Origin of the sequence: Streptomyces shenzhenensis (assembly GCF_003688995.1) — a bacterium.
GTDB classification, from domain to species: Bacteria; Actinomycetota; Actinomycetes; order Streptomycetales; family Streptomycetaceae; genus Streptomyces; species Streptomyces shenzhenensis_A.
On the sequence record NZ_PENI01000047.1, the window covers coordinates 1 to 53,299 of the forward strand.

60 protein-coding genes and 3 pseudogenes (2 of these 63 running past the window's edge) are annotated in these 53,299 nt (G+C 70.4%); 18 read left to right on the plus strand and 45 right to left on the minus strand.

Annotated elements, in window-relative coordinates; translation table 11 throughout:
• Nucleotides 1-725 precede the first annotated feature (725 nt).
• The 3 genes from CTZ28_RS42015 to CTZ28_RS42025 all read right to left on the minus strand — a co-directional run bounded on the left by CTZ28_RS42015 (nucleotide 726) and on the right by CTZ28_RS42025 (nucleotide 3,875).
• Nucleotides 726-1,337, minus strand: a complete 612-nt coding sequence (locus tag CTZ28_RS42015; RefSeq protein WP_121895035.1) for an HAAS signaling domain-containing protein — start codon at nucleotides 1,335-1,337, stop codon at nucleotides 726-728.
• Nucleotides 1,334-1,699 carry a PadR family transcriptional regulator gene (locus CTZ28_RS42020; protein ID WP_121895036.1) on the minus strand — a complete coding sequence of 122 codons (366 nt, stop codon included), beginning with the start codon at nucleotides 1,697-1,699 and terminating at the stop codon, nucleotides 1,334-1,336. The genes CTZ28_RS42015 and CTZ28_RS42020 overlap by 4 nt, the downstream gene beginning before the upstream one ends.
• Nucleotides 1,700-1,763: 64 nt before the next feature.
• Nucleotides 1,764-3,875, minus strand: coding sequence for an acyltransferase family protein (locus CTZ28_RS42025; RefSeq protein ID WP_121895037.1), 2,112 nt, complete (start codon nucleotides 3,873-3,875; stop codon nucleotides 1,764-1,766).
• Nucleotides 3,876-4,219: 344 nt separating this feature from the next.
• Between CTZ28_RS42025 and CTZ28_RS42030 the strand changes: the two genes are divergently transcribed.
• From CTZ28_RS42030 to CTZ28_RS42035, 3 genes are all read left to right on the plus strand, one after another.
• Complete coding sequence (locus CTZ28_RS42030) at nucleotides 4,220-4,600, plus strand: antibiotic biosynthesis monooxygenase family protein (RefSeq protein WP_121895038.1); 381 nt, start codon at nucleotides 4,220-4,222, stop codon at nucleotides 4,598-4,600.
• A 165-nt stretch (nucleotides 4,601-4,765) separates the two neighbouring features.
• Complete coding sequence (locus CTZ28_RS47545; protein WP_183154858.1) at nucleotides 4,766-4,927, plus strand: hypothetical protein; 162 nt, start codon at nucleotides 4,766-4,768, stop codon at nucleotides 4,925-4,927.
• Between the two features lie 46 nt (nucleotides 4,928-4,973).
• Nucleotides 4,974-6,155, plus strand: a complete 1,182-nt coding sequence (locus CTZ28_RS42035) for an RICIN domain-containing protein (RefSeq protein ID WP_121895039.1) — start codon at nucleotides 4,974-4,976, stop codon at nucleotides 6,153-6,155.
• Nucleotides 6,156-6,271: 116 nt separating this feature from the next.
• On the opposite strand, the gene CTZ28_RS42040 is transcribed toward CTZ28_RS42035, so the two are convergent.
• Entirely contained in the window at nucleotides 6,272-6,709 is a 438-nt protein-coding gene (locus CTZ28_RS42040; protein ID WP_121895040.1) for a RidA family protein, read from the minus strand.
• A 92-nt stretch (nucleotides 6,710-6,801) separates the two neighbouring features.
• Here CTZ28_RS42040 and CTZ28_RS42045 point away from each other — a divergent pair, with 92 nt between their 5' ends.
• The gene (locus tag CTZ28_RS42045; protein WP_121895041.1) at nucleotides 6,802-7,302 is read left to right on the plus strand and encodes a MarR family winged helix-turn-helix transcriptional regulator; all 501 of its coding nucleotides are present in this window, start codon (nucleotides 6,802-6,804) and stop codon (nucleotides 7,300-7,302) included.
• A gap of 81 nt (nucleotides 7,303-7,383) precedes the next feature.
• Here the strand turns inward: CTZ28_RS42045 and CTZ28_RS49090 are convergent.
• The 7 genes and pseudogenes from CTZ28_RS49090 to CTZ28_RS42080 all read right to left on the minus strand — a co-directional run.
• Nucleotides 7,384-7,728, minus strand: a pseudogene (locus tag CTZ28_RS49090) (MarR family transcriptional regulator); the annotation flags it as partial.
• Nucleotides 7,725-8,600 (minus strand): annotated as a pseudogene (locus CTZ28_RS42055) (sensor histidine kinase); the annotation flags it as partial. The pseudogenes CTZ28_RS42055 and CTZ28_RS49090, both read right to left, overlap by 4 nt.
• 61 nt (nucleotides 8,601-8,661) lie before the next feature.
• Nucleotides 8,662-9,921, minus strand: a complete 1,260-nt coding sequence (locus tag CTZ28_RS42060; protein WP_121895042.1) for an RNA polymerase sigma factor — start codon at nucleotides 9,919-9,921, stop codon at nucleotides 8,662-8,664.
• A gap of 2 nt (nucleotides 9,922-9,923) precedes the next feature.
• The gene (locus CTZ28_RS42065) at nucleotides 9,924-10,343 is read right to left on the minus strand and encodes a YciI family protein (RefSeq protein WP_220795542.1); all 420 of its coding nucleotides are present in this window, start codon (nucleotides 10,341-10,343) and stop codon (nucleotides 9,924-9,926) included.
• Between the two features lie 28 nt (nucleotides 10,344-10,371).
• Entirely contained in the window at nucleotides 10,372-10,716 is a 345-nt protein-coding gene (locus CTZ28_RS42070) for a DUF1801 domain-containing protein (protein WP_121895091.1), read from the minus strand.
• Nucleotides 10,717-10,766: 50 nt separating this feature from the next.
• Nucleotides 10,767-11,315 carry a dihydrofolate reductase family protein gene (locus tag CTZ28_RS42075; RefSeq protein ID WP_121895044.1) on the minus strand — a complete coding sequence of 183 codons (549 nt, stop codon included), beginning with the start codon at nucleotides 11,313-11,315 and terminating at the stop codon, nucleotides 10,767-10,769.
• Nucleotides 11,316-12,036: 721 nt separating this feature from the next.
• Nucleotides 12,037-12,963: a CPBP family intramembrane glutamic endopeptidase gene (locus tag CTZ28_RS42080; protein WP_259472059.1), complete on the minus strand. Its 927-nt coding sequence runs from the start codon at nucleotides 12,961-12,963 to the stop codon at nucleotides 12,037-12,039.
• A gap of 478 nt (nucleotides 12,964-13,441) precedes the next feature.
• Between CTZ28_RS42080 and CTZ28_RS42085 the strand changes: the two genes are divergently transcribed.
• The 3 genes from CTZ28_RS42085 to CTZ28_RS42095 all read left to right on the plus strand — a co-directional run bounded on the left by CTZ28_RS42085 (nucleotide 13,442) and on the right by CTZ28_RS42095 (nucleotide 15,956).
• Complete coding sequence (locus tag CTZ28_RS42085) at nucleotides 13,442-15,337, plus strand: ATP-binding cassette domain-containing protein (RefSeq protein WP_183154859.1); 1,896 nt, start codon at nucleotides 13,442-13,444, stop codon at nucleotides 15,335-15,337.
• A gap of 179 nt (nucleotides 15,338-15,516) precedes the next feature.
• Nucleotides 15,517-15,723, plus strand: a complete 207-nt coding sequence (locus CTZ28_RS42090) for a hypothetical protein (protein ID WP_121895045.1) — start codon at nucleotides 15,517-15,519, stop codon at nucleotides 15,721-15,723.
• A complete protein-coding gene (locus tag CTZ28_RS42095) occupies nucleotides 15,720-15,956 on the plus strand; it encodes a hypothetical protein (protein WP_121895046.1) in 237 nt (78 codons plus the stop codon). The genes CTZ28_RS42090 and CTZ28_RS42095 overlap by 4 nt, the downstream gene beginning before the upstream one ends.
• Nucleotides 15,957-16,409: 453 nt before the next feature.
• Here CTZ28_RS42095 and CTZ28_RS42105 read toward each other — a convergent pair whose 3' ends face one another.
• From CTZ28_RS42105 to CTZ28_RS42135, 7 genes are all read right to left on the minus strand, one after another.
• Nucleotides 16,410-17,510 carry a glycoside hydrolase family 172 protein gene (locus tag CTZ28_RS42105; protein ID WP_121895047.1) on the minus strand — a complete coding sequence of 367 codons (1,101 nt, stop codon included), beginning with the start codon at nucleotides 17,508-17,510 and terminating at the stop codon, nucleotides 16,410-16,412.
• A gap of 60 nt (nucleotides 17,511-17,570) precedes the next feature.
• Complete coding sequence (locus tag CTZ28_RS42110; protein ID WP_259472070.1) at nucleotides 17,571-18,335, minus strand: carbohydrate ABC transporter permease; 765 nt, start codon at nucleotides 18,333-18,335, stop codon at nucleotides 17,571-17,573.
• A gap of 142 nt (nucleotides 18,336-18,477) precedes the next feature.
• Nucleotides 18,478-19,410, minus strand: a complete 933-nt coding sequence (locus tag CTZ28_RS42115) for a carbohydrate ABC transporter permease (protein WP_121895049.1) — start codon at nucleotides 19,408-19,410, stop codon at nucleotides 18,478-18,480.
• A gap of 65 nt (nucleotides 19,411-19,475) precedes the next feature.
• Entirely contained in the window at nucleotides 19,476-20,792 is a 1,317-nt protein-coding gene (locus CTZ28_RS42120; protein WP_121895050.1) for an ABC transporter substrate-binding protein, read from the minus strand.
• A gap of 143 nt (nucleotides 20,793-20,935) precedes the next feature.
• Complete coding sequence (locus CTZ28_RS42125) at nucleotides 20,936-21,991, minus strand: LacI family DNA-binding transcriptional regulator (RefSeq protein ID WP_121895051.1); 1,056 nt, start codon at nucleotides 21,989-21,991, stop codon at nucleotides 20,936-20,938.
• 282 nt (nucleotides 21,992-22,273) lie between these two features.
• Nucleotides 22,274-23,017: an SDR family NAD(P)-dependent oxidoreductase gene (locus CTZ28_RS42130; RefSeq protein WP_121895052.1), complete on the minus strand. Its 744-nt coding sequence runs from the start codon at nucleotides 23,015-23,017 to the stop codon at nucleotides 22,274-22,276.
• A 197-nt stretch (nucleotides 23,018-23,214) separates the two neighbouring features.
• Complete coding sequence (locus CTZ28_RS42135) at nucleotides 23,215-23,856, minus strand: TetR/AcrR family transcriptional regulator (RefSeq protein WP_259472060.1); 642 nt, start codon at nucleotides 23,854-23,856, stop codon at nucleotides 23,215-23,217.
• 136 nt (nucleotides 23,857-23,992) lie between these two features.
• Between CTZ28_RS42135 and CTZ28_RS42140 the strand changes: the two genes are divergently transcribed.
• On the plus strand, nucleotides 23,993-26,347 hold the full coding sequence (locus tag CTZ28_RS42140; protein WP_121895053.1) for an MMPL family transporter: 2,355 nt from the start codon (nucleotides 23,993-23,995) through the stop codon (nucleotides 26,345-26,347).
• A 470-nt stretch (nucleotides 26,348-26,817) separates the two neighbouring features.
• Here CTZ28_RS42140 and CTZ28_RS42145 read toward each other — a convergent pair whose 3' ends face one another.
• The 5 genes from CTZ28_RS42145 to CTZ28_RS49100 form a co-directional block, all read right to left on the minus strand.
• On the minus strand, nucleotides 26,818-27,264 hold the full coding sequence (locus tag CTZ28_RS42145) for a hypothetical protein (protein ID WP_121895054.1): 447 nt from the start codon (nucleotides 27,262-27,264) through the stop codon (nucleotides 26,818-26,820).
• On the minus strand, nucleotides 27,261-27,830 hold the full coding sequence (locus tag CTZ28_RS42150; protein ID WP_121895055.1) for a hypothetical protein: 570 nt from the start codon (nucleotides 27,828-27,830) through the stop codon (nucleotides 27,261-27,263). The genes CTZ28_RS42145 and CTZ28_RS42150 overlap by 4 nt, the downstream gene beginning before the upstream one ends.
• A 450-nt stretch (nucleotides 27,831-28,280) precedes the next feature.
• Complete coding sequence (locus CTZ28_RS42155) at nucleotides 28,281-28,559, minus strand: hypothetical protein (RefSeq protein ID WP_121895056.1); 279 nt, start codon at nucleotides 28,557-28,559, stop codon at nucleotides 28,281-28,283.
• Nucleotides 28,560-28,696: 137 nt separating this feature from the next.
• Entirely contained in the window at nucleotides 28,697-29,032 is a 336-nt protein-coding gene (locus CTZ28_RS49095; protein ID WP_259472061.1) for a DNA methyltransferase, read from the minus strand.
• Nucleotides 29,029-29,394, minus strand: a complete 366-nt coding sequence (locus CTZ28_RS49100; protein WP_259472062.1) for a hypothetical protein — start codon at nucleotides 29,392-29,394, stop codon at nucleotides 29,029-29,031. Before CTZ28_RS49100 ends, CTZ28_RS49095 begins: the two co-directional genes overlap by 4 nt.
• A 351-nt stretch (nucleotides 29,395-29,745) precedes the next feature.
• Between CTZ28_RS49100 and CTZ28_RS49105 the strand changes: the two genes are divergently transcribed.
• On the plus strand, nucleotides 29,746-30,156 hold the full coding sequence (locus CTZ28_RS49105) for a hypothetical protein (protein WP_259472063.1): 411 nt from the start codon (nucleotides 29,746-29,748) through the stop codon (nucleotides 30,154-30,156).
• Nucleotides 30,157-30,243: 87 nt separating this feature from the next.
• Nucleotides 30,244-31,647: a VanZ family protein gene (locus tag CTZ28_RS42170; protein WP_121895057.1), complete on the plus strand. Its 1,404-nt coding sequence runs from the start codon at nucleotides 30,244-30,246 to the stop codon at nucleotides 31,645-31,647.
• A gap of 6 nt (nucleotides 31,648-31,653) precedes the next feature.
• Here CTZ28_RS42170 and CTZ28_RS42175 read toward each other — a convergent pair whose 3' ends face one another.
• From CTZ28_RS42175 to CTZ28_RS42190, 5 genes are all read right to left on the minus strand, one after another.
• On the minus strand, nucleotides 31,654-32,238 hold the full coding sequence (locus CTZ28_RS42175) for a hypothetical protein (protein ID WP_183154860.1): 585 nt from the start codon (nucleotides 32,236-32,238) through the stop codon (nucleotides 31,654-31,656).
• Nucleotides 32,235-32,474, minus strand: a complete 240-nt coding sequence (locus tag CTZ28_RS46725; protein WP_147481276.1) for a hypothetical protein — start codon at nucleotides 32,472-32,474, stop codon at nucleotides 32,235-32,237. The genes CTZ28_RS42175 and CTZ28_RS46725 overlap by 4 nt, the downstream gene beginning before the upstream one ends.
• A gap of 724 nt (nucleotides 32,475-33,198) precedes the next feature.
• Nucleotides 33,199-33,417, minus strand: coding sequence for a hypothetical protein (locus CTZ28_RS42180; RefSeq protein ID WP_121895058.1), 219 nt, complete (start codon nucleotides 33,415-33,417; stop codon nucleotides 33,199-33,201).
• A 60-nt stretch (nucleotides 33,418-33,477) separates the two neighbouring features.
• Entirely contained in the window at nucleotides 33,478-33,780 is a 303-nt protein-coding gene (locus tag CTZ28_RS42185; RefSeq protein ID WP_121895059.1) for a hypothetical protein, read from the minus strand.
• A gap of 365 nt (nucleotides 33,781-34,145) precedes the next feature.
• The gene (locus CTZ28_RS42190; RefSeq protein ID WP_121895060.1) at nucleotides 34,146-34,604 is read right to left on the minus strand and encodes an excalibur calcium-binding domain-containing protein; all 459 of its coding nucleotides are present in this window, start codon (nucleotides 34,602-34,604) and stop codon (nucleotides 34,146-34,148) included.
• 167 nt (nucleotides 34,605-34,771) lie between these two features.
• On the opposite strand from CTZ28_RS42190, the gene CTZ28_RS49110 reads away from it, so the two are divergent.
• A complete protein-coding gene (locus CTZ28_RS49110; protein WP_259472064.1) occupies nucleotides 34,772-35,254 on the plus strand; it encodes a hypothetical protein in 483 nt (160 codons plus the stop codon).
• Between the two features lie 106 nt (nucleotides 35,255-35,360).
• Here CTZ28_RS49110 and CTZ28_RS42200 read toward each other — a convergent pair whose 3' ends face one another.
• The 6 genes and pseudogenes from CTZ28_RS42200 to CTZ28_RS42225 all read right to left on the minus strand — a co-directional run bounded on the left by CTZ28_RS42200 (nucleotide 35,361) and on the right by CTZ28_RS42225 (nucleotide 40,446).
• The gene (locus tag CTZ28_RS42200; RefSeq protein ID WP_121895062.1) at nucleotides 35,361-35,666 is read right to left on the minus strand and encodes a helix-turn-helix domain-containing protein; all 306 of its coding nucleotides are present in this window, start codon (nucleotides 35,664-35,666) and stop codon (nucleotides 35,361-35,363) included.
• Between the two features lie 8 nt (nucleotides 35,667-35,674).
• A complete protein-coding gene (locus CTZ28_RS49115; protein ID WP_310887654.1) occupies nucleotides 35,675-35,914 on the minus strand; it encodes a type II toxin-antitoxin system RelE/ParE family toxin in 240 nt (79 codons plus the stop codon).
• A gap of 6 nt (nucleotides 35,915-35,920) precedes the next feature.
• Nucleotides 35,921-36,094: pseudogene (locus tag CTZ28_RS49120) on the minus strand (IS5/IS1182 family transposase); the annotation flags it as partial.
• Between the two features lie 274 nt (nucleotides 36,095-36,368).
• Entirely contained in the window at nucleotides 36,369-37,793 is a 1,425-nt protein-coding gene (locus CTZ28_RS42215; protein ID WP_121895063.1) for a purine-cytosine permease family protein, read from the minus strand.
• A gap of 83 nt (nucleotides 37,794-37,876) precedes the next feature.
• Nucleotides 37,877-39,280 (minus strand): C69 family dipeptidase, encoded by a 1,404-nt coding sequence (locus CTZ28_RS42220; RefSeq protein WP_121895064.1) that lies wholly within the window; start codon nucleotides 39,278-39,280, stop codon nucleotides 37,877-37,879.
• A 2-nt stretch (nucleotides 39,281-39,282) separates the two neighbouring features.
• The gene (locus tag CTZ28_RS42225; RefSeq protein WP_121895065.1) at nucleotides 39,283-40,446 is read right to left on the minus strand and encodes a glycerate kinase; all 1,164 of its coding nucleotides are present in this window, start codon (nucleotides 40,444-40,446) and stop codon (nucleotides 39,283-39,285) included.
• Between the two features lie 118 nt (nucleotides 40,447-40,564).
• Between CTZ28_RS42225 and CTZ28_RS42230 the strand changes: the two genes are divergently transcribed.
• Entirely contained in the window at nucleotides 40,565-41,215 is a 651-nt protein-coding gene (locus CTZ28_RS42230) for a GntR family transcriptional regulator (RefSeq protein WP_121895066.1), read from the plus strand.
• Nucleotides 41,216-41,312: 97 nt separating this feature from the next.
• On the opposite strand, the gene CTZ28_RS42235 is transcribed toward CTZ28_RS42230, so the two are convergent.
• The gene (locus CTZ28_RS42235; RefSeq protein WP_259472065.1) at nucleotides 41,313-42,254 is read right to left on the minus strand and encodes a CPBP family intramembrane glutamic endopeptidase; all 942 of its coding nucleotides are present in this window, start codon (nucleotides 42,252-42,254) and stop codon (nucleotides 41,313-41,315) included.
• Between the two features lie 263 nt (nucleotides 42,255-42,517).
• Between CTZ28_RS42235 and CTZ28_RS42240 the strand changes: the two genes are divergently transcribed.
• On the plus strand, nucleotides 42,518-43,831 hold the full coding sequence (locus CTZ28_RS42240; protein ID WP_259472066.1) for a sensor histidine kinase: 1,314 nt from the start codon (nucleotides 42,518-42,520) through the stop codon (nucleotides 43,829-43,831).
• A gap of 3 nt (nucleotides 43,832-43,834) precedes the next feature.
• Nucleotides 43,835-44,635 carry a response regulator transcription factor gene (locus CTZ28_RS42245; RefSeq protein ID WP_121895069.1) on the plus strand — a complete coding sequence of 267 codons (801 nt, stop codon included), beginning with the start codon at nucleotides 43,835-43,837 and terminating at the stop codon, nucleotides 44,633-44,635.
• Nucleotides 44,636-44,651: 16 nt separating this feature from the next.
• On the opposite strand, the gene CTZ28_RS42250 is transcribed toward CTZ28_RS42245, so the two are convergent.
• Nucleotides 44,652-45,359, minus strand: a complete 708-nt coding sequence (locus tag CTZ28_RS42250; protein WP_121895070.1) for a GntR family transcriptional regulator — start codon at nucleotides 45,357-45,359, stop codon at nucleotides 44,652-44,654.
• 428 nt (nucleotides 45,360-45,787) lie between these two features.
• Between CTZ28_RS42250 and CTZ28_RS42255 the strand changes: the two genes are divergently transcribed.
• Together CTZ28_RS42255 and CTZ28_RS42260 are read left to right on the plus strand one after the other, a co-directional pair.
• A complete protein-coding gene (locus CTZ28_RS42255) occupies nucleotides 45,788-46,720 on the plus strand; it encodes an ornithine cyclodeaminase family protein (protein ID WP_121895071.1) in 933 nt (310 codons plus the stop codon).
• A 301-nt stretch (nucleotides 46,721-47,021) separates the two neighbouring features.
• Entirely contained in the window at nucleotides 47,022-47,531 is a 510-nt protein-coding gene (locus tag CTZ28_RS42260; RefSeq protein ID WP_147481277.1) for a hypothetical protein, read from the plus strand.
• A 239-nt stretch (nucleotides 47,532-47,770) separates the two neighbouring features.
• Here the strand turns inward: CTZ28_RS42260 and CTZ28_RS42265 are convergent, their stop codons facing one another.
• Nucleotides 47,771-48,757 (minus strand): hypothetical protein, encoded by a 987-nt coding sequence (locus CTZ28_RS42265; RefSeq protein WP_121895073.1) that lies wholly within the window; start codon nucleotides 48,755-48,757, stop codon nucleotides 47,771-47,773.
• A gap of 246 nt (nucleotides 48,758-49,003) precedes the next feature.
• Here CTZ28_RS42265 and CTZ28_RS42270 point away from each other — a divergent pair, with 246 nt between their 5' ends.
• Nucleotides 49,004-49,525, plus strand: coding sequence for a response regulator transcription factor (locus tag CTZ28_RS42270; RefSeq protein ID WP_121895074.1), 522 nt, complete (start codon nucleotides 49,004-49,006; stop codon nucleotides 49,523-49,525).
• A 107-nt stretch (nucleotides 49,526-49,632) separates the two neighbouring features.
• Here CTZ28_RS42270 and CTZ28_RS42275 read toward each other — a convergent pair whose 3' ends face one another.
• From CTZ28_RS42275 to CTZ28_RS42285, 5 genes are all read right to left on the minus strand, one after another.
• A complete protein-coding gene (locus CTZ28_RS42275) occupies nucleotides 49,633-49,983 on the minus strand; it encodes a hypothetical protein (RefSeq protein ID WP_121895075.1) in 351 nt (116 codons plus the stop codon).
• A complete protein-coding gene (locus CTZ28_RS47555) occupies nucleotides 49,980-50,150 on the minus strand; it encodes a hypothetical protein (protein WP_183154861.1) in 171 nt (56 codons plus the stop codon). The genes CTZ28_RS42275 and CTZ28_RS47555 overlap by 4 nt, the downstream gene beginning before the upstream one ends.
• Before the next feature lie 79 nt (nucleotides 50,151-50,229).
• Nucleotides 50,230-50,361 carry a hypothetical protein gene (locus tag CTZ28_RS49125; protein WP_259472067.1) on the minus strand — a complete coding sequence of 44 codons (132 nt, stop codon included), beginning with the start codon at nucleotides 50,359-50,361 and terminating at the stop codon, nucleotides 50,230-50,232.
• Nucleotides 50,362-50,452: 91 nt separating this feature from the next.
• Nucleotides 50,453-50,893: a hypothetical protein gene (locus CTZ28_RS42280; RefSeq protein ID WP_121895076.1), complete on the minus strand. Its 441-nt coding sequence runs from the start codon at nucleotides 50,891-50,893 to the stop codon at nucleotides 50,453-50,455.
• A gap of 374 nt (nucleotides 50,894-51,267) precedes the next feature.
• On the minus strand, nucleotides 51,268-51,822 hold the full coding sequence (locus tag CTZ28_RS42285) for a hypothetical protein (protein WP_121895077.1): 555 nt from the start codon (nucleotides 51,820-51,822) through the stop codon (nucleotides 51,268-51,270).
• 296 nt (nucleotides 51,823-52,118) lie between these two features.
• Here CTZ28_RS42285 and CTZ28_RS42290 point away from each other — a divergent pair, with 296 nt between their 5' ends.
• Nucleotides 52,119-52,685: a hypothetical protein gene (locus tag CTZ28_RS42290; RefSeq protein WP_147481278.1), complete on the plus strand. Its 567-nt coding sequence runs from the start codon at nucleotides 52,119-52,121 to the stop codon at nucleotides 52,683-52,685.
• A 66-nt stretch (nucleotides 52,686-52,751) separates the two neighbouring features.
• On the opposite strand, the gene CTZ28_RS42295 is transcribed toward CTZ28_RS42290, so the two are convergent.
• Entirely contained in the window at nucleotides 52,752-53,057 is a 306-nt protein-coding gene (locus tag CTZ28_RS42295; RefSeq protein WP_121895079.1) for a hypothetical protein, read from the minus strand.
• Nucleotides 53,054-53,299: the 3' portion of a hypothetical protein gene (locus tag CTZ28_RS42300; RefSeq protein ID WP_121895080.1), read on the minus strand. 3 nt of this gene lie beyond the right edge of the window; only the last 246 of its 249 coding nucleotides appear in the window; its start codon lies off the right edge, out of view; it ends in the stop codon at nucleotides 53,054-53,056. The genes CTZ28_RS42295 and CTZ28_RS42300 overlap by 4 nt, the downstream gene beginning before the upstream one ends.
• A protein-coding gene (locus CTZ28_RS42305; RefSeq protein WP_121895081.1) for a hypothetical protein crosses the window boundary here: on the minus strand, nucleotide 53,299 shows a 1-nt sliver of it. 590 nt of this gene lie beyond the right edge of the window; just 1 of its 591 coding nucleotides falls inside the window; its start codon lies off the right edge, out of view — the gene reads right to left on this strand; its stop codon straddles the right edge of the window (only 1 of its three bases is visible, at nucleotide 53,299). The genes CTZ28_RS42300 and CTZ28_RS42305 overlap by 4 nt, the downstream gene beginning before the upstream one ends.

The window sequence follows — 53,299 nt, forward strand, 5'->3', positions numbered from 1 at the left end:
GCCAAAGCGGTCCCTGAGACATAGTCCGAGATGGTGGAGCTGGACGGCATGACGCCGGCCTCCCAGGGCAAGGTGCCCAAAGACAGCCGGGACCGGGGAGTGACAACCGTGAACGAGACCCCGGCACGCACCACAGACCAGGGATGACCACAGCGCGGCAGCACCGCAGGCTAGGACACCTGGAAGCACTCCCACGGGAAACCGCACTGCCGCACACCCACCCCCAACACCAAGGAACAACCGCGCATCCCGAAAGCACCGAGTGAGGCGGACCAGCTGTGCAACACCCACACCGAACACCCCACCAACGACACCACCCTCCACACCCACGAAACCAGCCACCACAACCCGAAAGCCACAACCCGCCAGGCCAAAAGAACTCAGAGAGCTGACACAAGCACAACGCACACAACCGAATTGATAACCAACCCTACAACCACCCACACACAGCCACCCGAAACCCCACGACAACACCCAAAACCAGCGTTTCAGAATTGAGTGGGATTCCCCGCACCATCAGCAGCACCCACAGGACACTCAAGGCACAACCACCCCCACAACCAGATCCTCGTGGCCATGCCAACCCCGGGCACGCTCGCACACACCACCCAGACATGACACCCCGTGGGACACCGCTCCCAGCTTCAAACGGCAGCACCGCTGAATACAGGAAAACCAGGACGCCGCGGCCGGTGTGGCTGACGAGTTGGTGTTCTGGTTCTGGGTTAGTTGGAGGTCGCTGTGGTGGTTTCGCGTAGGTGGGATGCTGTTCGGGACAGGCCGATGGCCGCTGCTGCGGGGGCGCACCAGGACAGTAGTAGCGCGGTGATCAGTTCGGCCGCTGTGAGCCCGTTGCTCGCCAGGATGAAGATGAGGCTGAGGGCGGGAACGGTGATCAGCGGTGCCAGCATCAGTACCGTCGCGCGTACCTTTTCCGGGCGCATCCACTGGGGGGACTTCCAGATCCGCCAGAGACCGGCGACCGCGGCGGCCAGGCCGAGGATGCCGATCACCGGGACGGCGGTGAGCGGGAACGCCAGGACGACGAGGGCCAGTGTGACCCGGGTGCGTGTCCGGCTCTCCGGTCGGGGTCCGGCGGGGAGGCTGGGTTCCTCTGCCAGGGCTGCGTCCGCGATGGCCCCGGGGTCGCCGAGCTGGTCCAGGACCCGGCTCACGGCCGCGTCGTCGGAGTGGTCGGCGTCGGCCAGGCTCGCCTCGATGTGTTCGCTCAGGTCGGCCAGGAGTTCCTCGCGGCGGGCCTTGGGCAGAGCGCCGGCCCGCTGGTCCACGGAGGAGAGGTAGGCCCGGACGAGGGGGTGGGTGCGGGTGTCGGTCATGTGGTCTCTCCAGGGGTGAGGAAGTGGTCCACGGCGGCGCGGAAGGCGGGCCAGTCGTCCGCGAACTCCCGTAGTGCGGCGCGGCCGGCGTCGGTCAGCGTGTAGTACCGGCGGGGCGGTCCGTTGCCGGACTCCTGCAGGTGGGTGTCGGCCAGTCCGGAGCGGCGCAGGCGGGACAGCAGGGGGTACATCGTTCCCTGGCTGGTCGCCATGGCGTCGACCCGTGCGAGTTCCTCCACCAGTTCCACTCCGTACCGGGGGCCGTCGCGCAGCAGCGCCAGTACGCAGTACTCCAGTACGCCCTTGCGCAGTTGGCTGGCAGCACGACTGTCCCCGGGGTACTTTGCATCACCAGCTACCATGCAAAGCATGCTAGCAGGTTCCATGCTTTGCAAGATAGCCGTTTCGGGGCGAGGTCCGGTGTGTTCAGGGCGTACCCATGAGGCGGTCCAGCGGTGGTGCCAGGACCGGGGCGAGCGCGGCGGCGTATGCCTCCGAGAGGTGGCTCTCGTCGCGGTAGACGGCGGTGTCGGCGACGACTACGGGGCAGATACCGGTGCGGGGGGCGCAGAGCCAGGCGGTGGGGTCGATGACGGTGGTGGCCGTTGCGGACGCGGCGGTACGGAGGGCGGTGCCGCGGGACGCGTCGCGGGTCGCGTCCGGCAAGTGGTTCGCGCAGGCGCGTAGTTGGAGGGAGTTCCTGGCGGCGCAGTCGACCGGGTCGCCCTTGGGCCATGGGGTGTCGAGCAGGGCGGCGACCCGGACGCCGGAGGTGCCCAGGTCACGGAAGGTGTTCTCGAAGCCGGTGGTCCACTGGCGGAGGGGGTCGGCGGCGGGGCGGGCCGGTTCTCCGGCGTCCGAGGAGGAGACGACGACCAGGTCGGGGCGCAGGGTCCTGATCCTTGCCATGGCGTTGGAGCGCCAGGTGTCGCAGGCGGTGTACGGCTTGTGGCCGCTGCCGATGGTCACGTCGGCGACCTTGCAGGAGGCCTTCGTCATCGAGACCAGCTTCCAGCGGCGTGCGGTCGCGATCCGTTGCAGGGCCGGGAACCACTGCGCCGCGTGGGAGTCGCCGAAGAGGACGACCGTGCGGGAGGAGGTCCGGTCGCCGTACACGCAGGGCCGGGTGCCGGTGGCGGTGTAGCCGACGTGGCAGCCGTCCCGGTAGACCGCGGAACGGGAGGACTTCACCTGCGGCAGGGACGGGGTGAGGTTGCTCGGCAGAGCGGTGGGGGACGACGCCAGGAGTTCGGTGAGACGGGCCCGCGGAGCCGGTGCACCGGAGAGAACCTGCGCCAGCGCGGGCGCTGGGCCGCCCACCTCGATCGTCGGCGGGACCGCCGTCGCCGTCAGGGACAGCGCCGAGGCACCGACCGACAGGGCGGCCCCGAGCACCAGGGCGCGGCGGGGGCGCCTGCGGAAGGCCCGGTGGAAACGGACCGGGTTCTCGACCAGACGCAGGGTCAGCCACGCCAGGCCCAGCGCCGCCACGGACAGCCCGAGCGCGAGCGGCACACCGGCCGTCCCGTCGGCGCGGCCCAGTGCCACCGGCCCTATGACCAGCAGCGGCCAGTGCCACAGGTACCAGCCGTACGAGAGTCCACCCAGCCACACCAGCGGCCGCCGCCCCAGCAGCCATCCCGCGCCGCGCGGGGCGGGCGTGCAGCCGCCGGCCAGGACGAGCACGGTACCGGCGACCGGCACAAGGGCGTACCAGCCGGGGAACGGCGTCTCCTCGTCGTACCCGACCGCCGCCAGCGTGACGCAGGCCAGGCCGAGCCAGGTCAGTGGGGCCGCGAGGGCAGCGGGCAGCCGTTCCAGCCGGCCGGCGCCCAGCGCCAGCAACGCGCCGGCACCCAGTTCCCAGGCCCGGGTGAGAGAACCGAAGTACGCCCAGGGCGCCGAAGAGCCCGTCACGAGGACACCCGCCACGAACGACCCCAGACACAGAACCCCCAACGGCACCGCGACCAGCCGGCGCCGCCCGCGGGCCACCCGCCAGGTGAGCAGCAGAAGCAACGGCCACACCAGGTAGAACTGCTCCTCCACCGCGAGCGACCAGAAGTGCTGGAACGGCGACGGCGGACTGTTCTGGGCGAGATAGTCCGTACCGGCCGCCGCCAGCCGGAAGTTGACCGCGTACAACGCGCTGGCGAGAGCGTCACCCGCGTACTCGGCAAGCCGCACCTTCGACAGAAACAGCCACGCCCCGCCCAGCGTGACCGCGATGACCAGGGACGACACGGGAAGCAGCCGCAGCGCCCGGCGGGCGTAGAAAGAACGGACCGACACCCGGCCCGTGGTGGCGAGTTCACGCAGCAGCAGCGACGTGATGAGGAAACCGGACATCACGAAGAAGACGTCGACACCGATGTAGCCGCCGCTGATCTGGGACACGCCGGCGTGGGAGAGCACCACCAGTACGACGGCCACCGCACGCAGGCCCTGGATGTCGAACCGCAGGGCATGGCCTGGGGGTGGTACGGATCTGCTGTCCGCGGGGACGGCACATGTCCCGGCGGACGTGACACTCGGCATCAGATGACTCCTCGGGGTGCCTGACATGCTTCGGTTAGGAAGACATCTCCGCCGCCGCACGCGATCCGTTGCCGTCACTCCTACTTCGCCTCAGCCATGAAGGTTCAACCACGCGAAACCATCGGTTCACCCCCACTCAGCCCAGCGCCAAGAGACAGCGAAGCGACAGCTCACCTCTGGGCGGACGGCTGGCGGGTGTGGTCGCCCGCCACAGCCACATCCGCCGCCCGGTCGCCTTCCCGCCGATGCGCAGCGGCAGGCCGGTCCGATGACTCCATAGCCGCCGGCGAACTCAGGAAGGACGCTGGAGGGGCGTTGGGCGCGCCCCGCCTTACGGTGGCGCCATGAGCGATCACTCGGAAGCGCCTGTCGCGCCCGTCGAGGCCTATGAACCCCCTTACTACGTGGCTGTCTTCACCACGGTGCGCACCCAGGACCAGAGCGGCTACCGCGAGACCAACGCACGCATGGAAGACCTGGTGAAGGATGTCCCCGGGTTCCTGGGGATGGACCATGCGCAGACTCCCGGCGGGCTGGGCATCACCGTCGGGTACTTCCGCGACGCCGACGCCCTCTCCGAGTGGCGGAACAACGCCGAGCACCGCGCGGCGCAACAGCGCGGGCGAGCCGAGTGGTACCAGAGCTACACGCTGCATGTGGCGAAAGTGGAGCGGAGTCACGGGTTCGTGCGAGCAGGGGTCCCGCAGGGCCCGACAGCAGGCTGACCGACCGGAGTCACCTCGGCGGCCGTCCCGCCAGGAGCGAGGGTGATCATGTGGCGCGTGACGTTCACCGTTTCGATGTTTGGATGCAACCAGGCGTGGTCCAGAGTTAGTTGCGAAAGCTGAGGCGCTGTCAGCCAGTGGAGCGGGCTGGGGCGAGGGGGTCGGATGAGCCGGTGGAACGGCCGTCCGGTCCGATGCCGTGCCGCCGCCGTGGCCTCCCGCGCCGGGCAGGATCGGGACGGCAGCCTGTCCATCGGCGCCGGCCTCGCCCGCGTCCTGCGCGCGCTCGCGCGGCTGGAGCATGCCCCCGGCGTGGGCGGCCACTGACGAGAGCGCGCGGCCAGCCCCCACCCACCGACAAGGAGCAGCGTTCATGCCACGTCAGCACGAACCCCCGGCCGGCGAGACGTCCCCCGTCGCCGTCCGCCGTGCGGTTCCCGTGCCCCCGCCGGGCGAGGACCCCGGCGCCGACCTCGGGCCGCGCACCCCCGACCCCGACCCGGCCGCCCCGGTACCCATACCGGAGTCCCCCACGCCCGCCCCCAGACGGCTCTTCGGACGGCGCTCCGGGTCCGCCGCCACAGAACCCGGATCCGCCGGGCAACAGCAACAACAGCAGCAGGCCGCGGGCGACGGGCCGGAACCCGAAGCCGCGGCCGGTGTCCTCTTCTCCGGGCACGACGACGGCCCCGACGCCCCGGACACGACCGGGCAAACGCCCGGACGGCCCCGCGGACCCATGCTCGCCGCGGCCGCCATCGCCGGCGCGGTCCTCATCTCCGTACCGTTCCTGGTCCTCGGACTGAGTGACGACGACAGCCGCACCGTCAAGACCGCGCCCGTCGGCGGTACGACGCTCGACCCCGGCCTGTCCGACGACAAACCGGCCGCCGACTACACGGCCGAGTCCCCGTCGCCCTCCGCCTCGCCGAGCCCCTCCCCGTCGAAGTCCGCGTCCCCGAGCGTGGCTGCCGCGCCGCCGGCGCCGGTGGTGTCGCCGCCGGCCACCAAGAAGACGGCCAGCCCGAAGCCGAAGAAGACGGTCGCCAAGCCCAGCGCCCGTGAGCTGGCCAACGCCGCCTCCGCGTCGACGAACGTGGGCCTGAAGAACGCCAGTACCGGCATGTGTGCCGACATCCCCGGCGAGGGGCACGGCTCGGTCGCCGGCCCCGTGAACCAGCACAGCTGCGGGCTGACCTCCGCGGACAACATGCTCTGGGATCTGAGGGTCTCCTCCAAGAACGGCGGGCCGCAGGGAGCGAGTCTGTTCGTCGCCGCCAACCGCAAGGACGGGCTGTGCCTGGACGTGCCCAACTACGGCACCGTCGACCCCGGGACAGGGGTCGCCGAGTACTTCTGCGACGCGACGACCGCGGACAACCAGCTCTGGTGGCTGGAGCCGCAGCCGGGCGGCACCTACTGGATCCGCAACCTCGCCAGCAACCTGTGCCTGAGCGTGCGAGGCGGCGCCGCCGCCGGCGAGAACGCCAGGCTCCAGGTCGTCCAGTGCGTCGGCACGGCGAGCAGCGCGCTGCACTGGACCCTCGTCCGGTAGACCACCGCGGACAGGCCCCGGCGCCGGGCCCCTGAACGAGCCGGCAGCCGACCGTTGTTCACAGCGGTCGGCTGCGCATGCACGGCTGTGCCGGTGCGTCCGGTCCGCGGTGGCGGTCAGGCGTTGTGGCCGGCGACGGCGGTGACGCGGATCTCGACGCGCATCCCGGGGGCGCCGAGCGCCGGCACCCCGACCTGGGTCCAGATGGGCGCGCGGTCGCCCATGCGGCGGCGGAACTGCTCGACCATGACCCGGTTGTGATCCTCGCCGATGGAGTCCGGGGAGCTCGGGATGTGGTACGAGTTCACGGCGATGACGTCGCGCCATGTGGCGCCGGCCTGCGCGAGGGTGCGCTCGACGTTGTCGAACGCCTGGATGATCTCGTCCTCCAGGGTCTCGGGGAAGTTCCAGTCGTCGTCCCATCCACCCTGCCCCGAGGTCTCGATGCGGTCTCCGGTCCGCACCGCCTGGCTGTAGTGCATGGTGGCCAGTTGTGTCTCGCCGTAGCCGGGAGTGACGTAGAACTCCGGTGTGTTCGTGGTGGTGGCGGGCATGGAGAATCCCCTCGATTGACTTCACGCGTGAAGTCAAAGTATCACGTCGGCACTTCATGCGTGAAGTCAATCCGGCTTGGTAGGGTGTTCCCATGACCAGCCCCTCGCCCCCGGACACCGGCGGTGGCACGGCGGATGAGCCACTGTGGCTCACCGCGGCCGAGAAGGAAGCCTGGACCGGGCTGGTCTCGCTCGTCCTGCTGCTGCCGGGGCGGCTGGAGTCGCCGTTGCAGCGCGAGGCCGGCCTGACGCTTTTCGAGTACCTGGCCCTCAGCCACATCTCCGAGACCCCGGAGCACCGTCTGCGGATGAGTGAGCTGGCGTACCTCGCGAACGGCTCGCTGTCCCGCCTGTCCAACGTCGTCAAGCGGTTCGAGCAGCGGGGATGGGTGGAACGCTTCCCCGATCCCGACGACGGCCGCTTCACGATCGCCGCTCTGACCGACGCCGGCTACGAGGTGGTCGTCGCCTCGGCGCCGACACATGTACGCGCGGTACGTCAGCTGGTGCTCGACCCGCTGACCGCCGCCGACCAGCGGGCCCTGGCCCGCATCGCGGCCAAACTCCGGACGCGCCCTGTCGACCTGGCATAGGGCCTTCACGATGTGAACCACGCCGATCGCCATCATGTCGCGGCCCCGGGGTGTCACCCGTGCCGGCTTGCGACGTGCGTCGTGCGGGTCGGTCTCCTTGTCCATGTACCCGAGTTGCTCCAGTGCGGTGATCGTCTTCGCGGCCGCCTGCTTGGAGACCGACAGCCGGCGACCGAGCCCCGAAGCGGTGTCCGCGCCCCCGTCGATGGCGCGCAGGGCGAACTCGTGGAGGGGGCGGACAACGCGTTTCCCGCTCTCTGCGGTACTCCGGATACGTTCACCGGGGACGACGTCGACGAGTTCGCCCGGTCCTACGCGCGAACGGGCGCCTTCGTGGGCGCGTCCGGGCTCTACCGCTCGATACTCACGGAAGGAGACGAGATCCGCGCGTCGGCGACCCGGGGCGGCGGATCGGGCCGCGGTCAGTGGCCGGTGCCGGAGCGGTCGGGGTGTAGTGGGAGCAGGATGCGGAACGTGGCGCCCCGGCCGGGGGTGGTGCGGATGTGCACGCGGCCGTGGTGGGCGCTCACCAGGGAATGGACGATGGACAGGCCCAGGCCGGCCCCTCCTGTCGGGATGGTTCGGCCGCGGGCGTGGTCGGCGCGGTAGAAGCGGTCGAACGCGTGGGCGGCCTGCTCGGGTGTCATGCCCGGCCCCTCGTCGCTCAGTTCGAGGACCGCCCGGCCGTCCCGCGTGCCGACGCCGATGCGCACCGGTGTGCCGGGCGGGGTGTGGGCGACGGCGTTGCCGACGAGGTTGGAGGTCACCTGGCGCAGGCGTGCCTCGTCGCCGAGGACGGGGGCGCCGCGGGGCGGGCCGCCGCCGGGACCGGTCAGGGTCACGGGGCGCCGGGGATCGAGGGCGCGCAGGTCGTGCAGGGCGTCGGCGGCCAGGGTGCGCAGGTCCATGAGGGTGAGGCACAGCGGCAGGTGTGCGCCGCCGTCGGCGGCGTCCTCGTCGAGGCGTGCGAGCAGCAGCAGGTCCTCGACCAGGCGGACGAGGCGGGCCGCCTCGCGTTCGATACGGTTCATCGCGCTGTCGACGTCGGTGCGTTCGGGCATGCCGCCCATGCGGTACAGCTCGGTGAAGCCTCTGATGCCGAACAGCGGGGTGCGCAGTTCGTGACTGGCGTCCGCGATGAAGGTACGCATACGCTCGTTGGTGGCGGCGCGCGCGGCGTCTCCTGCCTCGATCCGGTCCAGCATGCCGTTGAGGGCGGTGGACAGGCGGCCCAGTTCGGTGCGGGTGGACGCCGGTTGCGGGACCCGGCTGGACAGGTCGCCGCCCGCGATGCTCTGCTCCGTAGAAAGCACACTGACCACCGGCGCCACGGCTCAACAGCGGAGCGCCGCGGGGCTGTCAGCGGTCCGGCCGGCGCTCGGCGAGCGTTGTGGTCATGCGTTCGAGCAGCAGCCGGCGCTCATGCCGGGTGGGCGCGAGTTCGGCGGCGCGCTCGAGTTGTTCGGCCGCCTCGGCGTTCCGGCCGAGGCGGAGCAGGAGGTCGCCCCGGACCGCGCCGAACAGGTGGTAGCGGGCCATCCGCCGGTCGTCCAGGAGGGAGTCGACCACCGCCAGCGCGGTCTCCGGTCCGTCGCTGTGGAGGAGGGCCACTGCCCGGTTCAGCTCGACCACGGGGGACGGCGCCAGTTGGCCGAGGGCGTCGTAGAGCGCGACGATGCCGGCCCAGTCGGTGTCGGCGAAGGTGACCGCCCGGGCGTGGTATCCGGCGATGGCGGCCTGGAGCGTGTAAGGACCGAGCGGGCGGCCCAGACCGGTCGCCCGGTCCAGCATGGCGAGACCGTGGGTGATGAGTGTCCGGTCCCAGCGCCGCCGGTCCTGGTGTTCGAGCAGCACCGGCGCGCCGTCCGCGTCGGTACGGGTGGGGAACCGCGAGGCCTGCAACTCCATGAGCGCGACCAGCCCGAAGACCTCGGGTTCGCGCGGCAGCAGTCCGGCGAGTACGCGTCCGAGCCGCATCGCCTCCTGCGCCAGGTCCCGTCGTACCCACTGGTCGCCGGAGGTGGCCGCGTACCCCTCGTTGAAGACGAGGTAGATGACTTTGAGCACCGCGCCGACCCGGGCCGGCAACTCCTCGGCCGGCGGGGGCTCGAAGGGAACCCGCGCTTCCGACAGCGTGCGCTTCGCCCGGGAGACACGCTGACCGAGCGTCGCGGAGGGCACGAGGAAGGCCCGGGCGATCTCGTCGGTGGTGAGCCCGGCAACCAGGCGCAGGGTGAGTGCCACCCGCGACTCAGGGGCGAGTACGGGATGGCAGGCGATGAAGACGAGGGTGAGCAGGTCGTCGGGGATCCGGTCGAGTGCCTGCTCGGCAGCGTCGGGGGCCCGGTCGTCCAGGTCGGCGGCCATGAGGGCCGCCTTGCGCCGGCCGGTCTCCTCCCGTCGGGCACGGTCGATCGCCTTGTGCCGGGCGGTGGACATGAGCCACGCGCCCGGCCGCGGCGGGACACCGTCGGAGGGCCACTGTTCGAGGGCGGCCACGAACGCCTCGGAGGCGAGGTCCTCGGCCACCGCGACATCCCCGATCTGCCGGGCGAGCGTGGCGATGATCCGCGGCGACTCGATCCGCCACAGCGCCTCGATCGACCGGCGGACGTCCATGATCAGCCCTCGCCGCCCCGCTCCTGGAGCTGCCGGCTCTTTTCGAGAGTCGCGGGGTCGACGGTCTCGGCGAAGTCCGCCATGTCGAAGAACGGCCGGATCTCAAGCGTCTGCGTCGCACCGTACTGCGGGTCGAAGGGGCATCGCTTCGCCCATTCCACGGCCTCCGCGAGCGAGCTGACCTCCCAGATCCAGTAACCGGCGATGATCTCCTTCGACTCCGTGAACGGCCCGTCGACCACCGAGGTGCCGCCCGCCGTGAAGACCACCTGGGCCCCGGCCTCGCTGGGTTTCAGCCCCTCTCCGCCGAGCAGGATGCCGGCGTTGACGAGCAGTTCGTTGTAGGCCTGCATCTTCTCGAACATCTCCTGTGACGGCCGGGCCTTGCCTTCGTCGGCGCCGGTCCCCTTCGTCGTCACCATGACACGCACGATGTGGTTCCCTCCCCTGTCAGTGCACGCCGCAGGTCCGGCGCAGGACGTCGGCGATGAGGTCGTAGTCGACCTCATCGCCCTCTCGGATGTCGACGGCCTTCCGATCACCGTTGCCGAGCGGCCGAAGCAGCCCCGGCACGGCGTCGACGCCGGCCGCGTCGAACACCATGAACGAGACCTTGTCCTTCGCGACGTGGATCACCGCCGCGTGACCGCCGTCGCGAAGAAAGTGCGGCTTACCGTACAGGAAGGCCTCCTCGACGCCGGGGATCGTGCGGTGCGCCAGCTGACGCAGCCTCGTGCACACCTGTTTCTGCCAGGGTTTCGCCTTCTCGATGTAGTCCGTCACGTCGTCGTTCATGCTGTCCTCCCAGGTGGGTGCGGGTTTGCTCGCCGGTGCCGTCACGTCCGTCACCGCGTGGTCGGGCGGTAGGTGAGGACCACCACGCCGGAGTCGAAGGTCTCCGCGTCCGCCAGCTCGACCGGGCAGGTGCTCGCCGGCCGGAAGAGCGGCCGGCCGTCGCCCTTGAGCACCGGGTGGACCCAGATGCGGTACTCGTCGAGCAGTCCGGCCGCGGCGAGATCGTCGGTGAGCCGGCCGCTTCCCCAGACGAGGATGTCGGCGCCGTCCTGCTGCTTGAGCGTGTCGACCGTGCCGACCAGCTCGTCCCCGGGGATCACCGTCGCCGGTCCCCACGCGGCGGTGTCGACCGGCTCGGAGGCGACGACGTACTTGGGAATCGCGTTGACGTGGTCGGCGTACGGATTGCTGCCCATGTTCGGCCACGCCTGAGCCATGCCCTCGTAGGTGACGCGGCCCAGGAGCAGCGTGTCGGCGCCGAGGGTCAGCTCGAAGGCGTGCTTCTGCGCCGCCTCGTCGTGGTACCGGAGCGACCACTCGTGCGGGTCGTCGATGTAGCCGTCGAGCGTCGTGTAGGTGGAAGCGATGATCCTGCGCATGGGAGTTCTCCCTGATGAAGTGATCGGGCCCGGTGGCCCTGCTGCCAGGTCTTCGAACGGGAGGCCGCGTTTTCGACATCGACGGGAGAGAAAACCGCGGACGGGCCCTGGGCGGCGGACGTTTTCCATGCGTTGATGGATGTGTGAGGGTTCTGCGCCCTCTGAGAGAAGCCGGCGCACCGGGAGGCCGCGCCGTACGCGCTGGACCAGGCCGTCGCCGGGCTGCGCGGGCTCGCCGCCACGCTGCACGTCGTGGACGGGGGCCGGCTCCACCTCGTCACGAGCCGGGGCTGCCTCAGGACGCCCTGCGCACATGGGAGGGGCTGGACACAGGGGTATCCGGCAGCGGACCGGCACGCACCATGACCCAGCGCGCGCTCGTCCGGCTGACCGTCGCGGCCGACTGCCCCCTCCGCCCCGGCCGGCATCGGTCGGCGCACACCGGCGCACCGGGCGGCCGCCGCGCGTACGGTACGGAGCCGGGGACGGAGTTGCTCGGTCCGGTCGAGTTCGGTGTGCATGTCCCGGTGGCGTTCGGTGAGTTCGCCCGCGCAGTTGCAGTGCCTCGCCGGCCTGATGGAGAAGGTCCGGCCGGTTCCTGACCTCGCTCCGGTGCGTCCAGGTCGCGCAGCGGGAGACGCGGCGGCCCGGCCTGTCTGGGTGAGACGGCCGGGTCCGGGCGTCGCCGGTGGTGGCGGGGTCGTGCTGTGGGCGCTGCCGGTCAGTCGGCCAGCGCGGGCCTGGGCTGGCCCAGCCGTCCTCGTGTCGCTATCAGCAGGATCAGGGCCGCCACGGCCGAGACGAGCAGGAAGGTGTGGGACGCGTCGCTGCGCCCCAGGTCGGGGAACATGTCCGACCACGCCGTGGAGATGTAGTTGTTGACGCCGCAGTGCAGCAGCATCACGAGCGGCATGCTCTCGCCGGACTTGTTGAACACCCAGGTCATCACGGCGCTGAACGCGATGGTCGTGGCGATGAACTCCACCGGCTCGATCAGCGCCACATCCGGTCCGCCGCCCCACTCGGTGAGGAACAGCGGCAGGTGCCAGATGCCCCACAGGACACCGACGACGGCGGTGGCGGTGAGGGCGCCGTAGCGGTTCTGCATGCGGGGCATGGCGAACTCGCGCCAGCCGGGCTCCTCGGCGAGGCCGGTCGTGAGCATCTGCATCAGCAGGGCGGGCAGGTAGGCGACGAGGATCGCGGCGGAGGGCAGTTCGGGCGCGCGGCCGGACAGCGCGGCCGAGCCGAGCATCAGCGCGACCGGCACCGCGAGGACGACGACCAGATACCAGCGCCAGCCGACCTTGAACTTCGTCATGCGGGTCCGCCAGGTCCGCAGGCCCGCGCGTCCTTCCAGGACGCCGGTGACGAGGAGGGCCGCGGTGATCGGCCCGAGGTAGGCGCCGGGCAGGACGCCGAGGAGCTGGGATCCGACCGCGCCGCCGGGGAAGGTGAAGTCCCAGGCGCCGATGCCGTTGTGGGAGAGGATGTACGGCGTCCAGGCCACCCAGCTCAGCCCGTAGGCCAGTGCGAAGAACCAGGTCAGGGGGTGGCGGCGGATGCTGCCGCGCAGCCCCGTGTGCTGCTGGGGCGGGGCCGGCGGGGTCGGTGTGATGCCGGGGGTGACGGGGACGGAGGAGCTCACCGCGGTGCCTTTCGGAGGGGCTGACGTGATGTGCTCAGCTCATCAGTGCGGGGCTCGGAGATCATTGGGGTGCGTACCCCAACTCCAGGTACAGCAGGCTGTACCTGACGTGTCGTCGGGCTCCGAGCGCTCCGCCGGAAGAGCCGCGGCGTCCGTCGTTCGTGTGCGGCGCCGCGGTGGCTGGGCGCGCAGTTCCCCGCGCCCCTACCGGGGCGCTGCCGGACCCAGTCGTGTGGGACCACTGCCACCGAGCCGATTCGGCCCGTCGGAAACCTCATGCGTCACAGGTGTTTCAGACGTCGGCGATTCGGCCAGGCCCCGCCGCCCGGCGGCGGCCCCAGCACGGCGTCCACGCGTTCGTCCCCTTGCGTTCCAAGGCCACCGGCACGTCCGAAATCGAGCGCGTTCGATTCCGGCGGCGGGTCGTTATGCCGTGCACCGCCGAGCCATCCGGGTACGGCACCGCCTCCGAGGAGCGATGCAGGTGACTGTGACTGACGCCTCGACCGCACACGCGAAGACGCCACCCCCGCCGCCCCCGGCCACCATCACCTTCGAGGGAAAATTCGGCAAGAACCCGCTGGCGGACGCCGGTTTCGGGGCCATGTGCCGGCGCCTTCCCGCCGTGCTCGGGCACACGGCGCGGATGGCATGGGCCGTCGACAGGACCGGCGTCGTGCTGCTCCTCGTCTGCCAGGTGCTGACCGGCGTCGCCGCCGCCGTCGTCCTCGCCTTCACCGCGCAGGCGATGACCCACATCCTCGCCACCGGCACCGTGTCCGAACGTCTGCACGCCGCGCTGCCCGCCCTGATCGTCGTGACGGCGGCCGCGGCCGTCGGCCGCGTCAGCGGCGCCCTGTCCTCGTACGCCGACCGGCGGATCACCCCGCTGCTGACGACCGAGGCGGACATGGTCCTCGTCGCCGCCGTGTGCCGCGTGGAGTCGTCCGCGTACGGGGAGGACGGATTCGCCGACCGGCAGGAGGCCGCCGAGGTCGGGGTCACCCGGACCCGGATGATGGTGCAGGACGCCCAGCGGTTCATGTCCGCCCTGATCCGCATGGTCGCCGCGAGCGGGGTCATCACCGCGCTGCACCCGCTGCTGCTGCCCCTGCTCCTGCTGGCCGTGCTCCCGGCCGGCACCGGGGCCGTGCTGTCCGCACGGGTCGACTACGAGACCCACTACCTCAACGTGGGTGACCGCAACGTGCGCTCCATGATGCGCTGGTGGGCCACCTACTCCCGCTACGGCGACGAGGTCCGCGCCAACGGCATGACCGGCTACCTCATCTACTGGTACCGCGCCCTGTCCGACCGGATCGACCGGCGCACCGTGACCGCCGCCCCGCGGATGCTCCGCATCGCCCTGGCGACCAGCGCCCTGGGCGGGATCTTCCTGCTGTGCACGTGGGCCACCCTCGCCTGGCTGGCGACCACCGGCCGGATCGCCCTGCCCGTCGCGGCCACCGCCGTCGTCGCCGTCCAGACCACACTGGCCGCGCTCTCCCAGTGCGTCATCCACGGCGCCGCGATGTTCCACACCTCGCTCTACCTGGCCGACATGCGGTCCTTCCTGGACATGGCCGGTGAACGCGCCCCGAAGCGCGGCGAGTCGGCCGTCCCGGAACGCGTGGCCGAGATCCGCCTCGACGACGTCGTGTACCAGTACCCCGGCAAGGAGGAACCGGCCGTCGCGGGGGTCTCGCTCACGCTCCGCCGCGGCGAGATCCTGGCCGTCGTCGGCGAGAACGGCTCGGGCAAGTCGACCCTGGCCAAACTGATCACCGGCATCCTGCTCGCCGACAAGGGCCGCGTCCTGTGGGACGGCATCGACCTGGCCGAGGCCGATCCCGACGCCCTGTGGAAGCGCACCGCGCTGGTCCCCCAGGGGTTCGCCTGCTGGCCCCTGCGCGCCCGGGAGAACATCACCCTGGGCCAGCCGAGGACGTACGACGACGGGCCGGTGTGGGACGTCGTCGACGCCGTCGGCATGCGCGAGGCGATCGAGAAGCTGCCCCGGCAGCTCGACACCCTCCTCGCCAAGGAACTGTGGGGCGGCGCCGAACTGTCCGGAGGGCAGTGGCAGCGGCTCGTGTGCGGCCGCGCGCTCTACCGGCGGACCCCGCTCCTGATCCTGGACGAGCCGACCTCGCAGATGGACGCCCGCGGTGAGCACGCCATCTTCCTGGAGATCAAGCGGATCGCCGCCGAGCGCATGACGGTCGTCGTCACCCACCAGCTCGAGAACACCCGGCTCGCCGACCGCATCCTCGTCATGGACAAGGGCCGGATCGTCGAACAGGGCACGTACGAGGAACTGACACACGCCGGGGGCCTGTTCGCGGAACTCGTCGCCCTGGCTCAGGACAGGTGACTTCCGAACGATACGCAGATATCCGGTAGCCCGTAGGGACAAGTCCGGTTCTGCTACCGGCCCGTAGAAACTTCACACTGTCAGTCGATCACACCTGTACCGTGGGTAACGCCTGGTCGCGGCCCGGCTCGACGACGAGCGCACGGGCCGCGACCGCCCGACCATCCGGAGGTGCGGCGATGGCCGTCTGTATCCGTTCCGAGGCACGGCACGACGAGAGCACCGGCAGGCGCGGCCTGTGCTCCTGGTGCAGACGCCTCGCCGACGACATCCAGCTGATCCAGGCCGTGGAGGCGGGCTCCGGCCCGTGCGCGGGCGGAAGCCAGTTCGCCTGCCGTCCGTGCCGTGCGGCCCACCGGCTGGTCCCGCTCGCCGGCCGGCCATGACCCCGCTGCGCGAGCCGCCGCCCGTCGCCTCGCTGACCTACGCCCAGTACGCGGGGTGGGCCTGCTGCTGGTGCGGCACGAGCCTGCTCGACGTGACCGGTGCCGTGTCCGCCGGCATCGCGCGCGGCCAGGCCGGCGCCCACGTCCTCGACATCGAGGTGTACGCCTGCCCCGGCTGCGCACCCTCGGATCCCGGCCGCCCGGAACACCACTGCCAAGGAGACCCGAAGTGAAGATCTGCCGCCGCTGCGACCAGCCCATCGAGGGCCCGGCCGAAGAGTGGTCCCCGCTGCGCCCGACCGGCGCCAGCGCAAACGTGTACACCCATCCGGGCGGCCGGTGCCCCCTAGGCCCTGTCGTCAAATTCCCGCCTGCCCCGCGACGCCATGCACGCACTCTCGCCGCACCGGACACAGGCCCAAGTACGTCCAGTACGAGGACCCGCGCCCGGCACACCGAGAGCACGCACCTGACCCCGCAGGGCCCGCCCTCCGGGCGAACGACGGGAATTTGACGACAGGACCTGGCACCGCAGCGGACCGGGTCGCAGCTGCGCCGCCCGTAGCCCCGCCCGTCCGCGCGCTCCTCGGGGGCGGGCGGTACCGGGGGCCCGGCCGGACACCCGTCCGGCCGGGGCCCGCTCCCTGGGCGGGATGCCGTCCCACGGCCGGTACGGGCAGGCCGGTTCAGCGGGGCCGGCGCTCGGGAGCGGGCGGCAGCGGGGCGCGGGGGCCGCCCGGGGAGTCCTGGTACCAGTACGCGGTGGTGCTCAGATCGTCCTGGCGTTCGAACAGGCCGTGGTCCCATGCGCCGATCTGCTGCAGCGTCACCTTCAGCCGCTCCTCGAAGTAGACCGGGTCCGGCAGATGCCAGCGGTACAGGCCGTGCATGGGCGGCATGTGTGTCGCGAAGGGCGACGCCTTCGTGGTGTCGCGCGCCGAGTGGTAGGGGTAACCGGAGTACGGGGCGCTGAAGGTGAGCACCTCGGGTTCCGGGTCGTTGCGCAGTTCGTCCTGGAACGCCCACGCCCCGCCGGCGTAGTCCTCCAGGCCCGTGCTGCACAGCGTCGGCAGTTCCTCGTCGTCGTCCACGAAGAACTTGACCTCTCCCTCGCCCCACCAGTAGCGCTGCAGTGAGGCCAGCGCGATGTACGTGCCGACGTAGGTTCCGCGGCCCCGCACGCCGTCGAGCACGACATGGTCGGTGCCCAGCGGCGTGGACCCGTTCGAGCGGCGCCACTGTGCGTGGAAGTAGCCGGTGTCCGCGGCGATCTCGTCGCCCGTGGTGTAGTCGACCTGGTAGAAGACATGGGGCAGATCGGCGCCGTGCTGGCTCTCCAGGGTGAGCCGTGCGTGGGTGCGGAACGGCATGGGGAAGTACGCGTTCATGCCGCCCGTCGGGGCGACGACGATCGGGACGGACGTCACCAGGGCGCGGGTGGCGAACCCGTTGCAGAAGAAGTCGCCCAGCGGCACTTCGACGGCGGGCTCCTCGGACCCTTCCCAGTAGGCGCGCAGCACGAGGTCGCGCAGGACGAACGGCCCGCCGTCGGGTGTCCGGTCGGCGACGGTGATCCAGATGTGCCGGATGACGCCCGGCCCTTCGATCTCCGCGAGGGTGAGGGACTCACCGGCGGGCAGGGGCAGATAGGCCGCCCCCTTGCGGCCGGGGCCGAGCGCCGATGCCGCCCGTCCCGCGCCGCCGGCCGCGCCGGTGCGGTTCTCGGCGTTGATGGACCGGCTGCGCACGCCCCGGTTCGGGCTCAGGGCACTCCAGTGGGTGAACACGTATGCTCCTCGGACGGTGCGGGGGCGCGGCTGCGACGGCGAACGACCGGCTCCGCGCGCTCACTTGACGGCTCCTGCGGTGACACCCCGGCTGAGGGTCCGCTGGAACACCAGGTAGAAGACGAGCGTGGGCAGAAGGGACAGCAGCGATCCGGCGTTGAGGACGGTGATGTCGATCGAGTGCTGGCCGCGGAGTGTGGCCAGGGCGATCGGTACGGTCTGCGCCGCCGGGTCGTTGAGCAGGATGAGGGGGAGGTAGAACTCGTTCCACGTCCAGATGAAGAAGAACACGACGAGGACGGACAGCGTCGGCCGCAGGACGGGGAAGACGACCCGCCACAGGATCTGCCACCGGGACGCGCCGTCGATCACGGCCGCTTCGAGGAGTTCCTTGGGCAGGGTGGTCATGACACTGGCGAGCAGATAGGTGCCGAACGCGGCCTGCAGCACGGTGAAGACGATCACCACGGACCAGACGCTGTTGAGCAGTCCCGTCCTTTCCGCGCCGTAGAACAGCGGGTAGACGAGCGCCTCCTGCGGCACCATCGTGGCCAGCAGGAGCAGGGCGAGGATCGCGCCGTTGCACCGCACCCTGCCGATGCCGATGGCGTAGGCGCTGACGAGGGACAGCGCGGCGCCCAGGAAGGCGACGGCGCCCGCGATGAGCACGGAGTTGCCCAGGGCGCGGGGGAAGTCGACGAGCGACAGATAGCGGGAGAACGCGTCGGGTGTGAACGCGGTCGGCCAGGAGAGGGGGCCGTGCGTCGAGTAGTCCGCGCCGGTCTTGAAGGCGTTGAGGACCAGGAGCAGAAACGGCGCGAGCATGACGGCGGCGGTGACGACGGCCGCAAGGAGCACGAGCCAGCGCAGGGGGTGGCGGTTGCGCGGGCCCCGTTCGACGGGCCGGGCGGCGGGGCGGGGCGGGGCCGGCGCGACCGGGGGTGCCGGTGGGGTCTCGGCCTTCATGTCAGCCCTCCTGCCGCTCGGTACGGCGCTGCCACACGATGAGCAGGGCCGCGATGGCGAAGATGACCACGGACATGAAGGTCGCGATCGCGGCGCCGTAGCCGACGCGGGACAGTTCGAAGAAGTTGCGGTACGCGTAGTAGGACGGCACGACCGTCGAGTTCTCCGGGCCGCCGCCGGTGAGGATGAGGATGGGGGCGAACACCTTCAGCGCGCCCACCGTCGCGGTGAGGACCACGAAGAAGACCTCGGGGCGGATCTGGGGCACCGTGATCGCGCGGAACCGCCGCAGCCAGCCGGCTCCGTCCAGCTCCGCCGCCTCGTAGAGTTCCGGATCCACCCGCTGCAGCGCGGCCATGAAGACCACCACGGGATAGCCGATCTGGAGCCAGATCAGCATGAGCATCACCGAGTACAGCGCCAGCTGAGGATCGCCGAGCCAGTCGGGTCCGGATGTGATGCCGATCGAGCGGAGATAGGTGTTGATCGAGCCCTGGCGCGGGTCGAGGATCGTGCTCCAGATGAAGCCGGCGACCGCGATCGGCAGGATCTGCGGCAGGTAGTACGTCGCGCGCAGGAAGCTCGCGGCCCGGTTGCCGAAGGCCTTGCCGATGTAGTCGAAGAGCACGGCCGCGAGGACGACACCGATCAGGGTCGGGACCACGACGATGGCAATGATCATGAACAGTGAGTTCTTGAACGCGTGCCAGAAGTCCGCGTCGTGCATCAGGTCCAGGTAGTTGCCGAAGCCGTACCAGTGCTTCGGCGCCATGCCTCCCTTCCACTGGTAGAGGCTGAGAACGATGTTCGTCACGAACGGCGCGGCGACGACGACGGCGAAGCCGGCGGCAATGGGGATCAGATAGAGCCAGTACGAGCCGGATCTGCTGCGCCTCGTCCTGGGCAGACGCCGGTCAGGGACCAGTGCGGACATAGGGGTCTCTCTTCTGCGGGAAACACGCCGGGGTCGTGCTCTTCGCCTCCCGGCACATGCGGCGTCTACTGCGCGGTGGCGGTCTTCTTGCCGTCGTCGTAGAACTTCTGCAGCGCCGTCAGATACGCGTCCGCCGTCTCGCTCTTGTTGGACATGGCCTGCATATGGTTCTGCATGAAGTCGAGGAAGCCGGGCACCGGATAGTCGGGGTAGAACGACATGACGTTCCGCTTGACCAGGTCGTCGAACTGCTCCGTGTACTGGCGGGTCAGCGGGTCCTCGATGGCCGAGGCATCGCCGGCCAGCGGCAGGCCGCCCTGGTTGCCGATGGTGTTCTGGACCTCGGCGCTCAGCGTGATGTCGATCCAGTCGTACGCGAGGTCCTTGTCGTTGGACTTCGCCGGTACTCCCCACAGATGTCCTGAGGAGCCCATGACCTGTTCGGCGCCCGGCAGGGTGAAGTACCCCCAGTCGAAGCCCGCGTCCTTGCGGATACGGGAGAACTGGCTCTGGTTCCACATGAGCATGGCGGCGTCGCCGCCGAGGAAGTTGACGATGGCCTGCTCGTAGGAGAGGCCGCCGAGCTTGTCGCCGACGTACCCCTTGTCGATCCAGTCCTGGAACTTCTGTGTTCCTTCCTTCCAGGGGCCGGAGCGGACGTCGACGTCGCCCTTGAGGAACATGAAGTCGTCGATCTGCTGCCGGGACGCCGAGGCGGAGACCAGCGAGTACCACAGCCACAGCTGGTTGAAGCCCTGGCTGGTGTTGGCGGAGCTGGAGATCGGGATGTGGCCGGCGGCCTTCAGCTTGTCCATGTCGGCCTCGAGCTGGGCCAGGGTCGTCGGCGGCTTCGCGATGCCGGCGTCCGCGAACATCTTCTTGTTGTAGTAGAGGGTGACGTATTCACCGACGTTCGGGACGCCGTACCAGTCGCCGGACCCGGCCAGCCCGTTCTCGTCGTACTGGGCGAACGCGGCCATCGCGCCCGTCACCTTCTTGTCCCAGCCCCGTGCCTTCGCCTCGTCGGTCAGCGGCTGCAGCAGGCCCTGGCCGGCGAGCTGACCGCCGTCCGCGTTGCCCTTGTTGAACTCGATCACGTCGGGGACGTCGTTCCCGGACAGCGTGATCTTCGCGTTCTGACGCATCGCGTCGAAGCTCGTCGTCTGGAACTTCACCGTCACGTCCGGGTGCCGCTTCTTGAAGATCGCGACCGCCTTCTGCCAGCCCTGGGCCTGCGCCGAGGTCTGGTCCTCGTACTGCAGGATCGTGAACGTCCCGTCGGACTTCTCGCTCGTGCCGCCTGAGCAGGCGGCGACGGCCAGGGCGATCGTGGTGGCGAGACAGACGCTGAGGCCGCGCCGTGCCGTGGGTCGAACTCTCATGTCGAAGCTCCCTCTCGACTCGTCGTTGAACGGGGGTGCTGATGTCGGCCCGCCCTCGTGCGGGCAGGCTCGGCCCGCCTGAGGGGCCGGTGGGATGGTGGTGGGCGCGCCGTCGGGGGCCGGGCGGGGTCGGGCCGCGCGGCCTATCGGCGTGCCGTTAACGTCCCGGGCGGCCGGCCGCAGGGGGCCGTAACCGAGTCCCGGACGACCAAGGGGCAGGGGACGAGGTGGCCGGTCGGGCCGTCGCCCCCGTCTCCCCGCAGCCGGGCGATCGCCTGCTCCGCCGCGCGGACGCCCATCTGATAGTGCGGAAGCTGAACGGTCGTCAGACCCGGGTACAGGTTCTCGGCGAAGTTCTGCTGGTTGTCGAAGCCCACGACGGACAGGTCCTGCGGGATCCGGAGGCCGAGTTCGGCCGCCACCTGGTAGAAGCCGAGCGCGAGCCGGTCGGAGAAACAGAAGACCGCTGTGGGCCGGTCGCTGCGGCGCAGCAGCCTGCGGGCGGGTTCCCGCGCGGCGGACGCGTTCGGCTCGGACGCCGCCACGACGAGCGACTCGTCGAGGGCCAGTCCGGCCTCCGTCAGCGCCTTCTCGTAGCCCTCGCGGCGCAGCGACTCGGCGATCGCGAACGCGGGTGCGATGAGGTTGCAGAAGGCGATCCGCCGGTGGCCGGCGTCGATGAGGTGGCGGGTCGCCGCTCTCGCGCCGGCCCTCTCGTCGGGCACGACCCAGTCGGCGTTCCCTTCCCGCGGCCGGCCGCCGAGGATCACCTGGGGCACCGGGCGGGGAAGCAGCGGGAGGTCGACCTCACGGTGGTAGTCGACGGCCACGATCAGGCCCTCGACGCTGCGTTGCAGCAGGGACCGCACCGCCGGTCCCTCCATGTCCGGGTTGCCGGCCATGTCGACGAGGAGGAGGACGTATTCCTCCTGCCAGGCCGTGGACTGCGCGCCGGCCAGCATCTGCCCCGAGAAGGGGACACTCGCGACACCGTCGGACAGCAGGCCCAGTGTGCGGGTCTGCCGCGTCCGCAGTCCGCGCGCGGCGAGGTTGGGCAGATATCCGAGTTCTTCGGTCGCCTGCCGGATGCGCTCGGCGGTTTCGCCGCTGACGCGTCCTTCGTGCTGGTCGTTGAGCACGAGGGAGACGGCCGAGATGGAGACGCCGCAGCGAGTGGCGATGTCCCGCATCGTCACCATGTGCCACCTCCTGCCGTTCGGCCGATCGAGCGACCCCGACAGTAAGAACGTCAAACGTTTGACGCAAGGGTGGCGACAGGGTGAAGTCCGTGCCTTCCCGACGGGCAGGTCCGGTACGCGCGCGACGGCGGACCCCGTCCGGTCCGGCAGCCGGGCGGTACGGCCGCCCTCGGCACGCGCGGTGCCGAGACGGAGCCGCCGGTGTCGAGACGGAGCCGCCGGTACGGCCCGGCCGGTCCACGGTGCGACAGCGGCTCCGGGCCGGGTCCGCCGGCGGGGCCGCTACAGGGCCGTGTAGCCGCCGTCGACGACCACCGCCGAACCGGTCATGAGACGGGACTCGTCCGAGGCGAGGAAGACCGCCACATCCGCGACCTGCTCCGGTGTGCCCATGCCGAGCGGCTGGTACGTGCGCTGCGCCGCTTCGTCCTCGAAGAATCCCTCGTCGAAGAAGCCCTCGACCATGGGCGTGCGTACCGCGCCCGGACAGACGCAGTTCGCACGGATGTTGTCCTTCGCGAACTCGACCGCCACCGACTTGGTGATCATCAGCACCGCGCCTTTGGTGGCGGAGTAGGCGGAGATCTCCGGTTCGGCGACCAGGGAATTGACCGATCCCCAGTTGACGATCGAGCCTCCCCCGCTGCGCCGCATCGCCGGCACAGCGAACTTGCATCCGTAGAAGACACCCTTGAGGTTGACGTCGATCATGCCGTCGAGCATCTCCTCGGTCGTCTCCAGCAGCGGAGCCGCACGGAGGTAGCCCGCGCAGTTGAGCATCGCGTGCAGGGCACCGAAACGCTCTTCCGCCGCGGCCACCAGGGCCTCCACCTCCTCCGCGCGACTGACGTCGCAGCGTTTGACGACGATCTCCCCCGCGGCGGACGCGAGTTCGGCGAGTCCGGTCTCGTTGACATCCGCCGCCATCACACGAGCCCCCTCGGTAGCCAGCGCCAGCGCCGTGGCCCTTCCCTGCCCGGAACCCGCCCCGGTGACGATCGCGACCTTTCCGGAAAGCCGTCCCATGCCCTCTCCCTTTTTCGGGTGCCGGCGCGGCCGGTCACCGGGCCGAGCGCACACACCCGGAGGTGTGCCTCCCGGGCACGGCTGCACCGCGGTTGATCGTCGGCGAGGCTACGTCGCCGCGATCCCGCGTGAATGTGCCAAAGCGGGACATGGCCGTCGGCGGACGGGCCGGGCCTGTCGGCGGGCCGTGCTGTCGGTCAGTCGCGGGGGACGTTACTGATGGCCGTGCGGAGGTCGTGCTCCTCCGGGAGCAGGGGCGGCAGGGGGGTCGCGCTGGCGGGGTTGAGCGAGTCGAAGAGCAGGACGATGAAGCGTGCTCGGGTGGAGTGCGTGGTGCCGGGGAGCGCGAGGCCGGCGATGCCCATGACGAGGAAGCGCGGGATGTCGTCCGCGGTGAGGTCGGTGCGGATCTCGCCCTGCTCCTGTGCGCGGAGCAGCAGGGGGTGGAGGGAGGCGCTGAAGCGCTGCAACGCGTCCACGGCGACGTCGGCGAAGTTGCTGGCGAAGGTCACCAGTCCGCGCTCCTCGGTGATCAGGTCGAGCAGCCGGGTGGCGATGTTCAGGAGCGACCGGCGCGGATGGCGCAGCGCCTCCTCCTCGATGATCAGCGGGAGGAGGTCGGTCTCGAGGATGTCGTCGAGGACGGCCCGGACGAGCGCCTCCCGGTTGGGGAAGTGCCGGTAGAGGGTGGCGATCCCCACGCCCGCCTCGGCGGCTATCTGCTCCAACGAGCCGTCGCCGGCGCCGAGAACGGTGCGTCCGGCCGCGATGATGCGCTCCACGCTGGACCGGGCGTCGACCCGGCGGGACCGGTGTGTGCGGGGTGCGGCATTCGGCACTTCTGACTCCTCTCGCTGCTGAGCGCAGGCTACCCGCCCCGAAAACTGATAGCCTCCTATCGGTTTGATAGTACCCTCTCACTTCCGGCGTCCAGTCGCCCACCGGGCGGCGCCCGGAGTCAGTGAGGAGAGAGTCGTGTCTGTACTGCTGTACCGGCTGGGGCGGTTCGCCTACGCCAGGCCGTGGTACGTCGTCGCCGGCTGGCTGGCGGTGGTGTTCGCCGTGGTGGGCCTGCTCGCGGCCAACCCGGTGAAGCTGAGCAACGAGGTACGCATCGACGGCACCCCCGCACAGGAGGTCATCGACGACCTGGCGACGTCCCTGCCCGAGGCGTCCGGCGGACAGGGCATGCTGGTCTTCCGGGCCCAGAACGGGGCCCGGGTCGACGGCGGCGACAGCCGGGCCGCCCTGCTCGCCGCGGTGGACGCGGTCTACCGCCACGACCACGTCGTCGACGCGCGCACGGTGCTCGCCGGGGAACTGGCCAAGAACGAGAGCAGTCCCCTGCTGCAGGCGCAGGCCGCGGTGGCACAGGCCACCGGGCAGCCGGCCGGAGGCAGGGCGCCGGTCCCGCTTCAGGCGAACGGCAGCCCGGTGCCGGGGGTCGTCGTCTCGGCGGACGGGTCCACCGCCCTGATGCAGTTCCAGTTCGACGAGCAGACCTATGAGTTGCCCTCCGGGACGATCGACAGCACCGTCGAGGCGGCCGAGCGGCAGGCCGGGCGCGGCCATCTCGACGTCCTGCCGTCGGCGTCGATGATGGAGATGCCCGAGATCGTGGGCGTCGGCGAGATCGTCGGTGTCGTCGTGGCGGCCATCGTCCTGCTGGTCACCCTGGGCTCGGTCGTGGCGGCGGGCCTGCCCCTGCTGATCGCCCTGTTCGGTGTCACCGTGGGCGTGGGCGGCGCCTTCACCCTCAGCACCGTGTTCGAGATCCACTCGCTCACCGCCGTACTGGCGCTGATGCTGGGACTCGCCGTCGGTATCGACTACGCCCTGTTCATCGTCAACCGGCAGCGGCGGCTGATCCTGGACGACGGCCTGGACGCGCGTGAGGCGGCCGGCCGCGCCATCGGCACCGCGGGCAGCGCGGTCTTCTTCGCCGGCAGCACCGTCATCATCGCGCTGACGGGGCTCCTGGTGGTCGGTATCACCCTGCTCAGCACCATGGCCCTCGTCGCCGCGGCCACGATCGCCGTCGCCGTGCTGCTCGCCCTGACCCTGCTGCCCGCCCTGCTGGGCCTGGTCAAGGAGCGCATCTGCTCGGTCAAGGCCCGCCGCACGGCACAGCGGCACGCCTCCGCCGCCGCGCACACCCGGGCGACGCGCTGGGGATCACGTCTGGTCCGGCACAAGTCCGCCGCTCTCGCGGCCGCATCGCTGATCCCCCTGGTGCTGGCGCTGCCCGCCGCCGGCATGAAGCTCGGCCTGCCGTCCGGTGCCAGCTACAACCCGGACACCGCGCAGCGCCAGAGCTACGAGGCGGTCAACGACGCCTTCGGCCCCGGCTACAACGGGCCCTTGATGGTCGTGGTCCATGCCACCGACAGCGGAAAGCCGCTGACGCCCGCTGCCCTCGCCGCGACGGCCGCCGGCCTGAGGGACACCGAGGGCGCCGCATCGGTTGCGCTGGCCGGGATGAACAGCTCCGGCAGCACGGCCGTGCTCGGTCTTGTGCCGGCCGACGGACCGGACGACGACGGCACCAAAGCCCTCGTCACCTCCGTGCGGGACAAGGGCCAGGAGCTGAGCCGGAAGCACGGCGTCACCATCGGCGTCACCGGCTTCACCGCCCTGGCGATCGACGTGTCGGACCGGCTCGCCGACGTCCTGCCCCTCTACGTCGCCACGGTGCTCGGGCTCTCGCTGGTCGTCCTGCTCCTGGTCTTCCGCTCCGTCGTCGTCCCGGTGATGGCCACGCTCGGTTTCCTGCTCAGCATCGCCGCGACCTTCGGCATCACCACGGCCGTCTTCCAATGGGGCTGGCTCCAGGCCCTGTTCGGGCTGGACGCGACCGCGCCCGTGGTGTGCCTGCTGCCCATCATCGTCACGGGTGTGCTCTACGGACTGGCCATGGACTATCAGATGTTCCTGGTCACCTCGATGCGCGAGGCCCGGATGCACGGGGCCCGTCCGCTCGACGCGACCGTCTCCGGTTTCGCCCAGGCGAGTGCCGTGGTCGTCGCCGCGGCGACGATCATGGTGTCGGTCTTCGCCGGATTCATCTTCAACGCCCAGCCCATGATCAAGCAGGCCGGGTTCGCACTGGCGGTGGGCATCGTCATCGACGCGTTCGTCATCCGCATGACGTTCATCCCGGCGACCATGGCACTCGCCCGTGAAAAGGCCTGGTGGATTCCCGCGTGGCTGGACCGTCTGCTGCCCGACCTCGATGTCGAGGGCGACAAGCTCGCGCAGAAGATCCCGCTTCCCCTGTCCACCCCGGTCCAGCAGCCGGCCGCAGCGCAGAAGGCCGAGGTCGGCGGCTGAACCCGGCCTTCCCGCCTCGGTGCAATGACAGTGGCCCGGCAGATCGGCACTGCCGGGCCCGCCTGCGGCTCCGTACCTGCTTTGTGTGGAAGGCGGCGGCGACCTCGATCGGGTCCTCGTGCATGAGCGGCTCTCCGCCGGTCAGCGTGACGCGGTTGACGTGAGCCTCTGCGAGCTGCGGGACCGGCCGGTTCCGGACGAGGTGGAGCGTCCGGCTGTGATGAGGGTGCGAGCGGTCAATGTTCCTCCGCTGTCGGGGTAGGGACACCTCAGCTCACGAGGCATCGAGTGCTGTACGAGCCACGGCGTGTGGTGAGAGCGGGTAGAAGTTGTTCAAGGGAGCGCCCGGAGTCACAGGGCCCGGTGAGACAAGCGTCAGGCGACTGCCACCAGCGCTGCGATCCGGGCGAACTCCTCCTCCAGGCGGTCCCGCCCGAGGACCGCGAACTCCCGATCCAGGTCCGCCGAAGTCACCCCACGGAGCTCCACCATCGTACGAGCGGCCCGAACCCACGGCGCCCCGAGGCCGTACGGCCGGGATACCCGATCAGGTCCGGGCGCGGTACGCCGAGCTGCTGGTCACGGATGCACTCGATCCCGTGGACCTCCCAGCGGGCGGCACCGCGCGATTCGACAAGGACGTAGAGCCACTGCCCGGTGACGCCGCGGAACACCGGCGCCCCGTGCAGGGCCGTCTTGAGGTAGGTGTCCACTGTCGCCGGGTCGTCGTTGTCGGCGGCGCCATTGACGAGCGGGAGCGGCAGTCGGATCGCGCAGAACCGTCGGCCGCACTGCACAAGCGTGACGCCCTGGGTGCTCCACTCCTCCTTGGCTTGTCCTTCGTCCCATATCGCGCAGGTGAGCAGCCACTCGGCGACGGCCTCCGCGGCTGGAGGCATGAGGGTCTCGGAGGTCACCGCTGTGACCCCGTCTGGATGACCGCGAAGCAGCGGGAGAGAGTGCAGCGGATCTCATCACCGTTGATCAGTTTCCGCGGCTCGGTGGTGCCCTCGATCCACGGCGGGTTGTCCCACCGCGCGCCCCGGCTCGGCGGGAGAGCGATCCAGCCGTCCTGGCCGGTGCGGACCTCAACGGACGCGTTCACCGCGGCGTAGCGTCCGGTTGCCGGGAGGACCAGCAGGACGTAGGTGTCGGGGGCCGCGATCAGGCACGGGATCGGGGTGTCGCGGTCGAGGAGGGCCATGGCGGCCATGCCGACCTGTCGGGGGACGATGACGGCGTCGAACCGCTCGGTGTGGGCGATGAGTCCGGCGCCGGGTGCGGACTCCAGAGCAGCCGTCAGGGACGACTCGTCCAGGCTGCTGCCATGCGGGACAGGGTGTGCGCCCGGGATCGGGCAGGTGGTCCGGCCGCACGTACAGCCCTGTTTGGGGCGGTACCGGTGGCCAACCGTGAGGGGCCACTCCAGCGCGAGGTACGCCCTCGCTGCTGCCGTCGGGTTTCTGGTATTGACCGGCTCCATCGCCGATACCCCCGGATGATCACGTCGGTACGAAAAGTGACCACCCCAGGTTTGCGTGCTGCCGTGCGGCTGGCCCTGAGAATTTCTCAGGGGCGCTTCGGCACAACCGAGCGCCCCTGTAAGCCCGTTGGGGCTAGCTGACGAGTTCCATGTTCCGGATGAGTCCGGACAGGGCGGATGCCTGCGAGGGCACCCCGACCCGGGCGAGGTCGGAGACCAGGGCACGGGCCATCCGGCCCTCGTCGGCGGGCGCCCAGACGGGGCCGGATAGGACTTCAACTCGATCTCAGTCCCGGAAACCACTGTCGGTGACGCCCCGTACCGTAGGGGCTGGCGCCGGGGCGCGAGCCTGGAGCATGGGACCGTTCGCGGCGGGCCTCGCCGGGACGGGGAGCCGCCCGCACGACAACGATCCCGCCCGGCCCCGCAACAGGGCTGCTGCCAACTGTCCTATGGCTGCAGTGAGTCCAGCATCTTGTTCTTGTCGACGTTGCCGTCCTCGTCGGTCCATCCCAGATCATCAATCACCTGCGACATCAGCAACGCGTCGTAGTCGTCTGCGTGTACGCCCTTGCACGCATCCGGCTTCGTTTTCTCCCCCTCCGGGCGGCCCTTGAGGGCCTGTGTGCAGTCCTTGACGATCTCGTCGTACGACTTGGAGTCGGAGCAGCCGGCGGTGCCCCCTCCGAGGAGCAGAGCGGCAGCAAGTAGGGCGGTGGCGCGGCGCATGCGTTCCCCCGGGGTGTGGTGTGAGTGTGTGGCCGCATCTTGTCTTCACGTGTGGATGGTGTGGGGGTGGTGTGCTCAAACTGTGACATCCGGTAGTCGCGTTGGACGTATAGCGACGGCTGGAGCCGTGTGCGAATCTATGCGGCTTGTGCGTCGGTGAGGCGGCGGCGGGCGATGTCGGCGTACCGGGGTGACTGCTCTATGCCGAGGAAGGCGCGGCCTTCGAGGAGGGCGGCCTCACCGGTGGTGCCGGAGCCGGTGAACGGGTCGAGGACCAGGCCGCCGGGCGGGGCGATCTGTACGAGCTGGCGCATCACGGTGAGGGGTTTCTGGGTGATGTGCTGGCGGGTTTGGCCGCGGGGCCGGCTGCCGGCGAGGAGACCGGGGAGGTAGACGGTGGGGGCGTGGCGGTAGGGCTCGCCTCTGGTGCCCCACAGGACGTACTCGCATTCGCGGCGGAACCCGTTCTTCACGGGGCGACTGATCGGCTTGTGCCAGGGATGGTGCCGCGCCAGGTCCAGCCGGCGGCCTGCAGGGCGTCGGAGGTGGCGGGGAGTTGGGCCCGGTCGGTGAAGATGAGGCTGCTGGCGCCGGGCCGGGCGAGGCGGTAGGTCTCGGCGAGGACGAGGGCGAGCCAGTACGTGTATCCCCGCTGGTCGCGGGTGTCACCGTCAAAGTCCGGCAGGGCGTGCTGGACGTCGCCGCTGACGTACTTGTCCCGTGCGCCTTGCGCGCGGCGCTCGGTGTTGGTGCGGCCGCCGCTGTTGTAGGGCGGGTCACAGATCACGGCGTCGACAGGGGTGTTGAGGGGTTTCGTCTGCTCCGGTGCGTGCACGCCGACCTGGGCACCGCCGAATGGGCGCGAAAGAGCTGGCCGCCGAACGCGCTGCCGCCTACGGCCTGCGGTCGAAGTCGTCGCCCGTAAGGGCGGCGACCTCATCGACCGGATCGAAGAGCGGGGCAGGTTCCCCGATGCGGACAACTGGGCGATTGCCCGTTCGCGCTCTGCGGCCACGGCGGGATCGGCAAGTCGAGACTCACAGAAACCTCAGATGATGATCACAAAATGGCTAAAGATGATCTGCATGGGGTGAACGCTTTGCGATCGGATACTCACGACACGTTCCATCTAGGCGCAGCCTCTCCGCATCCGAGGGGTTGGCATGCCCATGACCTAAGGAGATCCATGCGCCGCAGAGCCAACGCCACTCTCATCGCCCTCGCCATCGCAGCAGGATCTGTCATGTTCAGCGCGCCGATCGCCTCGGCCGCCACATACTGTGACAACACCGGCTACACCTCCATCAGCGAGCCCATCGAACGGTGCACCACTCTGTCCAACGGCGTCCTGGTCGTCCACCAGGCTTCGAACGGCGTCGTCAGCACCGGGTACGACAAGACAGGCGGATCTACTATCTCCGCCCAGCTTGGTTACTCGCGCTCGGGAACCGCCCACTACGCCAACGCCGTCTCCATCAGCGCGGGCCAGAAGAAGTCTCAGACGTGGTCGCTGGGGGCCAGCGCCTACTGCTCGAGCATAATCGGCCTGCTTAAATACAGCGGCGGCTCGTACCAGACGCCTGCCTCGCACTGCTAAACCAGAGCCCTGCAGGCCCCGCCCGCCAGGGCGGGGCCTTTCCCTCAGTACCGCTCGCCTTGACCTGACCACGCAAGGAACCACGCCATGTTTTCCGCGATCTTCCAACACCGCATCGGCTATCTGGCCGTGTGCACATTGATCGGCCTCATTTGCGGCGGCATAGCATGGACGGTCGCCCATAAACGGAGAAACCCTCACGGCGTATGGTGGTCCGGACTTGTCTTTACTCTCACCGGCATCCTCGGGGTCACGTTTATGGGCGGCGGCTCGGCTAGCGGCGTTTGCGTCCTTAATCATAAGTTCGCCGAGCCCTTCCACACCACGCAAGGGTTGTGGAACCTTGCGATGATGGTGCCCGTCGGGGCATGCGCGCTCTTGGCCATCCGTCGCCCGCTTCCTGTCCTGTTCGGCGTCGTCGCGCTACCTCTGGCCATCGAGTTCACTCAGGCCACCGTTAATGGCCTGGGGCGCGTATGCGATAGCTCGGACGCCGAAATGAACATTATCGGTGGTTTGATAGGGCTCGCCATCGCTGCGATTTCCCTCACAATCGGCAGCTCGCTAGCCTGGCAGGCGGGCATGAAGGGGACTTTGATTGCCTTCGCGGCACTGCTCCTCTTAGGATCGGGAGTTGCGCGCCCGATGCTGGACTTCACAAACGTGGACGGTAGCAGCCTCGCCGACGCAGACTCCGAGCAGAAGGATGCCGTTCAGGCCGCCGTAAAAGAGGCATTCGGCGACCGTTACAAGATCGGACAGGTGTACGAGCAGCCGTGCGGGGTCCCCTCATGCGCCAACATCATCTTCAACCTGCACAGCCGTGAAGAGGGACACCCCGAAGCCTTCGGTAGCGGCAGCCTTTCCTGGCCGGACAAAAAGCACCTGAACGTACAGTTGGAGAACAGCGACCGGCCGACTGTCATGGGATACCCGGTGGCAGGCGCGAAAGCCCCGTCTACCGATATAGAAGCCTCTCGAATTGCGAAGTCTTACGCCCAGCGACAGTATCCGTGGGCCATGGGCGCGACCATGAAGGAAACGGCCCCAGTGGGCGAAAAGGCCGCACTTGGCTGGATGACGAACTGGAGATGGACTCACAACAACGTTCTGATGCCCAGAATGCTGGACGTCCAGGTAGACAGGGCTGGACGTGTATCTCAGATTGACGTCACCCTTGGCCCGACTCGGGCAGAGATCCCCAATGCCAAGCTTGACGCCAGGCAGGCAGAAAAGGCAGTGAGCGAGGCGGTAGCCGTACTGCTCCGAGCCAATGGAAACACTGGCGCAGAATTCCACACCAAAGCGGTTACTGTAAAAGCGGTCGAGCAGGACGGTAGTTGGCAGCCAAATTGGCTTGTGAACGTGACGTGGCCCAGCGGTGGGATGAGCGATGATTCGCAGGCAGAGGCGGCTGTTGAAATGTACCGCGTGAACGCCATCACTGGGCAGGTGTACGACGCAGCCGGACAGCCCCTCAAAGTCAGCTGACGCCCACTATCGATGAGTCCCGACCCTCGACCGCCGCCCCTGGTGTACAGGCGGCGGTCGAGGGCGGTGGAGCCGGTGGCGAGACGGCCGGCGGGGGCGGGGAGGCGTCGACCACGCCGGTGCTGGCGGCGCTGAGGGCGCGGGCAGCCAGGACAGGGCGCCGGCGACGCCCGCGGTGAGCAGCAGGACGGAGCCGACGAACGCGCCGCCGATGATGCGCCGCTTGTCCTTCTTCCCGGCTTCCTTGTAGAAGAGGAAGACCAGGAAGACGACCACCGCGGCGACGACGGCGCCGGTGGTGCCGAGGCCGACGAGCTGTCCGCTGGTCAGTGCGGCGGGCGGGCGGGTGCCGGTGGCCGCGGTGCCGACGCTTTGGCCAGCGCCGTCGGCGAGGTTGCCGGAGCGGTGGTGGGCCCATCCGAGGATGCCGCCGGGGCAGGCCGCGGCGCACGCGGCGGCGGTGAACCCCTTCCCGAACGGGGCGAGTTGCTTCAGCTCTCGGCTGCCGGTCCACCACGGGTACAGGTTCGCGGCGAGGACGAGCAGCGCGGCGAGGAAGCCGCCGAGGGTGAGGCCGGTGGCGCCTGTCATCGGGTGACTCCCGTGAGCAGGGTGAACGGGTCGAACCAGTCGAGGACGCCGAGGCCGCCGAGCAGGGCGGTGACGAGGAGGAACCGGGGCGCGAAGCGGCCGGTGTGCCGGTCCAGGGACCAGGTCGCGGCGGCGGCGACGGTGGCGATGATGTAGGCGGCGAGCACGCCGGCCTCCGTGCGGGCCTGGTGGACGGTGTGCCCCAGACCGCGACGGGACTGCGGCCATCGGCCCACGGCAGGAGCGCGGCCAGGACCGCGGCGACCATGCGCCAGGTGACCAGGGCGTCCCACAGCCGCTCCCACAGCCGTGGCGCGTGCTCCTCCCGGGGCGGGGCGTGCACGATCTCGTGGACGTGGTGGGCAACGACCTCGGCAGGCACGGGCGGCGGTATGGGTGGTGCCGCAGGCGCCGGCGCCTGCGGCGGAGGAGGCGGAGGAGGAGGCGGGGTGTGCCAGGGCGGGGCCTCGCCTGGCTCGGGCGCCCGGGCGGGCAGCGGCGCGCTGGCGGGGATGACCCGGGCGGGGTGATGGGCCGGTTCTCGGGGATGCTCACGGCAGGGTCCTGGCGGCCGAAGGGGCGGGCGTTGAGGAGGCGGAGGTAGGCGCGGGCACGCAACTCGTCGCCGCCGGGGGACGGCTGCGCGCCTGTCACGCGCCGGCTCGTGCTGCGGGCGCGGTGAAGGGCTGGCGCGGTCGCCGGGTGGGCGTGCGCACGGGCGGTCACTCCGGCAGCGGCCACGGGCCCGGCCGTCGTACCGGCGTCGTATGCGGCGCAGCCGGTGTCGTACCGGCCGGGCGGGGCGGACGGGGCGCGGTGCGACCGGGAGGGTGCGGCGTCGTACCGCTGTGGCCCGGGGTCTGACGGGGTGTCGGATTGGTCGGACCTAGGGTCGGACGGATGACGTACGGGGTGGGCGTGGTGTGCTGCACCGAGCCGCGGGCGGGCTCCTGACCTGCGTCATACCGTGCGATCCAGTACCGCTCGATCGCCGGACGCACGTCCTTGGGGCAGCGGCCGGTGTCCCACCTGGCGGTAGGTGCCGGCCACGATGCGCATCGCGGTACGAACAGCGTCGGACACGTTCATACCGGTGGCGAGCATCGTCGCAAGGTCGTCGTACAGCTGCTGGTCGACCTTGACGGAGGCCGACTTACCGATGTCCGGCGGGGTGCTCATGATGGTGAGGGAAGAAGGAAGGCCGGGCCCCGCCCCGGGGCGGTCGCGGAGCCTGGTGGGTCACAGGTCACGGTCGGTGCGGGCCTGGGCTGACTCGAATGCGTCGGCGATCAGATGGGCGTCGTCGCGGTGGCCCTGTCGGTCGCGCTGCGCCTCGCCCTGGGCGAAGTCCTCGGCGCACTGCCGGCGCAGGTCGTCGCCGTGCTCGTCCGGGGAGGGCGGCTCGCTGGTTCCGGCGGCAATCTCGCGCAGCCGGGCGGCGAAGTCGCGGCGGATGACGGTGACGGTGTCGGTGATCTCCGGGACGACGGCGCGCAGCGCGCGGACCGCGGGCGGGTCCATGGTGGTCGCCTGGATCAGCACGTGGCGGCGGTGAAGGTCGGCAGCTCAAACGCCGTCGACTACCGGCTGGCGGCGCCGTACTTCCGCAAGCGGATCACTCGGCCAGGGTGGCGCACGGACCTGAAGGGCAAGCCACCGAAGGGCGGGCAAGAGGAATAGCGGTGGACGACCTGGTGCAAGTCACTGCGAGGCCTGCGGGGGCTCGTGGCCGACATCGGATGGGGCTGGTCGGCCCGCCCGGGGGTTGCTCCCCACGCCCCGTTACGGGGCCGCTGAGTACGGGGCGGGTCCGCCGAACGACGGTAAGCAGAATCTGTCCTTCCTGTCAGCCCTCGTACCGCACTGAGTACGTCCGTCAGGCGTCCCCCGTCCTGACGGGCACACAGCTATTCGCAGCCGACGCCGTCGCCGTCTCGGTCGAGATGGCTCCCGTAGCCGGGGTCGCCGCGGTGCACGGGTGCGGCGCCTGCAGCTCTGGCCGCGTCACAGTTGGCGTAGTAGGCGCTGCCTCCGCCGCTGCTGTCGTCGTTGCTGCTGGACCCGCCACCTCCTCCTCCGCCTGCGGTGACGGTGACCTTCACCTTGACGGTTTTGGTGGCGGTGACAGTGGGCGCGGGTTCCGGCTCGGCGGTTTCAGTGGCGGTCGCTGTCGCGGTGACGGTAGCGGTCGCGGTAGCGGTCGGTCGCGGCTTGTCGTCCGCGACGGTCTTCGTTCCGGGGTCGCTGCTGCCGCCGGCTCCGAGGCCGACGATGAAAGCGAAGCCGAGCGCGGGCAGCACGAAGCGTTTACGTGCCCATTTTGGTGCGGGTCTGACGGCCTGTGGTGTGGTGTACGGGTTGGTCATCGTCCCCCCTGGGTTGTGGTGGAGCGATGACGGTAGTCGCCTGGTGAGGTGCCGGTGGGCATATGGGAGAGTGGACACCAATTCGTGACGGGGCACCGGCGACTTCACCGCAGAACCGCAACACCGCCCATGTCCGAGGTCAGTTGGAAGTATGGGGAAACGTCGTCATGACCCACCTGATCGCGCGAGCTTCATTCGTCGGATGCGCTCTCCTGGCGTCGATGCTTTTTCTCACCGGCTGCACATCAGGCAGCGATGGCGACAAGGCGGCGACGGAATCACCCTCATCTGCGCCGAGTGCGCCCCAGACATCTGCCGGTCCGTCCGAGCAGAAGCTCACTGAGCAGGCTCAGGCAGTTCTGGCCGCCATCCAAGGCGGAGAGATGGTCGAAGCCGGCGCGGAGCGCGTCAGTGACGGCATCCACACGGAGCCCACCTTGAGCACGGGCAAGACCTACCGGCTCAACCTGATCTGCTTCGGCAGCGGCAGCGCCCGTCTCACTGTGACACCAGAAAGCAAAGAAACACCGGTCCCCTGCGACCAGTCGCTGATTCAGCAGCGCCTCACAGCGGACAAGCCGGTGCGCATCGACGTCAACGGCACCAAGGGATCAAGCGGCATGATCGCCTGGCAGATCGACGCCATCTGATTCAGCCACACCTGTGCGCTCCCACACCAAGGAAGGCGCCCGACGTACTCCCCGGGCCGAGGAGCGCTCGCCGACCACCCCATCCAGTCGGTGGTCCACCGCCCCCCTACAGCTTCACCGAGAGGTTTCCTACCGTGGCCGTTATGGTCAGCTCGCCACCGATCGCGTGCAGGTATGCGGCCATGGTTGAGGTGTCCAGGCGGGCGAGGCCGCGCTCGATCTGGCTGACCCGTCCCTGGGTGACCCCCATGGCCTTGGCGACCTGGACCTGTGTGAAGCCTTGGGCCTTACGGAGAGCGGCCAGTTCGTGTCCCCGCTCGGCGTCGACCATCTCCGCCTTGATGGCATCGATGCGCTCGCGCTTCTCGGGGGTGATGTCGGCCGCCAGGTCGGCCATGGTGCCGAGTTTCATCTGCCCTGTCACTCCTTCTTCTCCTGCTCCAGCGCCTCTATGTAAGCCGTGTATTTGTCGTCCGCTTCCTTGATCGCCCTGGGATACCAGCCTGCCCACTGCCGCCCGGTCGCCTTGTTGCCCGCCACGAGGAAGATGGCCCGCCGTTCGGGGTCGAAGACGAACAGCATCCGGATGCTCACTGTGCCGCCGCTGCGCGGCCGCAGTTCCCGCACAGCTCCTGGCTCTTCTGCCGGCAGCAGGTGCACGGCAATCTTGGCGCAGGTGGTGTCGTGCTCGCGTCCCGGGCGCACGTCGGAGACCCGGCCCGGGAACCCGTCCGGGCCCGATAAGACGTGGATGTCGCCGCCCTGGTGCTTGCGCTTCCCGCTCCACCACAGGTCCGCGCCGTTCGGGCCGCACACCGTGACACGATCGGTGCGGATGAGCTGCGGCCGCCTTCGCGGCGGCCAGAGCCTCGTGCACGCTCACCGAGGCGGGCCGCACCCCGCGCGAGCCGCTGCGCGCGCTGGAGGAGTGGTCGATCGCGCGCCTCGGCGACATGTCAGCGTCGCAGAAAGCCTGCGACCGCGTGGATCGAGCACCACCGTACGACCGGGGTCCGACAACGGCCGCGGTCCGTTCCCGCGTCCTGCGCAAGCAGTTCGCGCGGGAACGGACCGCGGCACGACACCGTCTCCTGCAACTAAGAGGGCCCCGGCGTCAGTTTCCCGACGTCGCCGTGGACGGGATCCGGGCGGTGGTGGGTGCGGGGGTGTAGAAGCGGCCCTTCGTCGTCTTGGTGAGGATGATGTGGAGGACGGGGCCGAGGATCATCGAGATGAACGACGCGTACGCCACCGGGTAGACGTCGAGGATGCCGAGGGCGCCCACGAACACCGCGACGCCGAGGGAGACCAGGCCGCAGGGGTTCCACTCCCGCACCTCGTCCTCACGGAACTCGATGTCCTCGGAGCGGCCGAGCTTGAGCCAGCGTCGGCAGACGAAGTAGTCGGCGAGGATGATCAGCACCCAGGTGTTGGTGAGGACACCGGTGACGGCCAGGAACGTGCCGAGGTGGTTGATGACGTTCGTGGCGTAGAAGATGACGCCGAACAGCCACACGCCGAACATCCACCAGGGGCGTCCGGGACGGAACCCCGCGACGACGTCGAAGCCGCTCGACAGGGTGATGGAACCGCCGTACAGGTTCATCACGTTGATGCGGATCTGGGTGATGACGACGAAGACGACACCGAGCAGTCCCATGAGGTGGACGAAGACGAATCCGGGGTCCTGCGCCTTCTCCTCGCCGAAGGAGCCGACGAGCGACGCGCCCAGCATGGCACCGAGGAAGATGATGACGAACATGGGGACGAGTTCGAGCAGCATGATGGTCGCCGTGCCGCGGTAGCGGATCTTGGTGCGGGCGAAGCGTCCGTAGTCGGTGGCCATCAGACCCTGGAAGATCATCTGTCCGTTGGCGAAGCTCATCGCGGTCCACAGGGCCGCACCGCCGCCGGTCGCGGTGGAGTTCCACTGGCTGACGCCGGCGATCTCGTGCTGGGAGCCGAGGGAGATCAGGGCCCACGCCAGCAGTCCGACGAAGATGGGGAAGCCCCACTTCTGGAGCGTCGACATGGCGTACATGCCGCGCCAGACGAAGCCGATCGTGACGAGACCGATCAGGGCGAAGATCCCGATGCCGGCGAGGGAGTCGATGGGGATGTCGAAGTAGTAGGCGATCGCGTGGGAGACGATCGTCCCTTCGAAGAGGAAGTAGTAGACGAAGTTGACCGCGTAGATGAACGAGGTCAGTGCGGCTCCGCGGCTTCCGAAGCCGAGCCCGCGGGAGATCAGGCTCTGGGAGAGGCCTTCACGGCTGGCCATCCGCATGGTCAGGGAGCCGATGAGGACGGCGCCGATGAAGAAGTAGCCGATCGGCAGCAGCATCGTCGGCCAGCCGACGAGGAAGGTCTGCTGGGCGCCGAAGGAGAAGAAGAACATGGCGGTGGCGTTGCCCAGCAGCACCAGGCTGATGGCGGGGATCGGCCAGCGTTTGTTGTCCGGCACGCGCTCGACGGCGAAGCTCTCGATCTGATCGTCGATGGAGGCTTCTGGGCCCCGGAAGGACTCTCTGATGGACATGCGTGGTTCTCCAAGTGGTGCAGACGGTGTTTCGGCGAAGCGTTGTCAGACGGTCGGCGCGTTGTCAGACGGTCCGAGCGTTGTCAGACGGTCGGCGCGGCCCAGCGGCTGTCGAGGGCGACGGCGGGATCGGCGCCGAACTCATGGGCGAGACCGGTGGCCGTGGCGCAGGCTTCGTCCAGACACCTGCGGGCGAACGCAGTCCGTGCCTCCGGGCCGTCGGCCAGGGAGGCGAGCGTCTGTTCCCACCGTGCTTCGAGGTCGTCGAAGGAGGTACGCAGACGGGCGGCACGGGCGGTGAAGTCCCGTGCGCGGGGGTCCTTCGCGGCGTCGAGCAGGTGCTGCCACTGCCACCAGACCGCGAGCGGGTCGTGCGCGGGCCGGCGATGGTCGCGAGGATCCCACGAGGCCGCGGGAGCGGGCCGGTTGAGCCCCTCGGGCAGGTCCTCGATGTCCAGCGGGACGGGCAGGTAGACGCCCGTGCAGGGGGTGACGGGGCACCACCAGAGGGTGAGCGGGCCGGGCCCGTCGTGCAGCTCGACGATCAGTGAGGCCGCGGTGTTGCCCCAGGTGAACCCGGACGGGTGCTCGTGCATGCAGAGCGTGTGGAAGTCCGGGCGCGCGGCGTCGAAGGAGGGACCGCCGAGGAAGGTGTCCTCCAGGTGGTCGCGCAGGATGCGCTTCATGGTGTGCAGGCCGATGCCCGCGGCCGCGTCGTCGGTGAGGAGCTGGTGGGAGCGGCGGCGGCGGATGTGCGACACCTGCAGCGGTGTGCCCGGGTCGGTGAAGGCGTCCGCCACGTCCAGCGGCTCGCCGGAGGGCCAGCCGGCCCGGGTCGCCGCCGCGCGCAGCCCGGAGCTGGTGAGGTCGGCGTCCGTGCGGATGGACAGCTCGTTGCTGAGCGACGCGACACCGCTGGTGATGCGGCGGGCCGCCCAGTCGCGGCCGATCGTCTCCAGTACCCAGGCTTCCCGCGGGTCGGCGATGACGAAGGCGTTGTCGTAGGAGCCTTCGGCGTGGGGTGTGCCGACCATGGCCGAGCCCCACTGGCCGTGGCGCTCAAGGAGTTCCGTGATGACCTGCAGCGCTTCCCGCGCGGTGCTGCCTCGTTCCAGCCCCAGGCGGACGAGTTCCATGCCGAGGATGCCCGGCTCCTGCGGGTCGCCCGCCTTCTCCTTCGACACGGCGTCCGCCCAGACGCGGCTGAAGACGGCCTCGTTGCCGATGGCGACGCGGTGCTCGTTCACGCCCATCTCGTATCCCCAGCACCAGAAGGGGCTGGAACCGATGTGCGCGTAGGCGGGTGCGTCCTCGACGGTGAGATAGGCGAGCCGCAGGGGGTCGCCCGCGGGCCGGGCCGGGCGGCGGCGCAGCGGCTGGGCCTCGCCGGCGGGGCGGTCGCTGTTCTTGCCGAAGAGGACCGCCCGGCGGCGGGTGGCGTCGGGGAGTGCGACGACGGTGTCGCAGCTCCAGGGCCGAGTCGTCACGGTCAGGCTCCGTTCCTGTGGGCGGTCGGGCGGCCCAGGTGGGCCTGGACGAGGGTGCGGGCGGCCTGTCCCACGAGGCGGCAGGTCAGCTCCGGGTCGGTGGCGCAGGCGGGATCGATGCGGTCGAGCGCGATGGTGTCCGCGAACAGGGCGCGCTCGCCCTCCGTGGCGGGCATGCGGTCGCTCCCCACGATCGCGACGGTCTTCACCCCGAACGACCTGGCGAGCCGGGCGATGCTCACGGGCGCCTTGCCCCGCAGGCTCTGTTCGTCGAGGCGGCCCTCCCCGGTGATGACGAGGTCCGCCCCGCGGATCTCCTCGACCGCCCCGAGCAGATCGAGGAACACCTCCGCGCCGGACCGCAGCTGTCCGCCGAGCAGGAGTCCGGCCCAGGCGAGGCCGCCCGCGGCCCCGGAGCCCGGCAGCCGGGCCGCCCCCCGGCTGCCGAAGGCGTCCTCCAGGACGTCTGCCGCATGGGCCAGTCCGGCGGAGAGCCGGCCGATCATGTCGTCGTCCGCGCCCTTCTGCCGCGCGAACATCTCGGCCGAGCCGTCGGCCCCCACCATGGGTGTGTCGACATCGCAGGCCAGCACCAGCCGGACGGTCCGCAGCCCGGGATGCAGGCCCGCGGTACGGACGGTCGCGAGCCCGTTCAGTGCGGCACCGCCCGGCGCGAGCCGGCGGTCCTGTGCGTCCCGCAGGTCGGCGCCTAGCGCGCTCAGCAGTCCGGTGCCGCCGTCGGTGGCGGCGCTGCCGCCGAGGGCGAGGGTGATCTCCTCGACCCCGTCGTCCAGGAGGGCGGCGACGGCCTCGCCGACGCCGTACGTCGTGGCAGTGGCCGCCTCGGACGGGCCGGGGCGCCGCGCACCGAGGCCGCAGACGGACGCCACCTCGACGATGGCCCGGCCGCCGAGCCTGGCGACGGACGCCTTCGTGTGCGCGCCCCAGGCGTCGGACGCCGGCACGGAGACGGCCGTCCAGCCCGCGGACAGCGCGGCGGCGACGCTGCCGTCGCCGCCGTCGGCGACGGGCAGCCGCGACACGGCCGCGGCGGGGTTCTGCTCCGCGATCGCGGCCGCCATGACGTCGACGAGACGCTGGGCCGACACCGTTCCCTTGAACTTATCCGGGGCGAGGACGACGCGCCGGACGGCGTCTACCTGCATAGAGACGCTCCTCCCGAAAATTGTTCGTCAAGTTATCTCACCCGTTTGTCGGATTGTCTAGCGTTCAGCGGATACTCTGTGACCCCCGGATCTCACCCACGACGTGGAGGACGCGCGCATGGCGATCCAGCTCGTAACCCAGTCCGTCGGCGACGCCCTCGTGACGTCGTTGCGTGAACGGATCCTCGCGGACGAGATCACCGCCGGCACTGCGGTGACGGAGGCGTCGGTCGCCACGGAGTACAAGGTCGCGCGGCAGACCGCGAAGGCCGGGATCGAGCGGCTCGTCGGCGAAGGGCTGCTGGAACGCACCGCGCACCGCAGCGCCCGCGTCCCGCTGCTCGACGAGACACGCGTGCAGGACCTGTACTTCGCCCGCGGTGTGATCGAGGTGCGGGCCTATGAACTGCTGGCCTCCAAGCGGCTGCTGACCCCGGAGGCCCTGACGGCCCATGAGGCGTTCCAGGCGTGCTCGACGGGCTCGAACGTGGCGGACATCGTGCAGGCGGACGTCGCATTCCACCGGGCGCTGATCGACGGCCTGGAGAGCGACCGCCTCTCCCGCGCCCACAGTGTGATCATCAATGAGATACGGCTCTGTCTCGCCCAGGTGCAGAACGCGCACCTCCTCGCCCCCGCCGAGATCGCCGAGGAGCACCAGACGATCATCACGGCGATCCGCGACGGCAACGTTCCCCGAGCCGGCGAAGTGGGCCTGGAACACCTCAGGCACGCGGAGCGGAACCTGCTGGAATACCTGCGCAGGTGACCTCCGGGCCAGACCCTGAGACGGCTGTACGGGCAGGGCGGCAGGGCCCGGAAGCACTCCCGCTTCCGGGCCCTGCCGCCCTGCCCGTCGGTCACCGTCAGCGCGCCGTCGGTGCCGGCCGACGGTCGCCGCGGGCGAAGAAGCGGCCCCGGCGCTTGGCCTCGCGAAGGAAGAAGACCGTGGGGATCAGGCAGATCACGATGGCCACCACACTGGCCTCCGGCCCGAACGCGCCGCCGGTCAGCGCCTCGGGACCGCTCACCGAGGAGGTGAACAGGCTGCCGTGGCTCGCGTCGGACCCGGAGACGGTGGTGCCGAAGACACCGCCCTCCGCCATGTTCCACCCCAGGTGCAGCCCGATCGGCAGCCACAGCGAGCGGGTCGCCGCGTAGACCGCGCCGAACAGCAGGCCCGCCTCGACCGCGATGGCCAGCGCGCCCCACAGCGTGGCGTCCGGATTCACCAGGTGCAGCGCCCCGAACATCAGCCCCGACGCGGCCAGCGCGCCCCAGGTGCCGGTCCTCTCCTCCAGGATGCGGAACAACGCGCCGCGGAAGGCCAGTTCCTCCGTCACCGCCACACATGTCATCAAGCCCAGCGTGGTGAGCGCCCCGCCGAACGTGCCCCAGCCCTCCAGGTGGTAGCCGCCGCCCAGCGCGATCACCACGATCACCAGCGCGAACATCCCCAGTCCGAGCAGTGCGCCCCGGCGCAGCCCCGACCGGGCCTCCGCAGGCCGCAGTTCGGCCGGGTTCCGGCGGTCCTCAAGACGCCGTACCAGCCACACGTACGCGCCCAGCGCGAGGCCCGCGGTCGCCACTCCCGACAGCAGACCCGTCACCGGGGTCGCGGCGGCCACACCGTTGACCAGGCTGGTCAGTACGTTCACCACCAGCAGCAGCACGAACAGCACGGGCAGCCGCACCCATGCGGACTTCCAGCGCTCCGAACGCGGTTTGCGCTGCCCGGGCGACCGCTCGGGTTGCCGTGCCTGCTCCGGCTGCACTGGCATCTCCGACGGCTCGATTCCCTGCGACATGCGTCCTCCGTAAGTTGTTGGGTGGCCCGGGAGGGCTGGGCACGGCAGGCACGCTACGAGCGGTGACCAGCGGGAATCGTCACCGCCGAGTGGACAGTTCCCGGGGCCGTCGTCCCCCGCGCGGGGGACCCCGGCACTGTCCACTCACGGGGGATGTCCGCGGCGACGTCCGCCGATACGGTCGGCGGGCACAGGTCTGCCCCGCCCTGCCGAGCCCGCCCGCGCCGGGCCACGGCCGTATCCGTAGGACCACGGTGAGATTCGTGAGAAGCAAGAGCACCGACGGCACGCCGCCGCCCCGCCCGGCGCCCGCGTCCCTGCTCCGCGCCCGCGCCGCGCGCACGGCAGCGGTGTGCACCGGCTGGTGGCGGACCTGGACCGCATGGTGGCGCGGGCGCCCGCGCCGGGTGCGGGACCGGGAGTCGGCGCTCGTGCTCACCGTGCTGTCCTTCGCCGAGCCGCTGGCCGGTGTCGGCGCCCGGTTCGGTGATCTGCCGACCCGGCACGCGCCCGTGCTCGCCGTGCTGCTGACGCTGGGTCAGACGCTGCCGCTGGCACTGCGTGCCGGCCACCCCGCGCTCTGTCTCGCCCTGACGGGCCTGTCCTTCGGGCTGCACCAGTCGCTGGGGCTGCCGCAGACGTTCGGCAGCCTGGGGTTCTACCTCGCGCTGTACTCGGTGGGCGCGCACGCGGAACGCGGACGCCGGCTGCTGATCGTGCCCGCCGTCGCCGCGTACGCCGTCTTCTGCGCGGTCCTGCACGCACTCGGATCGCCGCAGCGGCTGCAGGACTATGCCGTCATCGGGCTGGCACTGGCGGCCTTCTGGGGCGCGGGCACCGTCGTACGGAGCCGTCGAGCGGCCGAGGCCGAGCGGCGCCGGCTCGCCGCGCTGGCCGCCACGGCGGCCGAACGCAGCCGCCTGGCACGGGAGTTGCACGATGTGGTGACCCACCATGTGACCGCGATGGTGGTGCAGTCCGACGCCGCGCCGTTCCTGATGGGGTCCCCGGAGCGGGTGACCGAGGCGATGACCGCGATCAGCGGGACCGGGCGGCGCGCGCTGGCCGAACTGCGGTACCTGCTCGGCGTGCTGGAGGCCACCGGCGAGTCGGCGCGGGACGGGTCGGGTCCTGGCGGTCGCGCGCCTGCCCGCGGTGATCTGCGCGACCTGGTCGAGCAGACCCGTATGGGCGGTCAGCCGGTCGAACTGGTCGAGGAGGGCGAGCGGGTGCCGCTGCCGATCGGCGCGGACCTGGCCGTGTACCGGCTCGTCCAGGAATCCCTCACCAATGCGATGAAGTATGCGAGCGGGCGGCCCACCCACGTCACCGTCGGCTACGGCAGCGAACACGTCGAGGTCGAGGTCGCCAATGCCGGTCCCGACGATCACACCCGCCGAGGTGACGGCCCGTACGGCGACGGCCGCCGTGCGGTGCCTGGGCCGGAGCATGTTTCCGGTGGCCGGGGTCTCGGCGGGCTCCGCGAGCGCGTCAGTATGCTCGGCGGCGACTTCGCCGCGGGCCCTCGCACCGACGGGGGTTTCTCGGTCCGCGCCCGCATACCCACCCGAAGGTGACGCATGACCGCCTGGCACCCTCCGCTCCCCTCTCTCCCGCCGCTCCCCCCGGCGGACTCCGGTGCCCCGATCCGTGTGCTGATCTGCGAGGACCAGGCACTCGTACGGGCCGGTTACGTCACGATCTTCTCGGCCCAGCCCGACATGGAGGTGGTCGGAGAGGCGGCCGACGGCCGCGCCGCGGTCGAGGCGGCGAGGGCGCTGCGGCCCGACGTCGCCGTGATGGACATCCGGATGCCGCTGCTCGACGGCATCGAGGCCACCCGGCAGCTGGCCGGTCCCGGCACCACAACCAGGACGCGGATCCTTGTGGTCACCACCTTCAACGTGGACGCGTATGTGTACGAAGCGCTGCGCGCCGGGGCCAGCGGCTTCCTGCTGAAGGACGCGCCGCCGACGGAACTGGTCAACGGCGTACGGACCGTCGTGCGGGGCGAGTCGCTGCTCGCGCCCGCCGTGACGCGCACGCTCATCGGGGAGTTCGCGGCCCGGGTGCGCGCCCCGGACGGCCCGGCCCCCGCCCCTGCCCCTGCCCCGGGTCCCGGAGCCGGGCCGGACGCGGCACGGGAACGGGAACAGGAACAGGAACGGGAACGGCTGAAGGTCCTCACCCCGCGGGAGCACGAGGTGCTCGGGCTGCTCAGTGCGGGCCTGTCGAACGCGGAGATCGCGGCGGAGCTGGTGCTCAGCGCGGAGACCGTCAAGACGTATGTGTCCCGCATCCTGACCAAGCTTGACCTGCGCGACCGCGTCCAGGCGGTCGTCCTCGCCTACCGGGCGGGAGTGGCTCCGGGCCGGCACTGAGCCGGGGCCGCAGGAGTCATTCCCGTGCCTGTGCCTCGGTGTCCTCGCCGGTGGCCCAGACGCCGCGCACATGGCCGATGTGCCGGCGCATCAGTTCCTCGGCCTCGTCCGCCCTGCGGGCGATGATCAGGTCGAGCAGGTCGACGTGCTCCTGCGCGGTGGCCAGAAGTCGTCCACGGTCGGCGAGTCTGGGCATGCCGTACAGGCGCGAACGGATGCGCAGGTTGTGCACGGTGAGGACCAGGTTGTCGTTGCCCCCGTGGGCGAGCAGTTTGAGGTGGAACTGGAGGTCGGCCACATGGTGGGCGATGAAGTCCTTCTCCCGGGCGCTGCGGACGAGTTCCTCGGCCAGCTCGCGCAGCTCGGCGATCGCGACGGGGTCGTCGATGCCCTTGAGCGCGATGCGGCGCACGGTGGGGACCTCGATCAGCTGCCGCAGCTCGTTGAGTTCGTCGAGTTCCCGCTCGGTCAGCTGGACCACACGGAAACCCTTGTTGGGGACGGCTTCCACCAGGCCCTCTTTGACCAGGTCCAGCATCGCCTCGCGGACGGGCGTCGCCGAGATGCCGAGCTGCGTTCCGAGCGCGCGGGCGGAATACACCGAACCGGGCCGCAGGTAGCCGGAGATGACCGCGGCGTGAAGCGTACGGACCGTCGCGTCCCTGAGGGACTCGCGCGGGCGCAGCGCCGTGAACGGCTCACCGGTGTCGGTGGTTACAGACATGTTCAGAATGCTTCTCCTGGTCGTCGGCAAGTGCAATCCACGCGTCGGTCATAACGTGACGCCCGTCGCGCATCCGGTCCGGGGACGGTCGTCCGCCGGCCCTGGCCGGTTCCGGGCGTGGCCCGGTGCCGACCGGGGAAGTGCGGTCCCCTCGGCCGGGATCCGCTCGGGGCAGGCGGGTGCGAAGCGCCCACGGGGCGGCTGAGCACGGCGCACGACCGGAATGATCACGCACGATGCATACCCCCTCCTGCGCCCAGGCCGACGGGTGGCCGTACGGTGCCACGCCGACGGCACCACGGCAAGGGCTGATCGCGCCCTTCTGCATGAGCCTCGTCCGGCCCGGAGACCCCGCCCCCACCACCGCTGCGGGCGCTCCGCAGCCCCCTCCCGCCCACCGGCGCCGCCCCCCTTCTAGGATCCGCACCATGCGAGCCCTTCCCTTCGTCGACTCCGCCCTGCTCTCCGACCTGCTGTCGTGGCCCATGGCCATCGCGGCACTGGGCCGGGCACTCGGCCCCGCCTACGCCGAGGGCGGCTTCACCGAGCGCACCAGCGTCCCGCTGGACAACGGCGAACTTCTGCTGATGCCGGCGGCGGGCAGCGAGACGGTGGGCGTGAAGATCATCGGCGTGGCGCCCCGCAATCCGGAGCAGGGGCTGCCGAGGATCCAGGGCCTCTACACGCTGTTCGACGCGCACACCCTGGCGCCGCTCGCCGTCCTCGACGGCACCGCGCTCACCACCGTCCGCACCGCCGGCCAATCCGCCTTCGTGGTGCGGGAGTTGGCCCCCGAACAGACCCGCCGCCTGGTTGTCTTCGGCGCGGGCCCGCAGGCCGAGGCACATGTCGAGGCGGTACGCGCGGTGCGGGCGATCGACACGGTACGGATCGTGGGCCGCCGTCAGGAACATGTGACGGCGCTGTGCGAGCGGCTCGGGCGGTCGGGCGTCGATGTGCGGCCCGGAGCACCCGGAGACGTGGCGTCCGCGGACATCGTCGTGTGCGCGACCACGTCGACGACGCCTGTCTTCGACGGCGCCGACCTCGCCGACCACGCGTTCGTCGTCGCCGTGGGCTCCCACACGCCGGACGCGCGCGAACTCGACGGCCACGTCTTCTCCCGTGCCTCCCTCGTCCTCGTCGAACACCGGCAGACGGCGCTGCGGGAGGCGGGCGACATCGTGCGGGCCGTCGAGGACGGCGCCCTCGACCCCGGCCGCCTGCTGGACTTCGGCGATCTTGCCGGGCTGCGCGCGGGCGGGGGGATCTCCGTCTACAAGAGCGTCGGAATGGGCTGGCAGGACCTGGCCGTTGCCCAGGCGGTATGGGAGTCCCTGCCGACAGGCGACGACCGGTGAGCACGCGGCCGGTTCGGTGAGCGCGCTACAGTTCCCCGCGCCTCGACGCCCGTAGCGGCCGACATGACGGACTCGTGAGCCGGGATCAGCGTGGCGAAGTACGTCGATGGCGACAGGTGGAGGACCCTCCGGTGCATCGTCCGTGTCCATAACATCGGCGACCACAGCTGAGTGGTAGCCAGTTGACCAAAGCAGTGCGGGGCGGGGCTTCCTCCGCCCCGCGCAGCTTTTCCAGCACAAAGGGACGGAGCACACCATGTTGGACTCCCCTCAGGGCCCCGACTTGGCCTACAGCGCCTCCTTGGTCCTCCGCATCGGGGGCGCGGTCTTCGTCGCATGCCCCGACGAGCGCCTTCAAGCCGTGTACTACCGCGTGGATGCTGGCGTACGCGCGGTATGGCGGCACTTGCGTGGGTCCGGGATCGACCCCGGGCTGGTACGCGCGGCGGAGGAAGCAAACCACAAGCTGGGGGAGCACGCTTCCGCCCTCACCGTGCCCGTGGAGTTCGTCACCGGGTTTCGTGATCTTGCGGCTGCCGCACTCGGACAGCTGGCCCGCCTCGAAGCGGTGTTCCGACAGGAGTTGTCCACACGGGCCGTCGAGACGGTCGGCTTCCTTGAGCACGGTCTTGAAAGCGCCATGGGGGCCGTGGAATTCGAGCGGTCCTGCCAGGCAGCCACCGAGTCGTTGCTCGACGGCTGGGCCGACGACCCGGTGTCGACGATGAGGCGGGTGCGACGGGAGACGGATGTGTGGTCTCTGGCGTACCAGCGTTACGTGAGGCCGGAACTGGGCCAGTACCACGGCTGATCACATTGAGGAGCCCCGTCAGGACGCGTTTCCTGACGGGGCTTCTGCATGGGGTGACGGCGGCAGTTGACGGCAACGTCAGCGGAGGCGACCGCGGGACCACCGGCCAACGACCCGCGGCCGGCGCAACCCGCGACACCTCCCGGACGCCCGCCCGCCCGGCCCGGCGAGCCGTCCGCCATCGCCGCACGGTACCTCGCCGAGAGAGGCCTCGCTCTGACGACAACGCGGCAACCGCGTCAGCGACCCGTCAGCCGGACCGCGCCGTCGCCGCCGGAGGGTGCGGGACGGCGGGTCCCGCGTGTGGCGCGGGCGGTCGGCCCGCCGCGCCAGCGCGCCCAGCCCCGTCCCTGTTCATGACGGGCCGTCACCGCCCTGGTGAGCTCCGACGGCAGGCTGGTTCCCGGAGCCGTGGCCTCCGCGGTCAGCAATCTGCACAGCGTGCACCCCTCCAGATGGGTCTGGACGTCGGCCGTCCCGCCGGCCGTGAGCTCGCGCCGCACGTACGAGGCGGCCGTCAGATACGACAGGTGGTCCCCCCGGCCCTCCACCGGCCCGGTGCGACGCAGCCCCCGCCACAGATACGCGTCGACGAGGGCGTCGCGGCCGGTCTGCAGCAGCCCGGGCGAGTATCGCCCCGCCGGTTCGCCCTCGACGTCGACCGCCCACAGCACATCGGCGTGGTGCGAGGGGAGCGAGGCCAGGACGTCGTACGCGAGAAGTGTCTCGTCGATGCGTCGGTCGTCGCCGGTGACCTCCTGGCGCAGCACATGATCGCTGGCGGCCAGTCTGACCCCGATCTTCACCTCCCGCTCGAAGCCGAAGGTCCTGTCGCCCTGGGCGGTCTGCTGCAGTGCGTGGACGGCCCTCCGGCAGGCGTCGAAGAGGACTTCCTCCATCGCCTCCTTCTCGGCGGGCCGGAGGTACCGCCTGACGATCCTTCTGGCCGGACGCATGGCTCGCGCGCACAGTCTGTGCACGGCGCCGCATTCCCCGAGTCTGGCGCGGCGGACCAGGTCGGCCGTCTCGGGCGCGGGTGCCGGCAGGGCCGGAGCCCCGGTGGACAGGGTGTGCGGGTACGGGTCCCGGCCCAGGCGGAGCAGCTGGACGGTCTCCTCGGCGGCGGCTTCGGTCGCCGCCGTCCTGCCCCGGCCGGCAGCCCCGCCCAGGCCGCCGCGCCGGCCGTCCCCGGCCCCGCCCCCGGCGGACCTCTTGGGGTCGGTCATCGGCTCCTCCTCCCCGTGCGGCGCATCCCGTCCTCCGGAAAAGCCGGAGGCTCCGGAAGTCCTGAGACACGGCGGCCGAAGACATGACGCGAAAGACCCCGTGTGGGCGCGTCATGACAGCGGGGCTGGGCGCTCTGGTCTAGGCAGCCTCCTTTGTCGCGCGGCGTGAGGACTGCCGCCCTGCGACCTCCCTGTGGGTGAGGCGAGAAACGCAGGGACGCACCAAGACGGCAGGAAGGAAACACCGTGACCATCAGCGATCCGGAGAGCATCGTGCGAACGGCCCATGGGCAGGCGTACAAGCCCAGCGGCAGGCAGATTCAGGTCCTGTCGGGCATCGCCCGCGGCCATACGAATGCCGAGATCGCCGACCACCTCCATGTCGCCTGGCCCACGGTGCAGCGGCATGTCTCCCGGCTGGGCAAAGGTCTGGGGACCAACGAGCGTGCCGAGATGGTCGCCGTGGGGTACGAACGGGGCTGGCTGACGAACCTCTCGCCCGAACCCCGCGAGTGGATCGTCCTCAGCGACCGCTGTCAGGAGGTGCTGCAGTGCATCGCGGCGGGGAAGAGCAATGAGGAGATCGCCGGTGAGCTGTATCTGAGTGTGAACACCGTCAAGACCCACATCCGCCGCATTCTCGGCGTCTTACGGGCCCGCCGCCGGGCGCATGCCGTGGCACTCGCCTACCAGCACGGCCATCTGCGCATCCACCGGAGCGAGGGCTTCCGCTTCATGAGCCGGTCCGGCGGTGCACTACAGCGGTGACGACGGCCAGGACGGCGGGGGCGCGGTCGCGCTGACGGCGCGGTGCCGCATCCGGGTATCTCCGGCACGGTTGGCGTCGGGCGCCCGGGGGCCGGTCGACGGGCCGGTCATGCGGTGTTGCTCCGTGGGCCTCGGTGCCGGCAGGCCGGGTCGTGCTCCGTGCCGGCGGTGGCCGCCCATGCGGTGCAGCACCAGCCGGCGAGGGCGACGGCTGCCGCGGCGGCACTGGCGTCGGCAGGGTGCAGGTGGGCGTCGCGTCGGGCTCGCACGGCCTCGCGGCGCCGGGCGTCCGTGAGGTCACCTTCGCGGATCACGGCGACGAGGACGAAGCAGGATCCGGCGGCGAATGCGGCGCAGGCCCAGAGGGCGTCGTTGCGGGCGGACTGGACGGCGCACCAGGCGAGCCACCCGAACAGGGCGCCGTACGCGGTGTGCAGGAGGCCGGCCAGGCGGCTCACGGCTGCTCGCCTCCGTCCGTGGAGAGGACCGGCGTCTGCGGTCGGCGGGTGCCGGACGGGTCGGGCATGCGATTCCTCCGGTGTTCGAGACGGACGAGGACGACGAGGGCACCGGCCGCTCCGCAGAGGAACAGGGGGCAGGCCGCGCCGACGCCGGTGGCGATCACGCTGTCTCCTGAGGGTGGGTGCTGGTCTCCGCCGTTGTGACACGGACGGCGGATGGGGACGATCGCCCGTGCGGCGCGGTCAGTTGGCGGCGAGCATCCCGGTGCGCATGGCGGGCATGCCGAGCCCGTTGCCCTGCTCGTGGTCGATGACCTTGGTGCGGAGGTCGGTTGCAGTGCGCGGGGGTTGATCTCCTGGTAGTTCTGTGCCCACTCGCCGAACTTGTCGATCTGCCGCTGTCGTTCGGCGTCGGTCTCCTCGGCGAACTGGCGAACACCGGGTGTGGTGAACAGGGTCGGGTAGCTCACGTGTTACTCCAGGGTTCGGCGGCAAAGCCGGCGACGATGCGGTGGAACTCGTCCGTGCATCGCCGGTTGTGCGCTGCACCTCTGCTGTGGCGGGCGAGCATGCAGCACGGATTCAACGGATCAGGCCGTTCGCCGAGTACGCGGCGACTCTCCCAGTCGGCTTCCGCGTCCTGGCGGCGGTGCGCGGCGTACGACCGGCGGGCGTACCAGGCGAGCAGGACGGCCGTGTACAGGCTGAGGGCGATCAGCCACAGGTTTCCGTCGGCCGCACAGGTGCCGGCGGTGGCGGTGAGGACTGCGCCGGTGAGGCAGGCAGGCGCTGTACGACGGTGGCGGAGCCGGGCGCGGGTGACCGGCGGCAGGTCCTCGAGGTGGTGACCGCAGAGGATCGCGCTGACGACGGTGACGAGGATGATGAACGCGGCGATGCCCGCCATGACGGCTGCTCCAGGTTGTGCTCCGGCGGACAGCTCGGTGGGCGACGGCGCTCTCGCCCTCGGCCAGGCCGAGGCAGTACAGGCCCGGCTCGCCCTGCTCCTCGTAGTTGTGGGCGTCGTGACGGCTGATGCGCAGGGCCTCGGGGTCCGCGGTCGTGCGGTCGGCGGCGACCTCCCAGGCCTCGCCGATCTCGGCGTCGAGGTGGGTGGTCTCGCAGTCCCCGAAGGCGATGCTGGTCACGGCGTCAGGGCTCCCTCCCATTCGGCGAGCCGCTCGGCGGTGATCTCGGCGAGCCGTTCCTCGGAGATCGGCCGGGCGGTCGGCGTCTCAGGCACTGCGCGCCTCCGTGCCGCTGACGGCCGTCGATGAGGCGTCATCGACGAGCCCGTCGTGCGCCGGGAGCCGAACGTGATTCCGGAGCCGCTCGTACTACTGCTCCGTGCCTGTCCCACTGGACCCGCGGGTCCGTCGGCTCGACGACCGTCACGTGCTTGAAGAGCGGGACGTCACACGGGGCGATGTGCCAGGACATCCGCCAGCCGCCGGCCACGAGGTACAGCAGCTGCCAGCCGTCCTCGTCGACGTCGGACGAGGCGGTGATGACGGCCGTCGACGGGTGCAGCGCGGTCAACCAAGCGAGGAGCTGCGCACGCTCCCGGTACGCGCCGTCACGGTCGCGTTCAGCGCGTTCCAGCTGGTTGCGGTAGTGGTGGCTGAGCTGTGCGGCCTCACTGCGCTCGGCATCGTAGGCGTCGGCGTGCCGCTTCCACCGTGCGGCCTCTTCCTGGGCCTCGGTCAGGGCATTCGTCAGGATCGTGACCGGGTCGCCGATCGGGGCGACGCCTTCTGCACCGCGCGCGAGGCCCTGGAACCGGGAGCGAACCGGTTCCGGTTCCTGGTTCCTGCGGCGCCAGAATGGCATGGACATGGGGTGCTCCGGTGTGGTGGCCGGGGCGGGTCCCTGCGTGGGGCCCCTGTCCGCTGTGGGCTGGCGGCTAGACGAGGATTCCGGCGGCGCGGGCAGCGGCTGCAAGGCCCTCGTACGAGCCATGATCGGCCCCTGAAGGCAGTGCGAGGCGACCACCGGCCCCGAGGGGACGCCCGGAGTTGGGAACCTTCGGCTTGGGCTTGTCCGCCTGTGGAGCACTCAGCGGCAACCTTCGCCCGCTGCGCCCCGGTGAGTTCCCACTCTCGATCCATGACAGTTCCTCCGTACGGTTGGTCGTGATCAAACGAAATGCGGCTGGTCGCGGGCACGTGACGGCTGCCGCTGACGGGCGTCACGGCGATCTCCGGGGCGCCGACGTACGTGCCGTGCTCGCGGTAGTGGCGGTCCTCAACCGAAGGCCGGGGACGGATCCGGGCAACGGCGCTGAGGTTGAGGACGCTGTCGTTGTTCTTCAGGTCCTCCCAGGCGGCCCGGGCCACGGGGAGGACCAGCTTGACGACCTCTCCGCGGCTCTTCTTCAGACCGTCGAAGTGAGGAATGTGCTTCTGGATGATCTTGTCGCCGGCGCTGTGGCAGAAGCGCTCAACGGTGTCCAGCGCCAGCGTCCGCTCGTACGTCAGGCCCTCGCGGACCGGTTCGTCCACGGTCGTCCGCACGGGGTCCACGCCCTGGCCGAGCTGCTCCAGATCGCCTTCCACGCCCGGGTGGTGGACCGAGGCGCCGTCGCGCGCTGTGTAGCGGGTCTTGGTGACGGTACCCGTGTCCTGGCCCATGTCGACCACGACGTCGGCTTCGTACTCGGCGCCCTCACGCTGGACGGTCGTTCTTCGTCCGCATGGTGACGACGACGTGGCCGGGGAAGCCGAGCAGGACGTCCAACATCTCCTGCTCCATCTCGTTCAAGGCTGTCATGAGGTGCTCCGGTTGTTGCGCTGGTTCGGAAGGTTCGGGCGAAGGGCAGCGGCGGCGAGGCTGCGGAGGCGGCCGATGGCGTCCATCGCGGCGCCGTACCTGCGGCGCTTCCGGCGCCACTCGCCTTCGGTGTCGGTCGGAGACCGGCGGAACTCGCTGTCGTGCTCCAGTTCCTTCTCCGCCGCAGCCACCAGCTCCTCGGCGGTCTCGATGCGGAGGCCGGCGAGCAACTGCGCGGCCTCGTCGGGGCGCAGCGCCCGGCTGCTGGTGAGGGCCCGGAAGGCGGTGCTGTACGCGCTCACGACAGGTCGGCTTCTCCCCTGACCTCAGCCGTCAGGTCCTCCCAACGACCGCTGCCGACGTGCCGGGTGAAGGCGACGAGGCGACCGCTCGCGGCGTGCCGGCGGGCGTGGTGGCACGCCCGCCGCCGGTCGCTAGAGGTGAACTCACCGGTCTCCCGGGCGTCACGGTGGCGGCGGTAACGGACGACGAAGACGCGGTCGTTGTACGTCAGCTCTCGGGAGCGGTGCCGGTTGGCGGGCTT

What these genes read in the sequence shown, in the direction of transcription:
- CTZ28_RS42030 (WP_121895038.1), top strand. Translation starts at nt 4,220, where the DNA reads ATGAGCGATCACTCGGAAGCGCCTGTCGCGCCCGTCGAGGCCTATGAA.
- CTZ28_RS42170 (WP_121895057.1), top strand. Translation starts at nt 30,244, where the DNA reads ATGTTTTCCGCGATCTTCCAACACCGCATCGGCTATCTGGCCGTGTGC.
- CTZ28_RS42235 (WP_259472065.1), bottom strand. Translation starts at nt 42,254, where the DNA reads ATGTCGCAGGGAATCGAGCCGTCGGAGATGCCAGTGCAGCCGGAGCAG.
- CTZ28_RS42150 (WP_121895055.1), bottom strand. Translation starts at nt 27,830, where the DNA reads ATGGAGCCGGTCAATACCAGAAACCCGACGGCAGCAGCGAGGGCGTAC.
- CTZ28_RS42040 (WP_121895040.1), bottom strand. Translation starts at nt 6,709, where the DNA reads ATGCCCGCCACCACCACGAACACACCGGAGTTCTACGTCACTCCCGGC.
- CTZ28_RS42255 (WP_121895071.1), top strand. Translation starts at nt 45,788, where the DNA reads ATGCGAGCCCTTCCCTTCGTCGACTCCGCCCTGCTCTCCGACCTGCTG.
- CTZ28_RS42035 (WP_121895039.1), top strand. Translation starts at nt 4,974, where the DNA reads ATGCCACGTCAGCACGAACCCCCGGCCGGCGAGACGTCCCCCGTCGCC.
- CTZ28_RS42155 (WP_121895056.1), bottom strand. Translation starts at nt 28,559, where the DNA reads ATGCGCCGCGCCACCGCCCTACTTGCTGCCGCTCTGCTCCTCGGAGGG.
- CTZ28_RS42265 (WP_121895073.1), bottom strand. Translation starts at nt 48,757, where the DNA reads ATGACCGACCCCAAGAGGTCCGCCGGGGGCGGGGCCGGGGACGGCCGG.
- CTZ28_RS42250 (WP_121895070.1), bottom strand. Translation starts at nt 45,359, where the DNA reads ATGTCTGTAACCACCGACACCGGTGAGCCGTTCACGGCGCTGCGCCCG.
- CTZ28_RS42060 (WP_121895042.1), bottom strand. Translation starts at nt 9,921, where the DNA reads ATGGACGTCCGCCGGTCGATCGAGGCGCTGTGGCGGATCGAGTCGCCG.
- CTZ28_RS42200 (WP_121895062.1), bottom strand. Translation starts at nt 35,666, where the DNA reads ATGAAACTCGGCACCATGGCCGACCTGGCGGCCGACATCACCCCCGAG.
- CTZ28_RS42020 (WP_121895036.1), bottom strand. Translation starts at nt 1,699, where the DNA reads ATGGTAGCTGGTGATGCAAAGTACCCCGGGGACAGTCGTGCTGCCAGC.
- CTZ28_RS49105 (WP_259472063.1), top strand. Translation starts at nt 29,746, where the DNA reads ATGCGCCGCAGAGCCAACGCCACTCTCATCGCCCTCGCCATCGCAGCA.
- CTZ28_RS42180 (WP_121895058.1), bottom strand. Translation starts at nt 33,417, where the DNA reads ATGAGCACCCCGCCGGACATCGGTAAGTCGGCCTCCGTCAAGGTCGAC.
- CTZ28_RS42285 (WP_121895077.1), bottom strand. Translation starts at nt 51,822, where the DNA reads ATGTCCATGCCATTCTGGCGCCGCAGGAACCAGGAACCGGAACCGGTT.
- CTZ28_RS42230 (WP_121895066.1), top strand. Translation starts at nt 40,565, where the DNA reads ATGGCGATCCAGCTCGTAACCCAGTCCGTCGGCGACGCCCTCGTGACG.
- CTZ28_RS42190 (WP_121895060.1), bottom strand. Translation starts at nt 34,604, where the DNA reads ATGACCAACCCGTACACCACACCACAGGCCGTCAGACCCGCACCAAAA.
- CTZ28_RS42115 (WP_121895049.1), bottom strand. Translation starts at nt 19,410, where the DNA reads ATGTCCGCACTGGTCCCTGACCGGCGTCTGCCCAGGACGAGGCGCAGC.
- CTZ28_RS42125 (WP_121895051.1), bottom strand. Translation starts at nt 21,991, where the DNA reads ATGGTGACGATGCGGGACATCGCCACTCGCTGCGGCGTCTCCATCTCG.
- CTZ28_RS42075 (WP_121895044.1), bottom strand. Translation starts at nt 11,315, where the DNA reads ATGCGCAGGATCATCGCTTCCACCTACACGACGCTCGACGGCTACATC.
- CTZ28_RS42025 (WP_121895037.1), bottom strand. Translation starts at nt 3,875, where the DNA reads ATGCCGAGTGTCACGTCCGCCGGGACATGTGCCGTCCCCGCGGACAGC.
- CTZ28_RS42130 (WP_121895052.1), bottom strand. Translation starts at nt 23,017, where the DNA reads ATGGGACGGCTTTCCGGAAAGGTCGCGATCGTCACCGGGGCGGGTTCC.
- CTZ28_RS42045 (WP_121895041.1), top strand. Translation starts at nt 6,802, where the DNA reads ATGACCAGCCCCTCGCCCCCGGACACCGGCGGTGGCACGGCGGATGAG.
- CTZ28_RS42175 (WP_183154860.1), bottom strand. Translation starts at nt 32,238, where the DNA reads ATGACAGGCGCCACCGGCCTCACCCTCGGCGGCTTCCTCGCCGCGCTG.
- CTZ28_RS42245 (WP_121895069.1), top strand. Translation starts at nt 43,835, where the DNA reads ATGACCGCCTGGCACCCTCCGCTCCCCTCTCTCCCGCCGCTCCCCCCG.
- CTZ28_RS42090 (WP_121895045.1), top strand. Translation starts at nt 15,517, where the DNA reads ATGGCCGTCTGTATCCGTTCCGAGGCACGGCACGACGAGAGCACCGGC.
- CTZ28_RS42225 (WP_121895065.1), bottom strand. Translation starts at nt 40,446, where the DNA reads ATGCAGGTAGACGCCGTCCGGCGCGTCGTCCTCGCCCCGGATAAGTTC.
- CTZ28_RS42120 (WP_121895050.1), bottom strand. Translation starts at nt 20,792, where the DNA reads ATGAGAGTTCGACCCACGGCACGGCGCGGCCTCAGCGTCTGTCTCGCC.
- CTZ28_RS42070 (WP_121895091.1), bottom strand. Translation starts at nt 10,716, where the DNA reads ATGAACGACGACGTGACGGACTACATCGAGAAGGCGAAACCCTGGCAG.
- CTZ28_RS42215 (WP_121895063.1), bottom strand. Translation starts at nt 37,793, where the DNA reads ATGTCCATCAGAGAGTCCTTCCGGGGCCCAGAAGCCTCCATCGACGAT.
- CTZ28_RS42085 (WP_183154859.1), top strand. Translation starts at nt 13,442, where the DNA reads ATGCAGGTGACTGTGACTGACGCCTCGACCGCACACGCGAAGACGCCA.
- CTZ28_RS42110 (WP_259472070.1), bottom strand. Translation starts at nt 18,335, where the DNA reads ATGCTCGCGCCGTTTCTGCTCCTGGTCCTCAACGCCTTCAAGACCGGC.
- CTZ28_RS42065 (WP_220795542.1), bottom strand. Translation starts at nt 10,343, where the DNA reads ATGGTGACGACGAAGGGGACCGGCGCCGACGAAGGCAAGGCCCGGCCG.
- CTZ28_RS47545 (WP_183154858.1), top strand. Translation starts at nt 4,766, where the DNA reads ATGAGCCGGTGGAACGGCCGTCCGGTCCGATGCCGTGCCGCCGCCGTG.
- CTZ28_RS42015 (WP_121895035.1), bottom strand. Translation starts at nt 1,337, where the DNA reads ATGACCGACACCCGCACCCACCCCCTCGTCCGGGCCTACCTCTCCTCC.
- CTZ28_RS49110 (WP_259472064.1), top strand. Translation starts at nt 34,772, where the DNA reads ATGACCCACCTGATCGCGCGAGCTTCATTCGTCGGATGCGCTCTCCTG.
- CTZ28_RS42095 (WP_121895046.1), top strand. Translation starts at nt 15,720, where the DNA reads ATGACCCCGCTGCGCGAGCCGCCGCCCGTCGCCTCGCTGACCTACGCC.
- CTZ28_RS42280 (WP_121895076.1), bottom strand. Translation starts at nt 50,893, where the DNA reads ATGGCGGGCATCGCCGCGTTCATCATCCTCGTCACCGTCGTCAGCGCG.